Origin of the sequence: Flavobacterium sp., from assembly GCF_043722275.1 — a bacterium.
GTDB lineage: Bacteria > Bacteroidota > Bacteroidia > Flavobacteriales > Flavobacteriaceae > Flavobacterium.
In genome coordinates, this window is sequence record NZ_JAYSPC010000132.1 from 1 (window position 1) to 42,405 (window position 42,405).

General features: G+C 35.2%; 22 protein-coding genes and 1 rRNA gene. 21 read left to right on the plus strand and 2 right to left on the minus strand.

What is annotated here, in order from left to right; genetic code table 11:
- The 4 genes from rrf to nagB form a co-directional block, all read left to right on the plus strand.
- A 5S ribosomal RNA gene (gene rrf / locus ACHZDT_RS16175) occupies positions 1-90 on the plus strand; the annotation flags it as partial.
- 838 nt (positions 91-928) lie between these two features.
- A complete protein-coding gene (locus tag ACHZDT_RS16180) occupies positions 929-1,750 on the plus strand; it encodes a phospholipase A (RefSeq protein WP_394775658.1) in 822 nt (273 codons plus the stop codon).
- Between the two features lie 236 nt (positions 1,751-1,986).
- A complete protein-coding gene (locus tag ACHZDT_RS16185; protein WP_394775659.1) occupies positions 1,987-4,086 on the plus strand; it encodes an alpha-L-fucosidase in 2,100 nt (699 codons plus the stop codon).
- 138 nt (positions 4,087-4,224) lie between these two features.
- On the plus strand, positions 4,225-6,138 hold the full coding sequence (gene nagB, locus ACHZDT_RS16190) for a glucosamine-6-phosphate deaminase (RefSeq protein ID WP_394775660.1): 1,914 nt from the start codon (positions 4,225-4,227) through the stop codon (positions 6,136-6,138).
- A 410-nt stretch (positions 6,139-6,548) separates the two neighbouring features.
- Here the strand turns inward: nagB and ACHZDT_RS16195 are convergent, their stop codons facing one another.
- Both ACHZDT_RS16195 and ACHZDT_RS16200 read right to left on the minus strand, forming a co-directional pair.
- Complete coding sequence (locus ACHZDT_RS16195; protein ID WP_394775661.1) at positions 6,549-7,262, minus strand: LytR/AlgR family response regulator transcription factor; 714 nt, start codon at positions 7,260-7,262, stop codon at positions 6,549-6,551.
- Positions 7,263-7,329: 67 nt separating this feature from the next.
- Complete coding sequence (locus ACHZDT_RS16200; protein ID WP_394775662.1) at positions 7,330-8,388, minus strand: sensor histidine kinase; 1,059 nt, start codon at positions 8,386-8,388, stop codon at positions 7,330-7,332.
- 121 nt (positions 8,389-8,509) lie between these two features.
- Between ACHZDT_RS16200 and ACHZDT_RS16205 the strand changes: the two genes are divergently transcribed.
- The 17 genes from ACHZDT_RS16205 to ACHZDT_RS16285 all read left to right on the plus strand — a co-directional run.
- Complete coding sequence (locus ACHZDT_RS16205; RefSeq protein WP_394775663.1) at positions 8,510-10,750, plus strand: GH92 family glycosyl hydrolase; 2,241 nt, start codon at positions 8,510-8,512, stop codon at positions 10,748-10,750.
- Between the two features lie 48 nt (positions 10,751-10,798).
- Entirely contained in the window at positions 10,799-12,676 is a 1,878-nt protein-coding gene (locus tag ACHZDT_RS16210) for a sodium:solute symporter family protein (RefSeq protein ID WP_394775664.1), read from the plus strand.
- A 359-nt stretch (positions 12,677-13,035) separates the two neighbouring features.
- The gene (locus ACHZDT_RS16215; RefSeq protein WP_394775665.1) at positions 13,036-14,001 is read left to right on the plus strand and encodes a glycosidase; all 966 of its coding nucleotides are present in this window, start codon (positions 13,036-13,038) and stop codon (positions 13,999-14,001) included.
- 7 nt (positions 14,002-14,008) lie between these two features.
- Entirely contained in the window at positions 14,009-15,076 is a 1,068-nt protein-coding gene (locus ACHZDT_RS16220) for a carbohydrate-binding family 9-like protein (protein ID WP_394775666.1), read from the plus strand.
- A gap of 6 nt (positions 15,077-15,082) precedes the next feature.
- The gene (locus tag ACHZDT_RS16225) at positions 15,083-16,162 is read left to right on the plus strand and encodes a putative glycoside hydrolase (RefSeq protein WP_394775667.1); all 1,080 of its coding nucleotides are present in this window, start codon (positions 15,083-15,085) and stop codon (positions 16,160-16,162) included.
- Positions 16,163-16,255: 93 nt separating this feature from the next.
- On the plus strand, positions 16,256-17,281 hold the full coding sequence (locus tag ACHZDT_RS16230; protein WP_394775668.1) for an isoaspartyl peptidase/L-asparaginase family protein: 1,026 nt from the start codon (positions 16,256-16,258) through the stop codon (positions 17,279-17,281).
- A 448-nt stretch (positions 17,282-17,729) separates the two neighbouring features.
- The gene (locus ACHZDT_RS16235; RefSeq protein WP_394775669.1) at positions 17,730-20,870 is read left to right on the plus strand and encodes a glycoside hydrolase family 2 TIM barrel-domain containing protein; all 3,141 of its coding nucleotides are present in this window, start codon (positions 17,730-17,732) and stop codon (positions 20,868-20,870) included.
- Between the two features lie 6 nt (positions 20,871-20,876).
- Positions 20,877-23,198, plus strand: a complete 2,322-nt coding sequence (locus tag ACHZDT_RS16240) for a beta-N-acetylhexosaminidase (protein WP_394775670.1) — start codon at positions 20,877-20,879, stop codon at positions 23,196-23,198.
- Positions 23,199-23,401: 203 nt separating this feature from the next.
- Entirely contained in the window at positions 23,402-24,886 is a 1,485-nt protein-coding gene (locus ACHZDT_RS16245; RefSeq protein ID WP_394775671.1) for an alpha-L-fucosidase, read from the plus strand.
- Between the two features lie 10 nt (positions 24,887-24,896).
- Positions 24,897-27,137 (plus strand): GH92 family glycosyl hydrolase, encoded by a 2,241-nt coding sequence (locus ACHZDT_RS16250; protein ID WP_394775679.1) that lies wholly within the window; start codon positions 24,897-24,899, stop codon positions 27,135-27,137.
- A 13-nt stretch (positions 27,138-27,150) separates the two neighbouring features.
- Positions 27,151-29,811: a glycoside hydrolase family 3 N-terminal domain-containing protein gene (locus tag ACHZDT_RS16255; RefSeq protein ID WP_394775672.1), complete on the plus strand. Its 2,661-nt coding sequence runs from the start codon at positions 27,151-27,153 to the stop codon at positions 29,809-29,811.
- 262 nt (positions 29,812-30,073) lie between these two features.
- Positions 30,074-33,169 carry a SusC/RagA family TonB-linked outer membrane protein gene (locus ACHZDT_RS16260; protein ID WP_394775673.1) on the plus strand — a complete coding sequence of 1,032 codons (3,096 nt, stop codon included), beginning with the start codon at positions 30,074-30,076 and terminating at the stop codon, positions 33,167-33,169.
- A gap of 17 nt (positions 33,170-33,186) precedes the next feature.
- Entirely contained in the window at positions 33,187-34,773 is a 1,587-nt protein-coding gene (locus ACHZDT_RS16265; RefSeq protein WP_394775674.1) for a SusD/RagB family nutrient-binding outer membrane lipoprotein, read from the plus strand.
- Positions 34,774-35,005: 232 nt separating this feature from the next.
- Entirely contained in the window at positions 35,006-36,349 is a 1,344-nt protein-coding gene (locus ACHZDT_RS16270) for a sugar MFS transporter (RefSeq protein WP_394775675.1), read from the plus strand.
- Between the two features lie 177 nt (positions 36,350-36,526).
- A complete protein-coding gene (locus tag ACHZDT_RS16275) occupies positions 36,527-37,579 on the plus strand; it encodes an exo-alpha-sialidase (RefSeq protein WP_394775676.1) in 1,053 nt (350 codons plus the stop codon).
- Positions 37,580-37,638: 59 nt separating this feature from the next.
- Positions 37,639-38,619 carry a M20/M25/M40 family metallo-hydrolase gene (locus ACHZDT_RS16280; RefSeq protein WP_394775677.1) on the plus strand — a complete coding sequence of 327 codons (981 nt, stop codon included), beginning with the start codon at positions 37,639-37,641 and terminating at the stop codon, positions 38,617-38,619.
- A 523-nt stretch (positions 38,620-39,142) separates the two neighbouring features.
- A partial coding sequence (locus ACHZDT_RS16285) for a beta strand repeat-containing protein (RefSeq protein WP_394775678.1) occupies positions 39,143-42,405 on the plus strand: 3,263 nt, incomplete at its 3' end.

The window sequence follows — 42,405 nt, forward strand, 5'->3', positions numbered from 1 at the left end:
GGCTCACCTCTTCCCATCCCGAACAGAGTAGTTAAGCCCGCCTGCGCAGATGGTACTGCAGTTATGTGGGAGAGTATGTCGTCGCCTTTCTTTTGAAAATCCTGTTTCTTAACTGAAACAGGATTTTTTTGTTTAAAAATTTTTGTTATGGCTTTCTAGGGATCAAGCGTATCGCCATTAGGAAGTATTTTAAATTCAAAATTTAGATTTGACTTCTTTGCTCTCTCCATAGCTTCATTTTCTTGATCTATAGCTTGTCAGCGATATTTCCACCTGAGCATTTGTACTTCTGTGGTCAAAATAGTTTAATATTGGTTAGTAGTTAAAGTATTGAGCAGGATATTAAAGTTTTTAATGCTGAATCCTCTACATTTCTATACCAATGCGCCATTTTGGTGATAGCTATGAGTATTGTTGTTATTATAAATTCCTCGAAGCTGATGATTTAGATTATAGGATGTTTTAATATCAGGGTCTAAGTCAAATAGTATTTGAGCTCTTGTTTTTGGCTCTCGGCCGTTTTTCGTGATACTTATAAAGTAAATACCTGATTCTGGCTAGTAACTTTGTTATAGAATCATCGTTAGGTAAAAGCTGCTGGGTATATGATTCATTTCTAATTTTGCTGGTACGATCAAAGATTTTCAAATCTATGGCCTCAGAAACCTGCCGGTAACTTGTATGGTTTTTGGGAAATATCTCATTGAATCATTTCGTGGAATCTATTTTTGAATTGTTTACTATAAGAAGTTAGATTTCTTTCTTGATTTTAATCTTTACAATCATCCGTTTTTAAAGCTATTCTTGTCCAAAAAAAAAAAGACAAGATTTTATTGAATTGCAAAATCTTATTTTATTGAGTTAATAGCTATGATTAAAATGGCTTACTTTAGTACAAAGCTTAATAATGTCAATTTAAACCATAATAATGTATTTAAAATATTTATTGATTTGTTGTATTTTGTTTTCAATTACTGCAAATTCACAACTTGTAGAAGAGAAGAAAAATTTTCGTGCGGCAGATTCATTGTTGAAAGAACCTAGTTTTTCTGTTCATAAAGACAATTACTTTTTAACGGGAGTACCAATCAATACGGATATAACCCGTAATACTGCTGATGTAAAATATCAGGTAAGTTTTAAGTTACGATTAAACTCAAAGCCTTTGTGGGGAGGTTTTTTCCCTTATTTAATGTACACCCAAAAAGCCTTTTGGGATATTTATGCAAGTTCAAAGCCATTTGCAGAAATTAATTTTAATCCCGGCGTTGCCCTTGTTCGTCCATTTTATTTGAAAGGCGGAAGGTTAACTTATGGATCAATCTCATTCGAACATGAATCTAATGGTAGAGATTCTATTTATTCCCGAACATGGAATATGCTTGCTTTCTCATTAAAATCACAAATTTCTCCAAGATGGATTGTTGGGTTAAGAGGGTGGATTCCGCTTGTTGATAAAGATGATAATCCGGGACTTACTAAATATGTTGGCTATGGCGAAGCGAGTGCAACTTATCAAATTCAACCTGGACGATGGAGTGCAGATATTCTTTTCAGGAAAGGGAGTGGTCTTATCAATTACGGTTCTTTGCAGACACAGGTAAACTGGAGACCATACAAAAGTGAAAATTATTATCTCACGCTGCAATGGTTCGTGGGATATACCGAAAGTTTGATTGATTATCAGGAACACAAAAGTATGATACGTCTGGGATTTACGATTAAACCTGAAAATATGGGAATTTTTTAATCTCATTAAAAGGATTTTATCTTAAACTTATAAGCCACTCAATTGAGTGGTTTTTTTATTTATCGCGTTATCAGATGATTATATTAAGTCGTCTTAAACGGATTATAATGAAAGAATTAGAATTTTTTATCTTACCAAACCTCTTTTAAAATTGCTGTTGGTCGAAATTTTGTAGGTCAGATTATATTTTAGCTTAATATTGTGTTATTACTTTAAGTACTATTAATTCCATCCCAATGAAAAAAGCTTTTCTAATATTATGTGTTTTTTGCATAATAGCATCTGTTAGCGGTCAAAAAAAGGTGAAATCTCCAGAACCATTTGGTCCTTTGCCAACACAAAAACAAATTGACTGGCAGGAAATGGAATTCTATGCTTTTGTACACTTTTCTTTAAATACATTTACAAATAAGGAATGGGGTTATGGCGATGAATCTCCTGAACTTTTTAATCCCACAAATCTCGATGTTCGTCAATGGGCAAGAGTGGTGAAGGAATCTGGTATGAAAGGAATTATTTTAGTTGCCAAACACCATGATGGTTTCTGTTTATGGCCATCTGCTTACACAGACCGTTCGGTTAAAAATTCTCCTTGGCAAAACGGAAAAGGTGATCTTATAAAAGAATTAGCCGCCGCTTGTAAAGAATATAATCTGAAATTGGGATTATACCTTTCACCGTGGGATAGAAATAACGCTAATTATGGAAAACCTGAATATATTACTTATTTCAGAAATCAGCTAAAAGAATTACTGACTAATTACGGTGATGTTTTCGAAATGTGGTTTGACGGTGCTAATGGAGGTGACGGATATTACGGAGGCGCAAATGAAACCAGAAAAATAAACACATTGGAATATTATAATTGGGATGAAACCTATAAATTGATATACAAAATAGCGCCTAAAACATTGGTTTGGGGCGTTGGGCCTTCAGAAGCAAGGTGGATTGGGAATGAAGAAGGTCGCGCGGGAAAAACAAATTGGAGTCTTTTACGTCAAAAAGATGAACTGGCGGGAAAGGTTCATTATACTGAGTTTATGTCAGGTCATGAAGATGGAGAAAAATGGGTTCCCGGAGAAGCTGATGTTTCTATAAGACCGGGATGGTTTTATCATGCTGTCGAAGATGATAAAGTACGTTCTTTAGATGAAATGGTTGATATTTATTATGAATCGATTGGTCGTAATGCTACTTTATTATTGAATTTGCCTGTAGATAAAAGAGGTTTAATTCATGAAAATGATGTAGCGAGATTAAAAGAACTGGTTTCAACTATTAAGGAAGATTTTAAAACTGAATTATTAGCTAAAAGTAAAGTTACAGCTAATAATGTTAGAGGAAACAGCAATGAATTTGTTGCTAAAAATGTCACAGATCAAAATAAAAATTCTTATTGGGCGACTGATGACAACGTGAAATCAGCTTCTATTGTTTTTGAATTTGATAAACCAACATCAATAAATCGTATTCTGCTTCAGGAATACATAAAGTTAGGTCAACGTGTTAAAGCATTTAATATAGAAGCTAAAATCGATGGAAATTGGAAAACTGTTGCGAACGAAACTACTATTGGTTACAAACGAATTTTACGAATTGAAAGAGTTATTGCTTCAGCTTTAAAAATACATATTACTGATTCTAAAGCAAGTATAGTCATTTCGAATATTCAGGCTTTTAATGCGCCAACTTTTGTTCATATGCCTGAAATTCAACGGGACAAAAGTGGAAATGTTACGATCAAATCTGAACAAGAAAACCCTGTTTATTATACCGTTGACGGAAGTAATCCAACCCAAAAAAGCACCTTATATAAAGGAGTATTCCAATACAATAAAGCGGTTGAAATTAAAGCGGTCGCTATTGATGCAGCCGAAAACATTAGCAGTGCCGTCAAAACCGCAAAATACGGAGCGTCTAAAGAAAACTGGAAAATAGTTAAAGCTTCCAGCGGAGATTTAAGCTCAGTAGACCGAATTATCGACGGAAATCCAAATACAGATTGGAGTTTTGGTAATGATACGAATAAACTTCCGCAGGAAATAACAATCGATATGGGAAGTATTTTGAATATAAATGGCTTTACATATGTACCACAGCAAGTTGGAAATAACCTCAATTTAATTTCAAATTATGAGTTTTACACCAGTCTGGATAATGTAACGTGGACATTGCAATCGCAAGGTGAGTTTTCGAATATAAAAAATAATCCTATCGAGCAGATAAAGACATTTAAAAACGATAAAGCACGATATATTCGTTTCATTGCAAAGTCGGCAGTAGGGAAAGGATCGACGGTTTCGATTGCAGAAATAAATGTGATTGAAACACTATAATGCTTTTTAATTGGGTTCTGTTTTCTTAAAGTTTCGAATTGTGTTTTCTAGCGAAGGTTACAGGTTATTAGTCGAATTTTTGATTATTAACATTGTGTAATATTTAATTTTATATCAAATAATCACAACAACACACAAATGATTAAAGAAAGTATAAATTTTAAAGAAGCAGGAAAGTTTGAAGAAACCCGTTTTGAGAAGATTCATAATGTGATTTTTGATTCATCTCAGGAAGCTTCAGTTCTCGTAGCTCAGGAAATAGCCAATATAATTCAGAGAAAAGAAGAGTTAAACGAACCATGTGTTTTAGGATTAGCAACAGGATCTTCGCCAGTAAAAGTGTACGAAGAACTTGTTAGATTACATAAAGAGGAAGGTCTAAGTTTTGCCAATGTGGTAACCTTCAATTTAGATGAATATTATCCAATGGATAAAAATAATATTCAGAGTTATTATCATTTTATGCATGAACATTTATTTAATCATGTCGATATTCATCCGCAAAATGTTAATATTCCTGATGGAAAAATAAGCAACGAAGATTTACAACAATACTGTATCGATTATGAAATGAAGATTAAAGCTTACGGCGGATTGGATTTTCAGCTTTTAGGAATTGGAAGAACGGGACATATTGGTTTTAATGAACCGGGATCTCACGTTAATTCGGCTACCAGAAGTATTACGCTTGATCATTTAACACGTATTGATGCTGCATCATCATTTTTAGGAATTGATAATGTACCCAGAAAAGCGATTACAATGGGAATTGGTACGGTAAAAAATGCCAAAAGAATTGTGCTTTTAGGATGGGGAATTAGTAAAGCTGAAATCATAAAGAATACTATCGAAGGCGAAATTTCTTCACGAGTTCCGGCAACGTATTTACAACAGCACAACAACACAACTTTTGTTTTAGATATAGAGGCTTCATCGGAATTAACGCGAGTTAAGACGCCTTGGTTGGTTAAATCTGTAATCTGGACAGAAGAATTAAAACTGAAAGCTGTTGCCTGGTTAAGTGAATTGACTAAAAAACCTTTCCTTAAATTAACAGATAAGGATTATAACGATAACGGAATGTCAAGTCTTTTGACCGAGGAAGGAACTGCATATGATTTGAACATAAAAATGTTTAATAAAATGCAGCAAACCATTACTGGATGGCCAGGCGGAAAACCGAATGCAGATGATACTTACAGACCAGAACGTGCAACTCCGGAAAAAAAAAGAATTATCATTTTTAGTCCGCATCCGGATGATGATGTGATATCTATGGGAGGGACTTTTGACCGACTTGTTGAACAAGGTCATGATGTTCATATTGCGTATCAAACGTCAGGAAATATTGCAGTTTCTAATGAAGAAGCTTTAAAATTTGCTGAAATTTCAAAAGCATTAAATACTAATTCTACGGAATCTGAACATATTATTAACTTTTTAAAGAGTAAAAAAGCGAATGATATTGATTCATTAGAAGTTAGAAAATTAAAAGGATTAATTAGAAGAAGTGAATCTGTTGCAGCTACAAGATATTTGGGCGTGCCGGATTCTAATGTTAACTTTTTAGATTTACCATTTTATGAAACTGGAACAGTTAAGAAAAATAACCTTGGAGAAGCTGATATTCAAATTATGTGTGATATTATCGAAAGGATAAAACCACATCAAATTTATGCAGCCGGAGATTTAGCAGATCCACACGGAACTCATAAAGTTTGTCTTGATAGCTTGTTTGAAGCTTTAAAAAGAGTAAAACACAACAGTTATATGGATGATTGCTGGGTTTGGTTATATAGAGGAGCTTGGCATGAATGGGAATCGTACCAAATTGAAATGGCGGTTCCAATGAGCCCTGATCAGGTTCTTAAAAAACGTCATGCCATTTTCTACCACCAATCTCAAAAAGACGGAGTAATGTTTCAGGGAGATGACAGCCGTGAATTTTGGGTACGAGTTGAAGACAGAAACAGATTAACAGCAGAAAAATATCACGCTTTAGGTTTAGCAGATTATTCGGCTATTGAAGCTTTTAAACGATATTATTTTTAGATAATAAAAATCTTTTTAAAATATAATAAACTATTTCATGTGGTTTATTTGGTTAGTTACCAACTTTGAAAATGCAGCCCTGGTTAGGCTGCATTTTTTTTTGTTTTATGTTTAACCGAAAAAAATTTTAACCGCAAAGGCGCAAAGATTTCTCAAAGCACACAAAGTTTATCCTTATTTCAATGTCACCCTGAGCGAAGTCGAAGGGCGCAAAGTAGCTCCACAATGTTATTTTTCATCACAATCTTGTCATCCTGACGCAGGAAGGATCACACACGAAACTCGTCAAAATAATTCGCCAATCTTTGATGTGATTTCTCATTCTTCGAAATGACAAACTGACTTAAAAAAAACCGATATCAAAAATTCAAAATTTGATATCGGTTTTATTATTCAAAAATGTTCTTGTTCTAAATCGAAGAATTCAAAATTCTCTGTTTCACATGATCGATATACGATCTTCCTATTACATATCTCAATCCTTCAATTTCGATACTATTTCCTTCAACGGCATCAATTTTATCAATTGCGATAGTGTAAGAACGGTGTATTCTTAAAAAATTTCTTTCGGGTAATAAATCTGTAAAGTCAGATAATGTGCTGTGAATAATGTATTTGCCTGTTAGCGTATTTATTTTCAAATAATCTTTTAAGCTTTCAATGACCAGAATTTCATTAAAGAAAATCTTTTTCATTCTTTTCTTATCAATTTTCACAAAAATAAAAGGGCTTTCAGGAGTATTTTCGTGAGGAATATTATTTTTATTTTCAAGTCTTTTGCTAATCTTATTAAGCGTTTTCATTAACCTTGGAAACTCGATAGGTTTTACCAGATAATCTAAAACATCTAGTTCATAAGTTTCAATTGCAAACTGACTATAAGCACTTGTAATAATAAGTAAAGGCGGGTTTTCAAGGCTTTTTATAAAATTTATACCGTCAAGAACAGGCATATTTATATCAACAAAAATTACATCAACCTTATTATTTTTTAAAAAATTTAAACCTTCAATTGGGTTACTGAAAGTATTTATTACCTCAAAATTTTCAATTGGCTCTAAATAATTTTTTATAACATTAATAGCCAATGGTTCATCATCTATAATCAAACAATTTATTTTCATTTCTATAATCTTATGTTATTTGAGCGAAATAATTTAGCAGGTAAATCTATATACGAAGAAAAGCTGTTCATGTTACTTTAATCACAAGCTTTACGACAAAAATATTCTTTTTATTCTTAAATGAAAGCTTATAGTCATTTTTATTATAACCTAATTCTAATCTTTTCTTAACGTTCTCAATCCCTATACCACTTGACTTGTTAAAATTATCTGTATGATGCGTAATTTCTGCCATTGGGTTTGAAATCGTAAAATGCAGATAATCGCCTTTTACCTTAAAGTTAATATCGATCGTCACATTTCCGGTATTTTTGTTTACGCCGTGCTTAAATGCGTTTTCAATAAAAGTCAATAATATAATAGGAGAAATTTCCTTATCATGAATATCGCCGGAAATTGACATATTAACTTCTAAGCGATGATCGTTTCTAATTCGCTCTAAATCAAGGTAATTCTGAATACAAAGTATCTCGTTTTCTAAAGTCTGTTTTTTATTTTTTGTGTCATATAACATATAACGCATCAACTCAGATAGTTTAAGAACGATTTTTGGAGTTTTATCTGATTTTTCTACAGATAAAGAATAAATATTGTTCAGTGTATTAAAGAAAAAATGCGGAGAAATTTGAGATTTCAGGAAAAGTAATTCAGTTTCTAGCTGGGATTTTTCAAGATCTGTAACCCTTTTTTGTTCTTTTAAAAAATCCAGCGTAATCTTAATTGCCGTTACAAAAGTAATCACATAAAGTTCGCCCATCATCATATCTATAGTATAATTGAGCGTTAGTTTATCGATCGTTTCAGGTCCTTCTGGCCAGACATCATGCGTGATTAATAAATAGGTAAGATTGAATTTAATAAATACCATTATAAACAGAGACGACAAAATTGCAAGAACATACAAAAGATACTTTTTTCGATACACCAGATACGGCATAAAAATCAAAATATTCAAATAACATAAAGTCATGTGAATTGGGAAACCCAATAAGTTTGTTTTGAATGAATAGAGGTAATCATTAAAATAACTTCCCCAGCGAAATGTATTAAATAAAAAGTAAGTAAGCCAAAAAAGGATGTGATAATGCAATGGTATTCGATAAAGTTTGCTGGAATTGAAATTCATAATAATGATGTGTTTTATGACTTTTTATGATGTTTATCTTAGTTTATACGTCGTCCGTCTAAATTAGTTTTAATAAAAGTCAAATTTATTTAAATTTAAAGTTAAATTAAGGTTGTTTAATATGAAGAATTTTACGCTGCTGGTTTTATTTGCGATTCTGATCGCAAGTTGTAAAATAAATACATACAAAAATAATAGTCAGCAAAATATTTTTGCAAACCAGGTTGATCCATTTATTGGAACAGGCGGACACGGACATACTTATCCCGGCGCAACAGTTCCGTTTGGAATGTTGCAGGTAAGTCCTGATAATGGTATTTCAAACTGGGATTGGTGTTCGGGATATCATTATTCAGATTCTATTGTGTCAGGTTTCAGTCATTTACATCTTAGCGGAACAGGAATTGGTGATTTAGCAGACATCTTATTTATGCCCACCAATAAAAAACTGGACTTAACAACAAAAACAACTTCTCGCGATCAATTAACTTATAAATCAAAATACAGCCATGTTAACGAAAAAGCAACACCGGGTTATTACCAAGTTTTTCTTGAGACTCCTAAAATCAATGTAGAATTAACGTCGTCACAACGTACAGCATTTCATAAATATACCTATTCTAAAAACGACAAACAATCGGTTGTGATTGATCTTGGCTTTGCCATAAATTGGGATAAAGCACTAAAAACAGGAATCACAATTGAAGATCAATATACAATAAGCGGATATCGTTTTAGTACAGGATGGGCAAAAAATCAGAAAGTATTTTTTGTCGCAAAATTTTCAAAACCTATTTCAGAATCCGTATTAATTGCTAATAAACAAGTAATTACAGGTAATAAAGCCGATGGAGAAAATTCAGCAGCACAATTATTTTTTGATGCTAAAAACAGCGAAGAACTTGATGTAAAAGTCGCTTTATCATCTGTAAGTATTGCAAATGCAAAAGAGAATCTTGACGAAAAAGATGATTTCAATACAACAAAATCAGAAACTGCAAAAATATGGAATTCGGCTTTAAGCAAAATCGAAGTTCAGACCCCAATCGATTCATTAAAAACAATTTTCTATACCGCATTGTTCCACACTCAAGTTGCCCCTGTAGCCTATAGTGATAAAAACGGTCAGTTTAGACAAGAGGATGATCAAATTGCAACCGCAAAAGATTATACCGCTTACTCGACCTTATCACTATGGGATACTTTTAGAGCCGAAAATCCATTGTTGACTTTATTAGCTCCAAAACAAACTTCAGACATTGTGAACTCAATGTTAGCGTATTACGACATTAAAAAAATATTACCCGTTTGGACACTTTCTGCCAATGAAACCAACACAATGACGGGATATCATTCGATTCCTGTAATTGTCGATGCTTACCTAAAAGGGATAAAAGGTTTTGATGCCGAAAAAGCATTCCAAGCCATGAAAACCACAATGATGCAGGACGAACGCGGACTGAATTTCTACAAAAAATACGGTTACATTCCTTATAATTTATTAGATGAATCTGTTACCATAACTTTAGAATATGCTTATGACGATTGGTGCGTGGCGCAAATGGCAAAAGCATTAGGGAAAACTGCAGATTATGAATTTTTTCTAAACCGATCAAAAGCCTATCGTTATTTATTTGATTCGAAAACAGGATTCATGAGAGGGAAATCTGAAGATGGAAAATCATGGAACGAACCATTTGATGCAAAACATTCTAATCACAGAGAACATACAGATTATACCGAGGGAAACGCTTGGCAGCACAGCTGGTTTGTACCACAAAATGTAGAAGATTTTATTTCGTTACACGGAAGCAATGAAATTTTCACCAAACGATTAGAGCAATTGTTTACCGAAAGTTCAGAGATAACAGGAAGTAATGTTTCGGCAGATATTTCAGGATTAATAGGTCAATATGCACACGGAAACGAGCCAAGTCATCACATTGCCTATATGTTCAATCATGCGGGACAACCGTGGAGAACACAATATTGGGTACATCATATTCTTGATACGCAATACAATACAACGCCAAACGGATTAAGCGGAAACGAAGATTGCGGACAAATGTCGGCATGGTATGTTTTCAGTTCAATGGGATTATATCCAATGAATCCTGCTTCGGGAGAATATGAAATAGGAAGTCCGATATTTGAAAAAGCAACAATCAATCTTGAAGGAGGAAAAACTTTTGTAATCGAAGCAGAAAATGTTTCAGATAAAAACTTTTATATCCAGTCAGCAACCTTAAACGGAGTTGCTTTCGATAAAACAGCCATCACACATCAACAAATAGTACAAGGCGGAATTTTACATTTTGTAATGGGAGCTCAGCCGAATAAAAATTGGGGATTAAAAAAATAAGAAACAAAATAATTAACCACGTAACTAACCAACAAACAAATTAAATTAATGGATATCATTGACGTATCAATCATCGTAGCTTATATTCTACTCTCGGTAGGAATAGGAATTTGGATTTCAAGAAAAGCATCAAAAGGATTAGATGATTATTTCCTTGGCGGAAAAACAATCAAATGGTATTTTTTAGGATTAAGCAACGGATCAGGAATGTTTGATGTTTCAGGAACTTCCTGGATGATTGGCGTATTGTTTTTATATGGAGTAAAAAGTTTCATGTTTATGTGGCTTTGGCCAATATGGAATCAGATTTTTGTCATGATGTTTCTTGCCGTCTGGATCAGAAGATCAAAAGTAATGACAGGATCTGAGTGGATTTTAACCCGTTTTGGAAGTGACAGAGCCGGAAAAGCATCTCATATTATTGTCGCTGTTTTTGCGATTATTTCAACAATTGGTTTCATCGCTTACTTTTTTGAAGGAATCGGGAAATTTGTAACCATTATTCTTCCGTGGGATTTAACACTTCATTACGGAGATTTAATCATATTAACTTCAGAACGATCTTACGCTTTGATTATTATACTTTTAACCACAATTTATACCGTAAAAGGCGGAATGTTTTCTGTCGTAGCTACAGAAGTTGTACAATATTTAATCATGATTATTGCCGGAGTTTTAATTGCCGGATATGCTTTTATCAATTACACAGATCTTCAGATAAATTCGGTAATAACCGATGAATGGAAAAATATTTTCTTCGGATGGCAATTTGAAACCCAATGGAGTGATAAATTCCAAACCTTCAATAATTTGATAGATTCAGAAGGTTATAAAATGTTTGGTGCTTTTATAGGCATGACATTATTCAAAGGATTCTTTGCCAGTATTGCTGGACCAACGCCAAGTTATGATTTACAACGAATTCTTTCGACAAAATCAGTAAAAGAAGCCGCGTATATGAGTGGTTTTACCAACCTGATTTTATTTATTCCAAGATATTTATTAATTACCGGAATCGTAGTAATTGCTTTGGTAAATCTTGCGCCTGAGTTAAATGCAAATACAGGTTTAACCGGAGCTGATTTAGAATTATTAATGCCAAAAGTCGTTAACCTATACATTCCTGTTGGGATAAAAGGAATTTTATTAGCAGGATTATTAGCAGCTTTCATGTCTGGATTCTCCGCTTTTGTAAATGCTGGACCGGCATATATTGTAAATGATATCTATAAAAAATACTTCAAACCTGTTGCTACAAACGCACATTATATAAAAGTAAGCCAGATTTCTTCATTCTTGGTTGTAGGTTTAGGAGTTTTCATGGGATTTTTTGCCGATTCAATCAATTCATTAACGCTTTGGATTACAAGTGCTTTGTACGGAGGTTATGTCGCAGCCAATTTTCTAAAATGGATTTGGTGGCGATTTAATGGCTGGGGTTATTTCTGGGGAATGTTTGCCGGATTAATCGTGGCTTCATTACAATTTGCTTTAGGTCAGGCCAAAGGAAGCTTATCCGAAGGATCATTTCTATACGATTTAGCGCAAGTTCAGGCCATTTATTTATTTCCAATAATATTTGGATTCTCTATTTTGGGTTGTCTTTTAGGAACTTTTCTAAGCAAACCCACAGATATGGACGTTTTAAGATCTTTTTACAAAAACGTAAGACCTTGGGGTTGGTGGAATCCGGTTTATAAAACATTAAAAATTGAAGATCAAAGTTTCGAAAAAAATAATGATTTCTGGAAAGATATGCTCAATTGCGCAATCGGGATTGTGTGGCAATCCAGTATGATTTTGCTTCCGATATTTTTCATTATCAGAGATTATCCAAAAGCAATTACGGCGTTGTTAGTGTTTTTAGTGACCACAACAATTTTGAAATTTACATGGTTGGATAAAGTTAGAAAAATAGAAGATTAAAGCTTAACACGTTCAGTTCATTCCGAGGAACGAGGAATCACACGCGTAACTGGACAAAGATTGACGACGAAGATTGTGGAATTTCTAATGCGATCCTTCCTCCGTCAGGATGACAAGATTGCGCAGAGAATGAAGAATACGCCAAAGTTTGTCATTCCGAGGAACGAGGAATCACACGCGTAACTCGACAAAGATTGACGACACAGTTTTGTCATCCTGACGGAGGAAGGATCCCCGCGAGAAACTCTACAAAGATTGGAGAATTTAGTAAAGGAGCAACTTACGGAGATCCTTCGTTCCTCTGGATGACAAACAGAAACAAAAACAAAAAAACAAATTATAATAAAAACAAAAATATCATGAGTACAATTCCTTGGCAAGACAAACCTGAAAACAGCACTGACGTAATGTGGAGATATTCTGAAAATCCTATTATTGACAGATATGCAATCCCATCATCAAACAGTATTTTTAACAGCGCAGTTGTTCCTTTTGAGGATGGATTTGCAGGTGTTTTCAGATGTGATAACAAAGCGGTTCAAATGAATATTTTTGCCGGATTTAGTAAAAACGGAATCGATTGGGACATTAACCATGAACCAATTGTAATGCAAGCGGGTAATACAGACATGATCGAATCGGCTTATAAATACGATCCTCGTGTTGTTTTTATCGAAGATCGTTACTGGATTACGTGGTGTAACGGTTACAACGGTCCAACAATTGGAATTGGATATACTTTTGATTTTAAAGAATTTTTTCAGTGCGAAAATGCCTTTTTGCCTTTCAACAGAAACGGAGTTTTGTTTCCACAAAAAATAAACGGAAAATACGCCATGTTAAGCCGTCCAAGTGATAACGGACACACGCCTTTTGGAGATATCTGGATCAGTTATAGTCCTGATATGAAATACTGGGGAGAACACCGTTTAGTAATGAAACCATCTCCGTTTGAACAAAGTGCATGGCAATGTACCAAAGTAGGAGCAGGACCAATTCCAATCCTTACCGAAGATGGCTGGTTAATGTTATACCACGGCGTTATCAATACCTGCAACGGTTTTAGATATGCAATGGGAGCAGCAATTTTAGATACAGATGCACCGGATCAGGTAAAATACAGAACACAACCCTACTTATTAGGACCGGCAGAAATTTACGAACAAGTAGGTGACGTAGGAAACGTAGTTTTCCCGTGTGCTGCTTTACACGATATTGAACAAGATAAATTAGCCGTATATTATGGCGCAGCAGATACTGTTGTGGCAATAGCATTTGGAAAATTAAGTGAAGTAATTCAGTTCACAAAAGATAACAGTTTATAGCAAAAACATGCGTTTAAAAATTCAATGGTTAACAATCGCTTTAGGGTTTATATCGATAATGAGTCATTCACAATCGAAAAAAACAATTGTACCTAAAACTTATGTAGCATCAAAAACAACAACTCCGCTTGTAATTGACGGAGACGAATCTGATGCGTCATGGAGTAAAGTAGATTGGACAGATCTTTTTGAAGATATAGAAAATAATGTAAAACCAAAATACGCAACAAAAGTAAAAATGCTCTGGGATGAAACCAATTTTTACATACTCGCAAAAATTGATGAACCACACGTTTGGGCAAATTTAAAACAACGTGACACCATTATCTTTTACAACAACGATTTTGAAGTTTTTATAGATCCCGACAGCGACACTTTTAACTATTATGAATTAGAAATTAATGCTTTAAATACAGCGTGGGATCTATTTTTGTCAAAACCTTACAGAGAAAATGACAACGTAGTTTTAAATGACTGGAATATTCCAGGTCTGAAATCAGCGGTAAAAATCAAAGGAACGCTAAACAACCCAAATGATATTGACGAGGGTTGGGTATTAGAAATGGCGATTCCCTGGGCATCTTATAAAACATCCTTTTTTGATAAAAATGTTCCTACAGATAAATTTTGGAGAGTCAATTTTTCACGGGTAAACTGGCAGCATTCCATAACAAACGGAGGTTACGAACGCAAGAAAAATCCTAACGGAAAATTTCTGCCGGAGTACAATTGGGTTTGGTCGCCAATGGGCGTGATCAATATGCATGAACCGGAAAAATGGGGATATGTTTATTTTTCTTCGAAAGAAGGAAAAGACAATTTTACAATTCCGCAAGACGAAAAAGTAAAATGGGAGCTTTATAATTTATACCGCGCAGAAAAAGAATACTTCGGAAAAAACAAAACCTGGGCGAAAGCTTTAGCCAGTCTGACCAAAGAAACAATTAGTGTAGACGGGAAAATTTTAAAGCCAATATTCGAAAATTATTCACAGGGATATAATATTTCGGTAAAAAGTCCTTTCTCCAATACAACATACATTATTAAGGAAGATGGCAAAATAATAGCAAAATAAACCACTATGAAACTACCAAAACTATTACTTATTTTATTGGCATTCAGTATTTTTTCCTGTGCCAAAAAAGAAGAACAAACCACCTTTAAATTTGGAGTCTGGACAACCGCAGATCCCAAAAAATCAGACGCAGATTTTACAAAAGAATTTAAAAAATACAAAGACGGCGGAATCGATGAAGTATTAATCAATACCGGAACAGATCCAAAACTCTTAAAAAGATTAGTGCCTTTAGCCACAAAAGAAGGCTTAAAAGTCCATGCCTGGATTATGGCAATGAACAGGCCCGGAGATTCAATTGCATTACAGCATCCGGATTGGTATCAGGTAAGCAAAGAAGGAAAATCCTGCTTTGACAATCGCCCTTACGTTGATTATTATCAATGGTTATGTCCAACCAGAAAAGCGTCCAGAGATCACGTTTTAGGATTAGTAGAAGGATTGGCAGAAGTTGAAGGCATTGAAAGTGTACATTTAGATTATATTCGATTTCCGGATATTTTTTTACCAATCAGTTTATTGCCAAAATACAACTTAGTTCAGGATGTTGAATTACCTCAGTTTGATTTTTGTTATTGTGATGAATGTGTAAAGGCATTCGAAAAAATACATCATAAAAATCCAAAAACAAGCCACAATACATCAATTGATATGGAGTGGAAAAACTTCAGATTAAATGCCATAAAAGCAGTAGTTGATGATGCGTATAAAATTGCCTACAAACACAATAAAAAATTAACCGCAGCAGTATTTCCTTATCCTGAAATGGCAGATCACATGGTGCGCCAGCGTTGGGACAAATGGAATATTGACGAAGTTTATCCTATGATTTACCATAGTTTTTATGATGAAGAAATTGACTGGGTAGGTTACGCCACAAAACAAGGAGTTGCTGATTTAGAAGATAAAAAAACTAAAATCAACACCGGAATTTATATCCCCGGGTTAAAATCTGACAAAGAATTAAAAGAAGCGATTTTGCTTGCCAAAGAAAATGGCGCAACTGGAGTTTCGTTTTTTGATGGAAATGCTTTGTCTGACAGCAACTTAAAAACCATCGCAGCAACTAAAGCAAGTTTAAAATAAAAAAACCGAAAAATAGTTATGAATATTTCTTTGAGGAATTCGCAGTAAAAACCTAACTTATGATCCGAAATATTCAAGTAAAATATCAAAACCATGTCAAATAGAAGAGATTTTATAAAGAAATCAACTTTAGGTGCAATTGCAATTACCACAGCTTTAGGGCATAGCGGATTTGCTGCCACTAAAGAAGATGAAAAAGTGAATGAATCAGGAATTGGAAACAAACAAAAAAAGCCTGTTATCATTTCGACATGGAATCACGGTTTACCCGCAAATCAGGAAAGCTGGAAACAATTAAAAGCTGGAAAACCGGCACTTGATGCCATCGAAGCCGGAATGAAAATTCCCGAAGCAGATCCGAATGTTCGCAGTGTTGGTTATGGTGGATATCCGGATCGCGAGGGAAAAGTAACCTTAGATGCCTGCATTATGGATCACAATAGTAATTGTGGTTCGGTTTGTTTTTTACAAGGAATTATGCATCCTATTTCGGTTGCAAAATTAGTACTTCAAAAAACACCTCACGTGATGTTAGCCGGACAAGGCGCTTTGCAATTTGCTTTATCAGAAGGTTTTAAAGAAGAAAATCTTTTGACTGCCGAATCTGAAAAAGACTGGAAAAAATGGCTCGAAGATTCAAAATATAAGCCCGTAATTAATATAGAAAATCACGATACCATAAGCATGCTAATGTTAGATCAAGACGGCAATCTTTCCGGTGGATGCACGACAAGTGGAGCCGCCTGGAAAATGCACGGTCGCGTCGGTGACTCCCCAATCATCGGCGCGGGTCTTTTTCTGGATAATGAAGTTGGCGCAGCTGCCGCAACCGGATTAGGCGAAGCAGTAATCAGAACCGCAGGAAGCGCAATGGTCGTAGAATTAATGCGTCAGGGAAAATCGCCTTATGATGCGTGCAAAGAAATTACAGAACGTATTTACAATAAACATAAAAACCACAAAGATATGGAATACCTGCAAGTTGGTTTTATAGCATTAAATAAAAACGGAGAATACGCAGGTTATAGCCTAAGATCCGGATTTAATTATGCCGTTTCGGATGATGAAAAAGGACACAGAATGGAAGATGCGAAGTTTAAAATGTCGTGGGATAAATAACCCAATCTTGTCATCCCGAGGAACGAGGGATCACACTAGTTAATCGACAAAGATTTACGGGTTTCTATGCGGAGTTTCTAATGTGATTTCTCCCTTTGGTCGAAATGACAAAATAATTATGCATAATTTTTAAGCGCAAAATTGTCATCCCGAGGAACGAGGGATCACATTCGTAAATCGACAAAGATTGAGGAGTTTCTATAAGGAGTTTCTCGTGTGATTTCTCCCTTTGGTCGAAATGACAAACTAAACGTAAACATTCTTATGGAAATGATTTCATAGCCCCGATAGAAGTGGAAATCCTTTTGTGGCGGGGTTCGCCACAAAAGATTGAAACGGATAGCGGGATTAGCTCCTAAAAAAGATTTTGTTTTATGATAGAAATCAAAATGACAAACTTTGGTAAAAAATTGACCTAATAAGCACACAGAGAATAAAAAAACAAAGAATGAAAAAAACAATATCCATAGTATCATTAATCATCACTTCGATATTTTCAGGTCAGGCGCAGGAGAAAGTTCCGTATTGGCAAAACGAGAAAATCAACGAAGAGAATAGAGAACCTATGCACGCTTCGTATTATGTTTTTGAAAATGAAGCATTAGCGGTAAAAAATGAATGGAGACAATCCAAAAATTATCTGGATATTAACGGCGCTTGGAAATTTAAATATGTTGATAATCCAGGCTTAGTCCCTAAAGATTTTGAGAAAACTAACTTTAACGATACCGCTTGGGACAATTTCAGAATCCCTGCGAGTTGGGATGTAAACGGTTACGGATATCCGGTTTACGTAAATACAACTTATGATTTTGATTATTTAATGGCGCCAAATCCGCCGTTTGTACCCACAAAATATAATCCAACTGGAGTTTACAGAAGAGAAATTACCATTGATAAATCTTGGGAAGGAAAAGACATTTTTCTACATATTGGGACTGCAAAATCAAATCTTACGGTTTGGGTAAATGGCGTTTATGTAGGTTATGGCGAAGACGGAAAATTACCATCTGAATTCAACATTAATAAATATGTGAAAACTGGTAAAAATACTATCGTTTTGCAAGTCATGAAATGGAATGACGGTTCGTATTTAGAATGTCAGGATATGTGGAGAATGAGCGGAATCACGAGAGATTCTTATCTCGTAGCCAGAAATAAAGCGCATTTAAAAGATTACGAAATTATTCCGGATTTAGACGCTTCTTATGTAAATGGAAGTTTAAAAATTTCAACTGAATTTTCGGATTTAGATAAAAAAGATACTTATACTTTAGACGTTCAGTTAAAGGCCGGCGATAAAATTATTACGTCGAAAGGTATTTCCGCTTTAAGCGAAAAACAGACTTTTGAATTTGCAGTAAATAATCCTAAGAAATGGAGCGCAGAAATTCCAAATCTCTATCAAATAGATTTTATTCTAAAAGATAAAAAAGGAACTATTGTAGAGGTTATTCATCAAAATGTAGGTTTTAGAAAAGTAGAAATCAAAGGCGGACAACTTTTAGTAAACGGAAAAGCGATTTATATAAAAGGTGTAAACCGTCATGAAGTTGATCCCGTAACCGGACAAACAATTTCACGAGAAAGAATGGAACAGGATATTAAAATCATGAAAGAATTTAATATAAATGCGGTAAGAATGTCGCATTATCCTAACGATGAATATTTTTATGAATTATGTGATAAATACGGAATTTATGTTGTTGATGAAGCAAACATAGAATCCCACGGAATGGGTTATGATATTACCAAAACACTGGGCAATAAACCAGATTGGGAATTGGCGCATATTCAGCGTATGCAACGTATGATTGAACGGGATAAAAATCATACATCGGTCATTATCTGGAGTATGGGGAACGAAGCAGGAAACGGTTATAACTTTTACAGAGGTTATTTATGGATTAAAAATCGCGATAAATCAAGACCCATTCAGTACGAAAGAGCGACAGCCGGCGCTTGGGACGGAAAAGATCTGAAGTTTGAATGGGATTCTGATATTATTGACCCAATGTACAGTTCGCCAAATAAAATGGAAGAATATATTCTGGCAAACCCAAATCCGTCACGACCATATATTCAATGTGAATATGCGCATGCGATGGGAAATTCAATGGGAAATTTTAAAGATTATTGGGACGTAATCAGGAAATATCCCAACTTTCAGGGAGGATTTATCTGGGATATGATCGATCAATCTGTATATAAAACACAACCAGACGGAACCCGAATTCTGGCGTATGGCGGAGATTTTGGACCAAAAGACGTAAAAAGCGATAATAACTTTGTAAACAATGGCGTTTTTACGGGAGAAAGAAAACCAAATCCGCATGCTTTTGAAATGCGAAATGTATTGCAAAATATTCTGACTTCATGGGAAAATCAGGAAACGGCAACGATTAAAGTCTACAATGAATTTTCGTTTAAGGATTTAAGTAATGTGACTTTGCATTGGTCAGTAATTTTAGACGGAATCAAACAAGATTCTGGCGTTATCGATTATCTGACAATAGATCCAAATCAGTCAAAAACGTATACTTTACCAATTAAATTAGGCGATAAAAAATTTCAGGAAGCTTTTGTAAATATCACATATCAATTGAAACAAGATGAACCATTTTTACCAAACAGTTTTGAAATTGCAACAGATCAATTGGCATACAAAGGAACCTGGAAAAATGATATAAAAGTAGAAGGTTCGGCTAAAATAAATGTAGCCAAAAATGCCAATAATACGGTATTTAAAAGCGATAAAGCAATTGTGACTTTCGATAAAAAAACAGGATTTATCAGCGGATATTCATTCGATAATCAATCTGTTTTAAAAGACGGATATCAATTACGTCCCAATTTTTGGAGAGCGCCAAACGATAATGATTTTGGAGCAAATCTTCAGATAAACTTAAAAGCATGGAAAGAAGCGACAGAAAATCCAACACTTTTAAACTGGACATATTCGGAAACAAAAGACAATAAAATTCTGGTAAAAGCAACCTATAATTTAACATCGGTTTCTTCGACTTTAGAATTAAATTACGAGATAAACAGTAACGGAGAATTGAGCGTAAAGGAAGAATTGAATATTGATAAAACAAAAGAAACTCCGGTATTGCCAAGATTTGGAATGGAAATAATTTTGCCAAAAGATTTCAGTTCAATTAGTTATTACGGAAGAGGACCGCACGAAAATTACATCGACAGAAATTACAGTGCAAAAGTCGGACTTTATAATCAAACGGTTTCAGAGCAATATTATCCATACATCCGTCCGCAGGAAACGGGAAATAAAACAGATGTTCGCTGGTTAGAATTGTCAAATGATAAATTGAAAATAACAGTTACATCAAATGAATTACTGGCAACCACAGCTTTACATTTTTTAAATGAAGATTTAGACGACGGATTGCAAAAGGACCAACGCCACGCTGCTGAACTGAAAGAGAGAGATTTAACAAGTTTAAAAATTGATTCAAAACAAATGGGAGTTGGCGGAATAGATAGCTGGCAAGCCTGGCCAATGGAGAAATATTTGTTAAGAGGCAAAACCTATCTTTATCAATTTAAAATAACACCATCAATAAAATAATTCATTATGAGGATTTTAAAACCATTCCTTATCGTATTTTTTCTAACTGTTTTAAATGCTGGATATAGTCAAAAAATATATACGGAAAAGGACATTCAGATCATTCCAAAACCAACAACATTGTTGATTCAGCCCGGAATATTTGAATTTTCTAAAAACACGAAATTTTTTGCTGTAACAGATTTTCAAAAAGAAATCTCAAACGCTTTAGCAGATAAATTCGAAAAATCTGCAGGATTTCGACCTGAAGTTTCCGGGACATTGCCACAAAGTAATTTTATTCAGTTTAAAGTCGATCAAACCCTGAATAAAGAAGCTTATAAATTAGAAATAAACGCTAAGAGCATCACAATTACGGCAAAAGGAAACGCAGGTTTTATTTACGGATTAGAAACTATCAGACAATTATTGCCAAGCGCTATCGAAAGTAAATTTGTAATTACAACCGTAAAATGGCAGGTTCCAAATGTGGTTATTACTGATGAACCTCGTTTTCAATGGAGAGGATTAATGCTGGATTTATCACGTCATTTCTTTGATAAAAGTTATGTATTGGCAACAATTGATCGTCTTGCAATGCTTAAAATGAACGTTTTGCATTTGCATTTAGTAGACGATCAGGGCTGGAGAATGGAAATTAAGAAATATCCTAAATTAACCGAAGTTGGTGCGTGGAGAGTCGATCAGGAAAATGTAGCCTGGAATGCAAGACTTACCACAAATCCTGATGAAAAAGGGACTTACGGAGGATTTTTAACTCAGGAAGAATTAAAAGAAATTGTAAAATATGCAGCGGGTAAAAACATTGAAATCATTCCTGAAATCGAAATGCCGGCGCACGTAAGTTCAGCAATTGCATCATATCCTGAATTGGCTTGTTTTAATCAGAGAATTGGCGTTCCGTCAGGCGGATTATGGCCAATTACAGATATTTATTGTGCAGGAAAAGAAACGACTTTTGAATTTTTACAAAATGTAATCGATGAAGTTATCACCGTTTTTCCATCAAAATACATTCATATTGGCGGTGATGAAGCCACAAAAACCAATTGGGATAAATGTCCGAATTGTCAAAAAAGAATGAAAGATCTTGGTTTAAAAAATTCCCATGAATTGCAAAGTTATTTCGTTAAACGAATGGAGAAATACATCAATTCAAAAGGGAAGAAAATAATTGGCTGGGATGAAATTCTGGAAGGCGGTTTAGCTCCGGAAGCAACCGTAATGAGCTGGAGAGGAACAAAAGGAGGAACTGACGCCGCAGAACAAGGTCATGATGTAATTATGACACCGGAATCTCCTTGTTATTTTAATTTTTACCAAGGTCCGCAAAACGAAGAACCATTGGCTTTTGATGCTTATAATCCGTTAAGTGATGTTTACAAATTTGATCCTGTTGTACCTACAATGACACCGGAGCAGGCAAAACACGTTTTAGGCGGACAGGCTAATTTATGGGCAGAACATTTAACGAACCCAAAAGCATCAGAATATATGATTTTCCCTAGACTTGCTGCTTTGGCGGAAGTTTTATGGAGTCCGAAAGAAAAACGCGACTGGAATGATTTTACAACAAGATTGCCGGTTTTATTAGATCGTTACGATTATTTAGGCATCACTTATGCAAAAAGTGCGTATTTGGTAACTGCTTCTTCAACGGCTAATATTGCTAAAAAAGAAGTGAATGTAACGTTGAAAAATGAATTCCCAAATCCGGATATCCGTTATGTTTTAGGAGATAAAAATATGGACCATAATGCTATAAAATATACAACGCCTATTGCTTTTACTGGAACTACTATTTTAAAAGCTTCGTTATTTCAAAATGATAAACCTATTGGCAAAACATTTACTGATACAATACTATTTCATAAAGGTGTTGGAAGTAAAGTCCTGTATTTAACGCCTTTTAATAGTAATTATAAAGGGGATGGACCTTTTGGGATGGTCAATAGTATTCGGGGAAGTAAAAATTTCCATGATGGACAATGGCAGGCGTGGTTGGTAAATGATATGGAAATCGTACTTGATTTGCAAAAACAGGAAAGTATTGAGGAAGTTATTATTGGCACATTAGAAAGTCAGGGCGCGGGAGTTAATTTTCCAACACAAATAAAAGTTCTGGTATCAAATGATGGTATGAACTATAGAGAAGTCGGGAAAATATCACGTCCGTATGCGGCGAATGTGAATTCAGAATTGAAAGATTTCAAACTGAATTTTGTAAAATGTAATGCGAGATTTGTAAAAGTAATTGCATCTAATTTAAAGAAAAGCCCGAAAGGAGAAAGTTCATGGCTTTTTGTAGATGAAATTTTAGTGAATTAAAATGCGTCGATAAACTGCAATGATGGATTAAAATCCATCTCTACAATATAGTTTGTTCCTCCGGAACGCTTTATAAAATTCCGGAGGAATGATTCATTTTGTAGCAACGGATTTTAATCCGTTGAGAAACATAGAAAGCATGAATTACAAATGATACCAAACACCAAAAAAACAAAAACAAAAAACCATAAAATAGAGTAAAGATGAAAAGAGGAATATTCATAATAGCAATATTATTTTCAGTTCAAATGTTTTCGCAGGCAATTTATGAAGATGAGCGTTACGTGCCGGAAACAGATCCGTTAGTACTGAAAAACCTGGACGAATGGCAAGGCAAAAAATTTGGATTATTAATGCACTGGGGAACTTACAGCGAATGGGGAATCGTAGAATCGTGGTCAATTTGTCCGGAAGATTATGGATGGTGTGAACGTAAAAAAGGAAGCAATCCCGAGAATTATAATGAATATGTAAAAGAATATGAAGGCCTGAAAAAGAGGTTTAATCCCGTAAAATTTGATCCGGCAAAATGGGCAAAAGCCGCTAAAAATGCGGGTATGAAATACATGGTTTTTACAACAAAACACCATGACGGTTTTAATATGTATGATACTAAATATTCTGATTATAAAGTAACTGATAAAGAATGCGCTTTTAGTACAAACCCAAAAGCGAATATTGCAAAAGAAATTTTTAATGCATTTAGAGCCGAAAATATTTCAACAGGAGCTTATTTCTCTAAACCTGACTGGCATAACGAGAATTACTGGGATCCTTATTTTCCTGCTTTCGACAGAAACGTAAATTATGATCCGGCTTTATATCCTGAAAAATGGCAGAAATATGTTGATTTCACACACAATCAAATTTTAGAATTATTATCTGATTACGGTAAAATTGATATTTTATGGTTAGATGGCGGATGGGTTAGAAAAAGAGACCAACAAAACTTAAAAGAAAACTACGATGAAAAGTTTGCTGAAAACGAAGCAAAAAATGGTTTCATCAAACACAGAGTTGTAGATCAGGACCCTAAAATGGATGAATTGGTTGTAAAAGCAAGACAAAAACAACCGGGATTAATTGTAGTTGACAGAGCCGTTCACGGAAAAAACCAAAACTATTTAACTCCTGAAGGTCGTGTTCCTGCAAAAACATTACCTTATCCGTGGGAATCTTGTATTACTTCTGGCGGTGGATGGTCGTATACTCCGGACGCAAAATACATGACGGGCAGAGAAGGAATTCATATGCTTGTTGATATTGTGGCAAAAGGCGGAAACTTATTATTGAATATCGCACCAAGTCCTGAAGGTGAATGGCAACAAGGCGCTTATGATTTATTGGCGGCGTACGGTGACTGGATGAAAGTAAACAGTTCAGCAATTTATAATACAAAACCCATTGAACCTTTTAAGGAAAATAACATTTGTATGACACAAAATAAAACTGGAAACGTATTTTTGTTTTATTTAGCCAAAGAAGGAGAAACTAAAATCCCTGCAGAAGTTGTTGTAAAATCAATCAACCCTAAAAAAGGAACAAAAATTACGATGTTAGGTTCTAAAACTTCATTGAAATGGACAAAAGAAGCTGAAGGATTTAAAGTGGTAATTCCTGAAAATTTAAGAAACAATTTGCCATGTAAAGAAGCGTGGACTTTAAAAATTGAAACGATTAACAGATAGAGAATTAACTATGATTTTTAATAAAAGGTTAACCATACAAACAGCATGTTTTTTTTACATGCTGTTTTTTAGCATAAGTATTTTTGCACAGGAACCGGCAGATTTTGTGAATCCGTTTATTGGAACTTCCAATTATGGAGCGACTTTTCCGGGACCAATTGCACCCAGAGGAATGGCGAGTATTAGTCCGTTTAATGTTGCGGGGCATCAAAATAAGTTAGAAAAAGACAGTCAGTGGTTGTCGAATCCTTATGTAAATGAAAATACCTTTTTAACCGGATTCAGTCAGGTAAATATCAGCGGTGTTGGTTGTCCGGATTTAGGTGTTTTGTTATTGATGCCAACGACAGGAAAGGTAGAAACCAATCATTTAAAATACGGTTCAACCTATTCTAACGAAGTTGCAAAAGCCGCTTATTATAGCGTAAATATTGATAAATACAAGATTAAAGCAGAATTTACGGCTTCAAAAAGAGTCGGCGTAAGCAAATTTACTTTTCCAAAAGGACAATCTAATATTTTATTAAATCTTGGTTTAGGTTTAACAAATGAAGAAGGTGCGATGGTAAAAGTAGTTTCTCCAACTGAAATTGAAGGAATGCGTTCCGTAGGTTCGTTTTGTTATAACAGTCCTGAAGATGCTTATCCAGTTTATTTTGTAGCCAGATTTTCTAAACCGGCGGATAAATTTGGAGTTTGGAAAAAACCAACAAAATATGAAGGTGTTGAAGCACAATGGATGACGTACAACGACAAAACCCGAATGATGGATAATACCATAAAAACGGTTATTGGTGACAGTATTGGAACTTATTTTACCTATAAATTTAATAAAGAAGAGGTTGTTGAGGTTAAAATTGGCGTTTCGTATGTGAGTATTGCGAACGCACGTGAAAATTTAGAAAAAGAAACCGGAAACAAATCTTTTGAAACGGTTTATAAGGAAACTTATAACGAATGGAACGAAGAACTTTCTAAAATTTTAGTCGAAGGCGGTTCAAAAGATGAGAATACAATTTTTTACACGGCATTATACCACACTTTAATTCACCCGAATATTTTAAATGATGTCAATGGAGAATATCCTGTAATAAAAAGAAGCAAAATCGCTAAAACCGATGGAACACGTTATACGACGTTTTCATTGTGGGATACATATCGAAATATGCATCCGTTAACGTCTTTGGTATATCCCAAACAGCAATCTGATATGATAAAAAGCATGTTGGAAATGTATGATGAAAACGGCTGGTTACCCAAATGGGAATTGAATTCAACAGAAACATTTACAATGGTTGGAGATCCGGCAAGTATCGTTATTGTCGACGCGTGTTTAAAGGGAATTCAGGATTTTGATATTTACAAAGCCTACTTTGCCATGTTAAAAGGAGCAGATGATACAGAGAATAATCCGTTGCGTCCCGGTCTTAAGGAATATATCGACAAAGGCTATTTGTCAACTAATTATCCTGGTCCGGTTTCTACAACGCAGGAATACAATACATCAGATTATGCGATTTCACTTTTGGCGAAAGCCTTAGGTAAAAAAGATGATTATAAGCGTTTTACGAAGCGTTCGCTTTCCTACCAAAAATTATATGACAAAGATTTAAAATTATTTCGTCCAAGACTGGCGAACGGAAAGTGGTATGAACCTTTTGATCCTGCATCCGGAGCTAATTTTCAGGCAAATGTGGGTTTTATCGAAGGCAACGCTTGGCAATATAATTTTATGGTGCCGCATGATATGAAAGGATTAATCAAATTAATGGGCGGTGATAAAGCATTTTCGGATCAATTGCAAAAAGTTTTTGATACCAAACAATTTGATATGGCGAATGAACCTGATATTTCGAATCCGTATTTATTTAATTATGTAAAAGGCGAAGAATGGAAAAGCCAGGAAATGGTCAAAAAACTGGTAGGAGAATATTTCCAGAACAAACCAAACGGATTACCCGGAAATGATGATACCGGAACAATGTCGGCTTGGTTGGTTTATTCCATGATGGGAATTTATCCCATATCGCCGGGAGATCCTGTTTATACGATTACAGCACCAATGTTTCATAGAATAACGATCAAATTAGATCCAAGATATTATAAAAAAGAAAGCATTGTAATTGAAAGACAAATCAATAATGACGGAAAAATCAATTCGATTGAAATAAACGGAAAAACACTTAATAGCTTTTTTATTTCGCACGATGATTTTGTGAATGGAAAATTACTAAAAGTGATTCAAAATTAAAAACAACACTACTATGTTACAATTACGAATGAAAAAAACAGCCATTATTTTCATAATGGCTGTTGGTTTTTATAACCACAGTTATGCACAAAAAAAATATCCGTACCAAGATCCTAAATTACCTGTTGAGGAAAGGCTTACTGATTTATTAAGCCGAATGAGCCTTGAGGAAAAAGTACGCCAGATGGACATGTACAAAGGGGAATTTTTTAAGGAAAAGGAAGATTTTTCGAAATCAAAATCGGATCTTAAAATTGGAAATCTTGGTATTGGAGCAATTCACGATATTTATCCGCGATCAGCAAAAATGATTAATGACCTTCAAAGTGAGGTTATAAAAAAGAACAAATGGGGAATTCCTGCCCTTATTATGTGCGAGATGCTTCACGGTTATTTAGATGACGGAAGTACGGCTTTCCCAATGAACATTGGTTTAGGGGCAACCTGGGACACAAATCTTCTGGATAAAGTGGGAAAAGTTATTGGTACAGAAGCCAGAGCGCACGGAGTTCATTTTGGTTTAGGACCCAATCTTGATGTTGGACGCGAACCTCGTTGGGGAAGAGTTGCAGAAACTTTTGGTGAAGATGTTTATTTGGTTGGAGAACTGGGAACTTCGATGATTAAAGGAATGCAGGGCGAGGATTTCAAATCAGATCGTTCGATAATTGCAGAACCTAAACATTTTGCCGTTCACGGGATTCCGCAAGCAGGAGGAAATTCTTCTCCGGTTTTGATTGGAGAACGCAGCGCGCGAGAAGATTTTTTACCATCATTTAAAAAAGCATTTACAAAAGGAAACGCGTTAGGAACCATGTGTGCTTATTCTGAACTAGACGGAATTCCTTGTGCAGCAAATCACTGGTTATTGACGGATGTTTTAAGAAAAGAATGGGGTTTTAAAGGAATTGTAGTTTCAGATTTAGGCGCTATAAAATACCTTCAAACCACGCATCATGTTACAGATTCGCCTAAAGAAAGTATTAGGGAAGCTGTTGCAGCGGGAGTTGATATGCAGTTTTATGATTTCACAAATGAATTCTGGCAACAAAGCATTATTGAATTGGTAAATGAGAAAAAACTAACAATGGCACAAATTGACCGTGCTGCCGGCGGAGTTTTAAGATTGAAGTTTTTATTGGGATTATTTGAAAATCCGTACACAGATAAAAATTTAATTAAGCAACGTTTTCATTCAAAAGAAAATCAGGATATCGCTTTAGAAGCCGGACATAAATCAATTGTATTGTTGAAAAATGACAACAATATTTTGCCTTTAAAAAAGGATATTCAAACGATTGCCGTTATTGGTCCAAATGCTGATGCTTCGAGATTAGGAGGATATTCGGTAAAAAATAAAGTAGGAACAACCGTTCTTGAAGGAGTAAAACAAGTTGTTGGCGCGAAAACAAATGTACTTTATGAAGAAGGAGTTTCCTTAATTGTAAAAGGACAAATTATTCCGTCGAAGTATTTATTCACGCCAGATGGATCTGAAAACGGATTAAAAGGCGAATATTTTAATAACAGAAGTGTTGAAGGAGTTCCGGCATTAACCCGTATTGATAGTCAGTTAGAGTTTGATTGGCCGTGGTCTCCGGGAGATGGCGTTACAGATGATGATTTCTCGATTCGCTGGACAGGATATATTCAGTCAGAAAAATCATTTGATGGCTGGTTAGGTTTAAGTTCAGATGACGGAATCAGAATGTGGATCGACGATCAATTGGTGATTGACAACTGGACAAAAGGTGCTACGAGTATGGTTACAACTCCAAAAAATATTGAAGCAGGTAAAAAATACAAAGTCCGCATAGAAATGTGGGAAGGCGGTTGGGGAGCCAGAGCGCACTTGCGTTGGAATCTTGAAAAAGTAAACTTTCAGCCGGCAATTGACATCGCTAAAAAAGCAGATGTTGCAATTGTGGTTTTAGGCGAATCAAACGAATTAGTAGAGGAAAACAGAGATGTCGCTTCTTTAGACTTACACGGAATGCAACAGGAATTGATTGAAGCTATCCAAAAAACAGGAACTCCGGTGGTTTGTGTTTTATTAAATGGTCGTCCGCTTTCAACAAACTGGATAGCAGAAAATATTCCTGCACTTGTCGAAGGCTGGTTTCCGGGTGAAGCAGGAGGAAAGGCTGTAGCCGATGTATTATTCGGGAATTATAATCCTGGCGGAAGATTGCCAATTACGGTTCCTAAATCTGTGGGACAGTTACCTATATATTATAACCAAAAACCATCTGCAATACACAGATATGTTTCTGAAAGTGAAAATCCGTTGTACACATTTGGTTACGGATTGAGTTATACGACTTTCGAATATTCAAATCTTGCCATCAGTTCAAAGGAAATTAAAACAAATGGAGAATTAAAAGTAAGCATAAACGTTAAAAACACAGGAAATTTTGATGGAGATGAGGTCGTACAATTGTACATTAATGATGTTTACAGCAGTGTAACAACGCCAAGAAAAACATTAAAAGGTTTCAAGAGATTATTTATTAAAAAAGGAGAAACTCAAAAAGTAGAATTTACATTAACTGCTGATGAATTATCACTTTGGAACCGAGATATGAAAAATGTAGTAGAACCGGGTGATTTTGAAGTTATGGTAGGTGGAAACTCAATTGACCTGCAAAAAACGGGATTTAAGGTTTTGCAATAAAAAAGAACTAATGAATAATTATATTTAGTGTTTTAAGTATTTAGCAGATAATACTTTTGAAAATTGTATAAATCAATTAGATTAATTAATAAAAACCCGCCTTATTTAGGCGGGTTTTTTTTGTAAAATATAAGGTTTTTAGGGGTTTAAATGTTAAAGTTTACCCAACACCTTTTCAAAATTGTCATTTGTCGAAATAATATTCTGTTAACAAAAGGTATTCTTAAGTTTAACATGTTATTAACTCTAAAAAACAACTAATATGACTAAGAACGTACTAAAATTACTGTTTGTTCTTTGCTTGTTTGCATTCCAAAGCTCACAAGCACAGACTACGGTAAAAGGAACGATAACAGATGCTTCAACGGGAATTCCAATTCCGGGTGCAAATGTTGTTGTTAAAGGAACAAAGACAAGTGCATCATCAGATTTTGATGGAAAGTACAGCATTAATGTTCCCAATCAATCATCAGTTTTGGTTTTCAGCTATGTTGGATCTGCTCCAAAAGAGATTCCTGTAGGAACACAAACATTAATCAATGCAGCTTTAGGCGCAGCGACACAACAATTAGGGGAAGTTGTTGTAACGGCTCTTGGTATTAAAAGGGAGAAAAAAGCCATCACGTATTCCGCTCAGAATATCTCGGTAGATGAGCTTTCAGAGGCAAGATCATTAAACGTCGCCAACTCACTTTCGGGTAAAGTTGCGGGTCTTAACTTCTCGACTACTTCAAATGGTGTAGGAAGTTCTTCAAGAATTACATTGAGAGGAAACAGATCACTTACCGGTAATAACCAACCAATGTATGTGGTTGATGGTGTGCCTATTAGTAATGGTACAACTACTGGTAATCCGGATATCGATACAGGAGGAACCACTCAGCCTGATGGTATTTCGAATATTAATCCTGAAGATATTGCTTCGATGACGGTTCTTAAAGGACCATCTGCAGCAGCACTTTATGGTACAAGGGCAAGTAATGGTGTTATTGTTATAACTACAAAATCAGGAAAATCAGGAAAAACTTCAGTTTCGGTTTCGTCTAACTTCATGGCTTCATCTGCTTATAATTTGATGAATTTACAAAACCAGTACGGACAAGGAACTTTAGGTGCTTACAACCAGACTTCAAGCTCAAGCTGGGGAGGAAAACTCGACGGAAGTCAGGTTCCGGCATGGCAATTAGTTCGTAATCCTAATTATTCAGGACCTGCAACAACAAGTTACAGCCCGCAGCCGGATAACGTAATTGATTTTTATAAAACAGGATATAATTTAGCAAATACATTGACTGTTACTACAGGAAATGAAAAAGCGCAGGGTTATTTTTCTTATACAAATACAACTGCAGAAGGTATCGTAGGCGGAAACCAATTGAACAGACACAATCTTAATTTAAGATTAACGAGTAAAATATCTGATAAATTATCATTAGATGTAAAAACAAACTATATCGTTCAGGATATCGATAATTTATTGAGAACGGGTGAAGAATCTATTGGTACATCAGCTTATTTATTACCTCGTAGTATTAAATTTAGTGAATACAAAGATTTTGAATACAGAGATGCAGCGGGACAATTACAGCAAAATTATTTTTTAGACGAAGCCGGAGCTCCAGGAGGAAACCCATATTGGTCAGCTTTGCGCGATGATTCACGTAAAGATAAAAGAAACAGATTTATAGGTCTTGCGTCTCTTAAATATGAGTTTACAAATACAATAAGTTTGCAAGTAAGAACTGGTTTAGACCAAATGACAAACAAGAATGTTAGAAACAGATATGCTACTATCGCTTTTAATAACAATCTGGGTTCATACAGCGAATCTTATGAAACTGTAAGCGAATTCAATACGGATGCTTTACTTTCATACAACGAAAAATTTGGTGATTTCTCTATCGGGATTAATGCGGGTGCGAATACTTTACAACAAAATAGTTCTTCGTTATATTCAGGCGGAGTTTTAAGTAAAAGAAACTTTTTTGCCTTATCAAATGTTTCAACGATTCAGTCAACTTCTACATCTTCAGAAAAACAAATTAACTCTGTTTATGGTTTCTCACAAATTGGATTCAGAAATTATTTGTTCCTTGATTTAACAGCAAGAAATGACTGGTCATCTACTTTACCATCGGCAAACAGATCATTCTTTTATCCATCTGTAGGTCTTTCAGGAGTTATTTCAGATATGGTAACATTGCCGGAAGTGGTAAGTTTTGCAAAAGTAAGAGGTTCTTATGCAAAAGTGGGTAATGATACAGATCCTTATCAAACAAGTTCAAGATTATCTTATATTGGTGGAAATGGCGGTATGCTGTATTCTCAAACAACAGCTGCAAATCCTAATTTAAGACCGGAAATGTCAAGTTCAGTTGAATTTGGTGCTGATGTTAAATTTTTCAAAAACCGTTTAGGATTAGATTTTACTTATTTTAAAACAAATACAAAAGATCAGATTTTCTACATCAATACTCCGGAATCTTCTTCGACTTCAAGAGCGGTTGTTAATGGTGGAGAAATTCAAAATAATGGTATCGAGATTGTACTTACTGCAACTCCTGTTCAAACAGAAAATTTCTCCTGGGATGTTACTGCCAACTACGCAAACTACAAATCTGAAGTAAAATCAATTTACGGAGGAAGAGAAGAATTAGTGCTTGGTGAAGGACGTTTAGTAAGAAGTAAAGTTATTCAGGGTGGTGAATATGGAGATTTATATATTAAAGGTTTCCAAAGATCTCCTGACGGAAAAATAATTGTAAACAGCGCTGGTATTCCGCTTGCAACAAATAGTTTTGATGTTCGTGCAGGAAACTTTAACCCGGACTGGACAGCAGGTTTAAAAAATAATTTTAAATACAAAGATTTCTCTTTAAGTTTCCTTGTTGATTTTAGAATTGGTGGTGAAGTTATTTCATACACTCAGGCAAGACAGGCAGGTTTAGGAGTTAGTGATGTTACTCTTGCAGGAAGAGAAGGCGGAATCGTTGTTGATGGTGTTGTTGCAACTGCTGGAGGAACTTATGTTCAAAATACTACAAGCATAAATGCAGAACAATACTGGACAGCAATTGGGCAAAGAACTCCCATCGCAGAACCTTTTATTTATGATGCAACAAACATCAGATTAAGAGAACTTGTTTTTGGGTACTCTTTACCAAAACGTATATTGGCAAATTCAGGATTTACAAATATTGACTTTTCATTAGTAGGGAGAAATTTATTCTTCTTTGTGAACAAAGCTAAATATTTTGATCCTGAAGCGGGTGCAGGTACAGGAAACTTGCAAGGTATCGAATCTTTCAACATTCCTTCAACGAGAGATTATGGGGTAAATGTTAAATTCGGATTTTAATTAAAAAAAGAGACATCATGAAATATAGTTTTAAAATAAAAACATTAGGAGTTGCTTTAGCACTGGTTTCTGTTTTTTCAAGTTGTACAAACGACTTTGATCAAATAAATACCGATCCTAATTCGCTTACGGAAGATCAGTTAGATGCTACAATGGCGGGACCATCATTTGCATCTGCGCTTTATGCCGGAATTCACAACGGATCTTATTCATCGCCGGGCGTTGATGATCAGGGAACCTGGGGTATTGCAACTGGAATTTTATCTTCGACTTTTATTCAATATCTAAATTGTGGATATGGAACAGAAAGAAATGCATTCGTAAATGGTTACGAAGGACGTGGATGGACAAGATTTTACACCGTAGCCGTTCCAGCTTTAAATAATGCTATAAAAGCATCTGAAGGAAATGCCGAAGCTTTGGCAATTCTTAAAATATGGAAAGTTTTTATGTATAACCAAATGGTAGATGCTTACGGACCAATTCCTTACACAGAAGCTGGTAACAAAAAAGAAAAAGTGCCTTATGACAGCGTAGAATTTATCTACGAAGATTTCTTTAAATTACTTGACGAAGCAAATACTACATTAAGCGGTTCTTCTGTGGCAACAGTTGCTTCATTTCAGCCTAACGATCGTTTGTATGCCGGTAATGTTGCAAATTGGAGAGTTTTTGGAAACAGTTTAAGATTGCGTTTAGCATTAAGAATATCTGATATTCAGCCAGCTAAAGCAAAAACGCAAGCCGAAGCTGCTGTAGCTGCGGGTGTTATGCAAACTAATGAGCAAGGCGCTTTCTTTAAAGCAAGTAATATTACTCCAAACAATTTAAACATGATTGTAAACAGTTGGGGTTATACAATGACAGCTTCTATGGAAAGTATTCTTGTAGGATATAACGATCCAAGGTTAGCAAAATGGTTTTCTAAAATTGATACCGGTGTTTATCGTGGTCAGCCTATCGGAGCTTTAGAAGATCAGTTTGGAACCACTAAATTCTCTGCTTTTAACAATGATGTTATGGGTAACGGAGCAGCAGGAAATCTTAGTGAAACTAAAAATATTGAAGTATTCATGGCTTCAGAAAATTATTTCAGCAGAGCCGAAGGTGCTTTGAACGGATGGAACATGGGCGGAAGTGCTCAGAGTTTATATGAAGCAGGTATTAGAGCTTCGTTAGCACAATGGGGAATCACTGATGCTGCGGCAATTGACGCTTATGTTGCCGGAAATACATTGCCAACTTTGCCAAATGTTCTAACGGTTTATCCAACTTTAGATTTACAGGATATTCCGGTAAAATTACCGGTTGCATGGTCTGCTGCCGTTGCAAGTCAGCGTACACAAATCGCGGTTCAAAAATACCTGGCTATTTTTCCTGAATCCTGGGAATCTTGGGCAGACTTACGCCGAAGTGATGCTAAAGTAATTTATGCGCCACTTAACACGGATAATAATGACGCCGGAGTTGGTAAAAGCTTAATGAAAAGAATTATTTATACAACTAATGAATATTCTTCAAACAAAGATGCTGTTACAGACGGAATCGTTAAACTAAACGGACCTGATACCGGAGGAACTAAACTTTGGTGGGATACAAAATAAAATAAGTATAGATAAAGAGATTCGTTACTTAAAATTGACAAAAGGAGAGGTAACTCTCCTTTTGTTTTATACAATAATTTCGATTATTGAAAGAATAATTAATTAAAAATGTTTGCCACGAATTACACTAATTTTCGTTAATTAATTCGTGTTGATTCGTGAAATTCGTGGCGATTATTTTTTTATAGCCACAGATTTTTAATAATTGCCAAATCTTCAAATACACTACATTATGGTTAACAATACAATTTTACCTTCTTCTGAAAAGAAAAAAAACACATTAGTTCCAATTTTAATTATAGCCAGTCTATTTTTTGTTTTTGGATTTGTAACCTGGATCAACGGAGCATTAATTCCATTTATGAAAACCATAAATGAGTTAACATCAGCTCAATCACTTTTAGTGGCATCGGCATCTTATATTTCTTTTGTCGTAATGGCATTGCCGGCTTCGTATATTTTAGGGAAAGTAGGATATAAAAAAGGAATGTCTTTAGGATTATTCATCATGGGATTTGGCGCCTTAATATTCATTCCGGCCGCAGAAGCCAGAACATATTGGATGTTTTTAACCGGAATATTTATTCAGGGAGCAGGAATGACTTTATTGCAAACAGCCTCAAACCCATACATTACCATTTTAGGACCCATAGAAAGTGCTGCAAAAAGAATCTCAATTATGGGAATTTGTAATAAAATAGCAGGTGCATTGGGATCGCTTATTTTTGGATCGATCTTATTATCCGGAATTGATGAAATCAAAGAAAAACTAAGTTTAGTAAATACGATCGAAAAAGCTAAATTACTGGATACAATGGCAGACAGCGTTGTTGCACCTTATATAACAATGGCGGTCGTTTTATTTATTTTAGGAATATTGATTAGAAAAGCTCCTTTGCCTAACGTTGAAGCTGAACCTATTGAAGAAGCTAAAGAAGGCGAAACCACAAAAACAAGTATATTTCAGTTTCCGCATTTATGGCTGGGAGTTTTAACGCTTTTTATGTACGTAGGAGTTGAGGTAATTGCCGGAGATACGATTATCGCTTATGGTATTGCATTGGGTTTTCCGGCGAGCGATGCTAAATTTTTCACCACATTTACATTATTGGCAATGGTAATCACGTACGGAGTTGGAGCATTTTTAATTCCGAAATATATTACGCAGGCTTTGGCATTACGAGCAAGTGCCGTTTTAGGGATTTTGCTATCGCTTTGTATTGTAGCGTCAAGCGGATTTACCTCTATTTTATTTGTAGCAGCTTTAGGAATTGCAAATGCTTTAGTTTGGCCTGCAATATGGCCTTTGACTTTAAAAGGTTTGGGTAAATTTACAAAAACAGCTTCGGCATTATTAATTATGGCCATTTCCGGCGGTGCAGTTATTCCTCCGTTATACGGAAAACTGGTAGACATGAACAAAGTAACTATGTTGGCTGACGGAATGAGTGAGGTCTCGGCAACCGCAAATGCTGCAACCGAAGGATATTGGATTTTATTGCCGTGCTATGCTTTTATTTTATACTACGCGATTATAGGACATAAAGCAGGTTTAAAAAAAGAATACAATAAGTAGTATAATGAAGGAATATATTCCGCCACGAATTCACGAATTTATAAAGTAATAATTCGTGAATTCGTGGCGGAAAAACGATGTATAATTTAAACAAGTGAAACGCCTTAGATACAAAAACTATAACTATGTTTCTATGTGTTCAAATAATATGACAACAATCAACTTTTACACTACAAAATGATTTCAAAATTTAATTATCCACTGCTTTTATTAGTTGTACTGAGTATTTCTTGTTCCTCAATAAAGCAAGTTCCAAAAGCAATTAATATCACCCAAAACTTTATTACAGATCAGCCTGTTACAACAAACAGTCACGCATCAACAATAGTAGAACTTGAACCTGATAAATTGATGGCAGCTTGGTTTGGAGGCACATATGAAGGCGCAAAAGATGTTGGAATTTATTTTTCTGTATATCAAAAGAATAAATGGTCTGCGCCAAAAAATCTTGTAATGCCATTAATAAAGCAAAATGATACATTGCCTTGCTGGAATCCGGTTTTATTTAAAAGCAAAAGCCAGAATTTGTATTTGTTTTATAAAGTGGGGAAAAATCCGAGAGAATGGTTTGGAGCAATGATCGTTTCAAAAGATAACGGAAATACATGGAGTGAACCTAAATATCTTCCTGACGGGATTCTGGGACCCATTAGAAACAAACCTGTTGAAACAATTCCAGGTACTATTTTATGCGGAAGCAGTACCGAAAGTGTTGCAGATAATAAATGGAGAGTTCATTTAGAAAAATATACTGAAGCTGCAGATTCGTGGGAAAAAATTGCTCTTGACGCTAAAAAGGAATTTGATAGTATTCAGCCCACATTTTTAGTTCATTCTGATAAAGAAATTCAGATTTTATCCCGAAGCAAACATAATAAACTGATTTCAAGTTGGTCAAATGATAACGGAAATACTTGGCATAAAACTGATAGTATTAATGTGGTAAATTCTAATTCAGGAATTGATGCCGTAACTTTAAATAATAAATCATTTTTATTAGTGAATAATCCGCTCAAACAAGGAAAAGACTGGTTCAACGGACGAAATGTTTTAGATGTGGAATATTCTAAAGATGGTATATCATTCAAGAAATTATTTGATCTTGAAAACCAAAAAGTAGGCGAATTCAGTTATCCGGCAATTATTCAAACATCAGATCATAAAATTCACGTTTTGTACACTTATAACAGAAAATATATTAAACATGTTATATTTGAAATAGTGAACTAATCCTGAATTGAATAAATTTTTTGAACTTAAATAATCTATAAAACTCATCAGAATAAAAAATGCAATCTTCTCAAAATCCAAAATTTAGAGCCCTTTTAATAAGTATACTATTTGTAAGTGTTGCTATAAATGCACAGAATAGTATTGATGCCCAAACATTTTACAAACATGATAAATATCTTTCATCTGATAAAATGGAAGGACGTTTTCCCGGCACAAAAGGAAATAATAACGCAGCGGCTTACGTCAAAAAATATTTCAAAAAATATGGTTTAAAAGAATTCAATGGAAGTTATTACCAATCGTTTAAACTTTTTGTAAAAGAAGGAATAAACAAAGTCAAATCTGATACTGTTGCAACACAAAATGTTATAGGATATATTGAAGGATCAGATCCAAACCTCAAAAATGAATTTATTGTAATTGGCGCGCATTATGATCATTGGGGTTGGGGCGGAAAAGGATCAGGCAGTAAAAAAAAGGAAGTTATCGCGATTCATAACGGAGCAGATGATAACGCTTCCGGAGTTTCGGCTTTGCTTTGTATGGCAGAAGAAGTATCAAAATCTGGAATTAAACTTAAACGAAGTGTCATTTTTGTTTCTTTCAGCGGTGAAGAAGAAGGATTATTAGGTTCTAAATATTTTGTAAATCATTTGCCAGTCAAAAAAGAAGCTGTAAAAGTAATGCTGAACATGGATATGGTAGGAAGATTAAATACCGAAAAACAAATTTATATGGGCGGTGCAGGAACTTTTCCTGACGGCATTGAACTCATGAAAAAATTAGGTGACAATAGCGGACTTAATCCCGTTATCCATGCCGGAGAAGTGGGAGGATCTGATCATATTTCATTCTACAAAGCTGGCATATCTGTTATAGGATTTCATACAGGCGGGCATCCGCAATACCATACTCCAGACGATGATATTGATTTAATTAATTTTGAAGGCGGAGCTTTGGTTTCAAAATACATCTATAACGCCTTAATTGCGATTGCTGATTATGAGCAGGATTTAAAGTTTATCAAGCAAGATTAAATAAGATAAACATAACTCTCAAAACGCTAAATCATTTGTAAGATTCCGTTTTTATACTCTAAAAATTACACCAAAAGCCATTCAAAACGAATGGCTTTTTTTATAAATTCTCTAATTGAATAAAACAAAACATTTTTAAATGAAGGCTCCGCTATTTTTAATCCATTATAGTACAGATTTAATAAATGCGCATTTTTGTTTTCTCAAATTTAAGATTTTTATTACAGTTGTTAAATCTATATTGTTAATGTATTGATATTTAGTTTGTTAAAAATATAAGAAAAATCATATTTAATCTGTTTAAGTGCATCATAATATATATTATTATGGCTATATACTTACATTTTTTTGTTATAAATTTATTAAAAATATTTGTAACTATCTACACTTCAGTATATTGTAAAATATGCTTAAAAGAAATACTGATTGCCTTTCAATCATTTATTTATGTATTTCTTCCCTACTCACCTCATAATTGCCTAAAGGAATTAATTAATTTTTTAATCATTAAAAATTTATTATTATGAGACTAAAATTATCTTTGTTACTCGTTTTTATTATTACGTATTCGTGGTCCCAGTCGGGCTCGACGAAAACCTTTACCGGCAATGGAACATTTCCCGTTCCCGCCGGTGTGACTAGTGTCACTGTTCAGGCTTGGGGTGGTGGTGGATCTGGCGGAGGAGCTAGTGGAGCACCATTGCTTTTGGGGAGGGGATCTGCCGGTGGAGGTGGAGGAGCTTATGCAAGTGCCCCACTTTTAGTAACTCCCGGAACAACACTAAATGTAGTGGTTGCAAGTCAAACTTCTGGTACTAGCGGAGCTGGTACGGCAGGAGGTAATTCTACTATTACCGGTTTTGAAACTTCTATTTTAGCCGCCGGAGGATCTGGTGGAAGCGCTAATAACGCAGGAGGTTCACCTATAGGAGGAATTGGAGGTTCAGTTGCAGCTTCTGCAGGTTCTACTAAATTGGCAGGTGCAAATGGAGGGAATGGTAATTCATGGAATCTTTTAGGTTTATTGCTTTCATCTGGTGCCGGTGGTTCCGGAGCAAATTCTGGTGGAGCAGGTGGTACTGCCGTTTCAGGTTTAATTTTAAGTAATGCACCCGGAAATGCAGGTTCGCCTCCCGGAGGTGCCGGTAGTGGCGCTATAAATTCAGCATTAGGAGCATCACAAATTGGGGGAGCCGGTGCAGCTGGCCGGGTTATTATTTCTTATAGCTGTGCTAATTTTAGTTTAACAAGTACAGCAGCTACTAATTTTTGTGCTTCTATAGGTACAACATCTACTGTAACTTTAACGGGTAACGCAGCATCATTGCCAATTGGTAATTATGTCGTAACCTATAATAGAAGCAGTCCGGTTGCTACTGCGCTTACTGCAAATTTAACAGTTAGTACAGCAGGAACAGGAACTTTTACAGCAGTAGGACTAACTACGGGTTCTAGTACAATAACCGTTACTAAACTTGCATCAGAGACTTGTTCTTCTAATATTACTGCTAATAATACCGCTACAATAACAATATCACCGGCAACCGTTGGCGGAACTGTAGCTGGAGGCACGACAATTAATGCCGGTAACACAAGCGGTTTATTGACTTTGTCAGGTCATACAGGATCAGTTGTTAAATGGCAATCTTCTGTAAGTCCGTTTTCTGTATGGACAGATTTAGCCAATACCAATACGACTTATACTTCAGGAGTATTAACAGAAACTACACAATTTAGAGCTGTTGTTCAAAGCGGAAGCTGTACAGTTGTAAATTCAGCAGCAACAACTGTCACAGTCGAAGCTTTGCCAACTATAGCTTTACAATCTCAGGCACAGGGAATTTGTTCCTTTAATAATGGCACTACGTTACAGACAACATTAGGGTATACAGCCACTACAGGAACTCCTGTAACTTATAGTATAGTTTGGAATTCCTCTCCTGCAAATGGTTTTACAGCCATTACCGATGCAGCATTACCAACTAGTCCAATAATTCTTTATTTTCCTGCTGCAACAGCTGCTGGAATTTATACGGGTACATTGACTGTAAAAAATGCATCTGGAAGTAGTAGTTTAGGTTCGGTTTTTAATGTTTTTATAGATAGAAGCCCTTCAATTACTTCAACAGGCGCAATTGCTTGGGTTACTTCAAGTAATAACTCGCAAAACACAACTTTAGCATATTCTGCAAGTGTAGAAAATCCAACAAGATATTCTATTGATTGGAATTCAGCAGCAAATGCTGCCTTATTAACAGATCAGCTGAGTACTCTTTTTGCTTTTTCACCTGGTGGTGGCGTTATAAATAATATTGTGATACCTGCCAATGTACCATCGGGAACTTACTCGGGGACAATAAACATTATGAACGCAGGAAGTTGTTCTGCCTCGCGATCTGTAACTATATCTATTTTTGCTGCTGTTGCACCAACTATAGCCTTGGCATCTTCGACGGAAAACCGTTGTTATGTAGGCAGTAATGTGTCCCAGACTACAACATTAGAGTATTCAGGAACTACAGGATCACCAATAACTTATAGTATAGTATGGAATGCATCTCCCACAAATAGTTTAGTACCCGTTACTGATGCAGCATTGCAGGGTAGTCCAATTACCATTGCTATTCCTACAGGAACAAACCCGGGAACTTATACAGGTACATTAACAGTCAAAAATGCAAATGGCGCAGTTAGTACGGGTTCAACGTTTACTCTAAGTTTAGGATTCCTTGCTACAATTCTTTCAGATGGATCAATTGCTTCGGTTACAACGAGTAGTAGCCCGCAAACTGCAACATTAGCATATTCTGGTCTTTCACCTTCTTCAGGTACGCCTCCCACAAGATATTTTATTGATTGGGATCAAACAGCAAATAATGCTTTATTGGCAGATCAGCCTACTACTTCATTTGCTTTTTCGTTCAGCGGAGGCAGTATAAATAATATTGTAATACCTGCAAATGTTCCAGCTGGGACTTATACGGGAGCAATGTATATTTCTAATGAAGCTTCTTGTAATCAATATAAAAATGTATCTATAACAGTTTCAGCTCCTGTTGCACCCACAATAGCCTTGGCATCTTCAGCAGCAGAACGTTGTCCTTTTAGTAACATTACAACATTAGAGTATTCAGGAACTACGGGATCACCAATAACCTATAGTATAGTGTGGAATGCATCTCCGGCAAATATTTTTGCGGCAGTTACTGATGCACCTTTACCTGCTAGTCCAATCCTTATTGCTATTCCTGTAGGAACAGATTCAGGAACTTACACAGGAACTTTAACAGTAAAAAATGCAGACGGTATTGAAAGCTTAGGTTCTGTTTTTGCTTTAAATGTAAAACAAGCTCCTTCGATTATATCAAATGATATCATTACTCCGGTTAGTACTACTACAAGTATTCAATATACAACATTAGCATATTCAGGAATTATTGCTAATCCTACACAATATTCTCTTATTTGGGATCAACCTGCAATGCAAAATCGACCTATGGAACCATTTACTTTTTCACCAGCTGGAGGTGTTATAGATAACATTATAATACCTGCAAATGTTCCGCCAGGCACATACACGGGTATAATGACTTTTTTCAATGGTGATTGTTTCGGAAAGCACAATGTATCTATAGTTATTAATTCACAAGCGCCAACCATCGCACTAGCATCTTCTGCAGCAGAACGTTGTTCTCATATTAATGTTGCTCAAACGACAACATTAGAGTATTCAGGAACTACGGGATCACCAATAACCTATAGTATAGTGTGGAATGCATCTCCGGC

Coding starts and splice junctions, on each gene's coding strand:
- ACHZDT_RS16180 (WP_394775658.1), top strand. CDS start 929: ATGTATTTAAAATATTTATTGATTTGTTGTATTTTGTTTTCAATTACT.
- ACHZDT_RS16185 (WP_394775659.1), top strand. CDS start 1,987: ATGAAAAAAGCTTTTCTAATATTATGTGTTTTTTGCATAATAGCATCT.
- nagB (WP_394775660.1), top strand. CDS start 4,225: ATGATTAAAGAAAGTATAAATTTTAAAGAAGCAGGAAAGTTTGAAGAA.
- ACHZDT_RS16195 (WP_394775661.1), bottom strand. CDS start 7,262: ATGAAAATAAATTGTTTGATTATAGATGATGAACCATTGGCTATTAAT.
- ACHZDT_RS16200 (WP_394775662.1), bottom strand. CDS start 8,388: ATGAATTTCAATTCCAGCAAACTTTATCGAATACCATTGCATTATCAC.
- ACHZDT_RS16205 (WP_394775663.1), top strand. CDS start 8,510: ATGAAGAATTTTACGCTGCTGGTTTTATTTGCGATTCTGATCGCAAGT.
- ACHZDT_RS16210 (WP_394775664.1), top strand. CDS start 10,799: ATGGATATCATTGACGTATCAATCATCGTAGCTTATATTCTACTCTCG.
- ACHZDT_RS16215 (WP_394775665.1), top strand. CDS start 13,036: ATGAGTACAATTCCTTGGCAAGACAAACCTGAAAACAGCACTGACGTA.
- ACHZDT_RS16220 (WP_394775666.1), top strand. CDS start 14,009: ATGCGTTTAAAAATTCAATGGTTAACAATCGCTTTAGGGTTTATATCG.
- ACHZDT_RS16225 (WP_394775667.1), top strand. CDS start 15,083: ATGAAACTACCAAAACTATTACTTATTTTATTGGCATTCAGTATTTTT.
- ACHZDT_RS16230 (WP_394775668.1), top strand. CDS start 16,256: ATGTCAAATAGAAGAGATTTTATAAAGAAATCAACTTTAGGTGCAATT.
- ACHZDT_RS16235 (WP_394775669.1), top strand. CDS start 17,730: ATGAAAAAAACAATATCCATAGTATCATTAATCATCACTTCGATATTT.
- ACHZDT_RS16240 (WP_394775670.1), top strand. CDS start 20,877: ATGAGGATTTTAAAACCATTCCTTATCGTATTTTTTCTAACTGTTTTA.
- ACHZDT_RS16245 (WP_394775671.1), top strand. CDS start 23,402: ATGAAAAGAGGAATATTCATAATAGCAATATTATTTTCAGTTCAAATG.
- ACHZDT_RS16250 (WP_394775679.1), top strand. CDS start 24,897: ATGATTTTTAATAAAAGGTTAACCATACAAACAGCATGTTTTTTTTAC.
- ACHZDT_RS16255 (WP_394775672.1), top strand. CDS start 27,151: ATGTTACAATTACGAATGAAAAAAACAGCCATTATTTTCATAATGGCT.
- ACHZDT_RS16260 (WP_394775673.1), top strand. CDS start 30,074: ATGACTAAGAACGTACTAAAATTACTGTTTGTTCTTTGCTTGTTTGCA.
- ACHZDT_RS16265 (WP_394775674.1), top strand. CDS start 33,187: ATGAAATATAGTTTTAAAATAAAAACATTAGGAGTTGCTTTAGCACTG.
- ACHZDT_RS16270 (WP_394775675.1), top strand. CDS start 35,006: ATGGTTAACAATACAATTTTACCTTCTTCTGAAAAGAAAAAAAACACA.
- ACHZDT_RS16275 (WP_394775676.1), top strand. CDS start 36,527: ATGATTTCAAAATTTAATTATCCACTGCTTTTATTAGTTGTACTGAGT.
- ACHZDT_RS16280 (WP_394775677.1), top strand. CDS start 37,639: ATGCAATCTTCTCAAAATCCAAAATTTAGAGCCCTTTTAATAAGTATA.